Annotated in this window: 43 protein-coding genes (1 of these 43 running past the window's edge); 24 read left to right on the top strand and 19 right to left on the bottom strand. The window is 48.6% G+C overall.

Annotated elements, in window-relative coordinates; all coding sequences use genetic code 11:
* From ACO0LB_RS14895 to ACO0LB_RS14880, 4 genes are all read right to left on the bottom strand, one after another.
* Positions 1 to 302, bottom strand: the 5' end (the start) of a protein-coding gene (locus ACO0LB_RS14895) for a branched-chain amino acid ABC transporter permease (protein ID WP_423050409.1). 757 nt of this gene lie to the left of the window's left edge; only the first 302 of its 1,059 coding nucleotides appear in the window; it begins with the start codon at positions 300 to 302; its stop codon lies off the left edge, out of view.
* 112 nt (positions 303 to 414) lie between these two features.
* A complete protein-coding gene (locus tag ACO0LB_RS14890; protein ID WP_423050541.1) occupies positions 415 to 1,311 on the bottom strand; it encodes a branched-chain amino acid ABC transporter permease in 897 nt (298 codons plus the stop codon).
* Between the two features lie 32 nt (positions 1,312 to 1,343).
* Positions 1,344 to 2,132, bottom strand: a complete 789-nt coding sequence (locus ACO0LB_RS14885; RefSeq protein WP_423050407.1) for an ABC transporter ATP-binding protein — start codon at positions 2,130 to 2,132, stop codon at positions 1,344 to 1,346.
* 11 nt (positions 2,133 to 2,143) lie between these two features.
* The gene (locus ACO0LB_RS14880; RefSeq protein WP_423050405.1) at positions 2,144 to 4,108 is read right to left on the bottom strand and encodes an AMP-dependent synthetase/ligase; all 1,965 of its coding nucleotides are present in this window, start codon (positions 4,106 to 4,108) and stop codon (positions 2,144 to 2,146) included.
* A gap of 294 nt (positions 4,109 to 4,402) precedes the next feature.
* On the opposite strand from ACO0LB_RS14880, the gene ACO0LB_RS14875 reads away from it, so the two are divergent.
* Together ACO0LB_RS14875 and ACO0LB_RS14870 are read left to right on the top strand one after the other, a co-directional pair.
* On the top strand, positions 4,403 to 5,101 hold the full coding sequence (locus ACO0LB_RS14875) for a Crp/Fnr family transcriptional regulator (protein ID WP_423050403.1): 699 nt from the start codon (positions 4,403 to 4,405) through the stop codon (positions 5,099 to 5,101).
* A complete protein-coding gene (locus ACO0LB_RS14870; RefSeq protein WP_423050401.1) occupies positions 5,098 to 5,949 on the top strand; it encodes a Rossmann-like and DUF2520 domain-containing protein in 852 nt (283 codons plus the stop codon). The genes ACO0LB_RS14875 and ACO0LB_RS14870 overlap by 4 nt, the downstream gene beginning before the upstream one ends.
* A gap of 330 nt (positions 5,950 to 6,279) precedes the next feature.
* On the opposite strand, the gene ACO0LB_RS14865 is transcribed toward ACO0LB_RS14870, so the two are convergent.
* Positions 6,280 to 7,746: a sensor domain-containing diguanylate cyclase gene (locus ACO0LB_RS14865; RefSeq protein ID WP_423050399.1), complete on the bottom strand. Its 1,467-nt coding sequence runs from the start codon at positions 7,744 to 7,746 to the stop codon at positions 6,280 to 6,282.
* Between the two features lie 222 nt (positions 7,747 to 7,968).
* Positions 7,969 to 8,511 (bottom strand): glycine zipper 2TM domain-containing protein, encoded by a 543-nt coding sequence (locus tag ACO0LB_RS14860; RefSeq protein WP_423050397.1) that lies wholly within the window; start codon positions 8,509 to 8,511, stop codon positions 7,969 to 7,971.
* 246 nt (positions 8,512 to 8,757) lie between these two features.
* Here ACO0LB_RS14860 and ACO0LB_RS14855 point away from each other — a divergent pair, with 246 nt between their 5' ends.
* The 16 genes from ACO0LB_RS14855 to ACO0LB_RS14780 all read left to right on the top strand — a co-directional run bounded on the left by ACO0LB_RS14855 (position 8,758) and on the right by ACO0LB_RS14780 (position 31,244).
* A complete protein-coding gene (locus ACO0LB_RS14855; protein WP_423050395.1) occupies positions 8,758 to 9,147 on the top strand; it encodes an MAPEG family protein in 390 nt (129 codons plus the stop codon).
* Positions 9,144 to 10,169 (top strand): AI-2E family transporter, encoded by a 1,026-nt coding sequence (locus tag ACO0LB_RS14850; RefSeq protein WP_423050393.1) that lies wholly within the window; start codon positions 9,144 to 9,146, stop codon positions 10,167 to 10,169. The genes ACO0LB_RS14855 and ACO0LB_RS14850 overlap by 4 nt, the downstream gene beginning before the upstream one ends.
* A gap of 52 nt (positions 10,170 to 10,221) precedes the next feature.
* Positions 10,222 to 10,524, top strand: a complete 303-nt coding sequence (locus tag ACO0LB_RS14845; RefSeq protein WP_423050391.1) for an antibiotic biosynthesis monooxygenase family protein — start codon at positions 10,222 to 10,224, stop codon at positions 10,522 to 10,524.
* Positions 10,525 to 10,830: 306 nt separating this feature from the next.
* Entirely contained in the window at positions 10,831 to 12,129 is a 1,299-nt protein-coding gene (gene gshA / locus ACO0LB_RS14840; protein ID WP_423050382.1) for a glutamate--cysteine ligase, read from the top strand.
* Positions 12,130 to 12,292: 163 nt separating this feature from the next.
* Positions 12,293 to 13,240, top strand: a complete 948-nt coding sequence (gene gshB, locus ACO0LB_RS14835) for a glutathione synthase (RefSeq protein ID WP_423050380.1) — start codon at positions 12,293 to 12,295, stop codon at positions 13,238 to 13,240.
* A gap of 89 nt (positions 13,241 to 13,329) precedes the next feature.
* A complete protein-coding gene (locus ACO0LB_RS14830; protein ID WP_423050378.1) occupies positions 13,330 to 13,737 on the top strand; it encodes a PTS sugar transporter subunit IIA in 408 nt (135 codons plus the stop codon).
* Positions 13,738 to 13,759: 22 nt separating this feature from the next.
* On the top strand, positions 13,760 to 14,029 hold the full coding sequence (locus ACO0LB_RS14825; RefSeq protein WP_423050376.1) for an HPr family phosphocarrier protein: 270 nt from the start codon (positions 13,760 to 13,762) through the stop codon (positions 14,027 to 14,029).
* 300 nt (positions 14,030 to 14,329) lie between these two features.
* Positions 14,330 to 16,096 carry a phosphoenolpyruvate--protein phosphotransferase gene (gene ptsP / locus ACO0LB_RS14820; RefSeq protein ID WP_423050374.1) on the top strand — a complete coding sequence of 589 codons (1,767 nt, stop codon included), beginning with the start codon at positions 14,330 to 14,332 and terminating at the stop codon, positions 16,094 to 16,096.
* 435 nt (positions 16,097 to 16,531) lie between these two features.
* Positions 16,532 to 17,749, top strand: a complete 1,218-nt coding sequence (metX, locus tag ACO0LB_RS14815) for a homoserine O-succinyltransferase MetX (RefSeq protein WP_423050539.1) — start codon at positions 16,532 to 16,534, stop codon at positions 17,747 to 17,749.
* On the top strand, positions 17,746 to 18,351 hold the full coding sequence (gene metW / locus ACO0LB_RS14810; RefSeq protein ID WP_423050372.1) for a methionine biosynthesis protein MetW: 606 nt from the start codon (positions 17,746 to 17,748) through the stop codon (positions 18,349 to 18,351). The genes metX and metW overlap by 4 nt, the downstream gene beginning before the upstream one ends.
* Positions 18,352 to 18,440: 89 nt before the next feature.
* Complete coding sequence (locus ACO0LB_RS14805; RefSeq protein WP_423050370.1) at positions 18,441 to 19,352, top strand: M48 family metallopeptidase; 912 nt, start codon at positions 18,441 to 18,443, stop codon at positions 19,350 to 19,352.
* 567 nt (positions 19,353 to 19,919) lie between these two features.
* Positions 19,920 to 22,325: a TonB-dependent receptor gene (locus tag ACO0LB_RS14800; protein WP_423050368.1), complete on the top strand. Its 2,406-nt coding sequence runs from the start codon at positions 19,920 to 19,922 to the stop codon at positions 22,323 to 22,325.
* Between the two features lie 260 nt (positions 22,326 to 22,585).
* Positions 22,586 to 24,274, top strand: a complete 1,689-nt coding sequence (locus tag ACO0LB_RS14795; protein WP_423050366.1) for a bifunctional metallophosphatase/5'-nucleotidase — start codon at positions 22,586 to 22,588, stop codon at positions 24,272 to 24,274.
* Between the two features lie 363 nt (positions 24,275 to 24,637).
* On the top strand, positions 24,638 to 29,407 hold the full coding sequence (locus ACO0LB_RS14790) for an NAD-glutamate dehydrogenase (protein WP_423050364.1): 4,770 nt from the start codon (positions 24,638 to 24,640) through the stop codon (positions 29,405 to 29,407).
* 171 nt (positions 29,408 to 29,578) lie between these two features.
* Positions 29,579 to 30,106: a GNAT family N-acetyltransferase gene (locus tag ACO0LB_RS14785; protein WP_423050362.1), complete on the top strand. Its 528-nt coding sequence runs from the start codon at positions 29,579 to 29,581 to the stop codon at positions 30,104 to 30,106.
* A 145-nt stretch (positions 30,107 to 30,251) separates the two neighbouring features.
* Positions 30,252 to 31,244 (top strand): LLM class flavin-dependent oxidoreductase, encoded by a 993-nt coding sequence (locus tag ACO0LB_RS14780; RefSeq protein WP_423050360.1) that lies wholly within the window; start codon positions 30,252 to 30,254, stop codon positions 31,242 to 31,244.
* A gap of 141 nt (positions 31,245 to 31,385) precedes the next feature.
* Here the strand turns inward: ACO0LB_RS14780 and ACO0LB_RS14775 are convergent, their stop codons facing one another.
* The 4 genes from ACO0LB_RS14775 to ACO0LB_RS14760 all read right to left on the bottom strand — a co-directional run bounded on the left by ACO0LB_RS14775 (position 31,386) and on the right by ACO0LB_RS14760 (position 36,933).
* Positions 31,386 to 34,604, bottom strand: coding sequence for an efflux RND transporter permease subunit (locus ACO0LB_RS14775; protein WP_423050358.1), 3,219 nt, complete (start codon positions 34,602 to 34,604; stop codon positions 31,386 to 31,388).
* 2 nt (positions 34,605 to 34,606) lie between these two features.
* Positions 34,607 to 35,836 carry an efflux RND transporter periplasmic adaptor subunit gene (locus tag ACO0LB_RS14770; protein ID WP_423050357.1) on the bottom strand — a complete coding sequence of 410 codons (1,230 nt, stop codon included), beginning with the start codon at positions 35,834 to 35,836 and terminating at the stop codon, positions 34,607 to 34,609.
* A 123-nt stretch (positions 35,837 to 35,959) separates the two neighbouring features.
* Positions 35,960 to 36,160, bottom strand: a complete 201-nt coding sequence (locus tag ACO0LB_RS14765; protein ID WP_423050355.1) for a hypothetical protein — start codon at positions 36,158 to 36,160, stop codon at positions 35,960 to 35,962.
* A complete protein-coding gene (locus ACO0LB_RS14760; protein WP_423050353.1) occupies positions 36,160 to 36,933 on the bottom strand; it encodes an exodeoxyribonuclease III in 774 nt (257 codons plus the stop codon). Before ACO0LB_RS14760 ends, ACO0LB_RS14765 begins: the two co-directional genes overlap by 1 nt.
* Positions 36,934 to 37,102: 169 nt before the next feature.
* Between ACO0LB_RS14760 and pyrE the strand changes: the two genes are divergently transcribed.
* From pyrE to ACO0LB_RS14735, 5 genes are all read left to right on the top strand, one after another.
* Positions 37,103 to 37,768 carry an orotate phosphoribosyltransferase gene (gene pyrE, locus ACO0LB_RS14755; RefSeq protein ID WP_423050351.1) on the top strand — a complete coding sequence of 222 codons (666 nt, stop codon included), beginning with the start codon at positions 37,103 to 37,105 and terminating at the stop codon, positions 37,766 to 37,768.
* A 191-nt stretch (positions 37,769 to 37,959) separates the two neighbouring features.
* Entirely contained in the window at positions 37,960 to 38,997 is a 1,038-nt protein-coding gene (gene gmd, locus ACO0LB_RS14750; protein WP_423050349.1) for a GDP-mannose 4,6-dehydratase, read from the top strand.
* Positions 38,957 to 39,910 carry a GDP-mannose 4,6-dehydratase gene (locus tag ACO0LB_RS14745; protein WP_423050347.1) on the top strand — a complete coding sequence of 318 codons (954 nt, stop codon included), beginning with the start codon at positions 38,957 to 38,959 and terminating at the stop codon, positions 39,908 to 39,910. Before gmd ends, ACO0LB_RS14745 begins: the two co-directional genes overlap by 41 nt.
* A complete protein-coding gene (locus tag ACO0LB_RS14740) occupies positions 39,907 to 41,154 on the top strand; it encodes a glycosyltransferase family 4 protein (RefSeq protein ID WP_423050345.1) in 1,248 nt (415 codons plus the stop codon). Before ACO0LB_RS14745 ends, ACO0LB_RS14740 begins: the two co-directional genes overlap by 4 nt.
* A 13-nt stretch (positions 41,155 to 41,167) precedes the next feature.
* The gene (locus ACO0LB_RS14735) at positions 41,168 to 42,283 is read left to right on the top strand and encodes a glycosyltransferase family 4 protein (protein ID WP_423050343.1); all 1,116 of its coding nucleotides are present in this window, start codon (positions 41,168 to 41,170) and stop codon (positions 42,281 to 42,283) included.
* A 75-nt stretch (positions 42,284 to 42,358) separates the two neighbouring features.
* Here the strand turns inward: ACO0LB_RS14735 and ACO0LB_RS14730 are convergent, their stop codons facing one another.
* The 9 genes from ACO0LB_RS14730 to ACO0LB_RS14690 all read right to left on the bottom strand — a co-directional run bounded on the left by ACO0LB_RS14730 (position 42,359) and on the right by ACO0LB_RS14690 (position 55,127).
* Positions 42,359 to 45,529 carry a glycosyltransferase gene (locus ACO0LB_RS14730; RefSeq protein WP_423050341.1) on the bottom strand — a complete coding sequence of 1,057 codons (3,171 nt, stop codon included), beginning with the start codon at positions 45,527 to 45,529 and terminating at the stop codon, positions 42,359 to 42,361.
* Between the two features lie 100 nt (positions 45,530 to 45,629).
* Complete coding sequence (locus tag ACO0LB_RS14725) at positions 45,630 to 46,598, bottom strand: FkbM family methyltransferase (protein WP_423050339.1); 969 nt, start codon at positions 46,596 to 46,598, stop codon at positions 45,630 to 45,632.
* Between the two features lie 159 nt (positions 46,599 to 46,757).
* Positions 46,758 to 48,083, bottom strand: coding sequence for an ABC transporter ATP-binding protein (locus ACO0LB_RS14720; RefSeq protein WP_423050337.1), 1,326 nt, complete (start codon positions 48,081 to 48,083; stop codon positions 46,758 to 46,760).
* On the bottom strand, positions 48,083 to 48,901 hold the full coding sequence (locus ACO0LB_RS14715; RefSeq protein WP_423050335.1) for an ABC transporter permease: 819 nt from the start codon (positions 48,899 to 48,901) through the stop codon (positions 48,083 to 48,085). The genes ACO0LB_RS14720 and ACO0LB_RS14715 overlap by 1 nt, the downstream gene beginning before the upstream one ends.
* 145 nt (positions 48,902 to 49,046) lie before the next feature.
* The gene (locus ACO0LB_RS14710) at positions 49,047 to 50,501 is read right to left on the bottom strand and encodes a mannose-1-phosphate guanylyltransferase/mannose-6-phosphate isomerase (protein ID WP_423050333.1); all 1,455 of its coding nucleotides are present in this window, start codon (positions 50,499 to 50,501) and stop codon (positions 49,047 to 49,049) included.
* A 182-nt stretch (positions 50,502 to 50,683) separates the two neighbouring features.
* Positions 50,684 to 51,484, bottom strand: coding sequence for a Crp/Fnr family transcriptional regulator (locus ACO0LB_RS14705; RefSeq protein ID WP_423050331.1), 801 nt, complete (start codon positions 51,482 to 51,484; stop codon positions 50,684 to 50,686).
* Positions 51,485 to 51,633: 149 nt separating this feature from the next.
* Positions 51,634 to 51,987 carry a VanZ family protein gene (locus ACO0LB_RS14700; protein ID WP_423050329.1) on the bottom strand — a complete coding sequence of 118 codons (354 nt, stop codon included), beginning with the start codon at positions 51,985 to 51,987 and terminating at the stop codon, positions 51,634 to 51,636.
* 6 nt (positions 51,988 to 51,993) lie between these two features.
* Entirely contained in the window at positions 51,994 to 53,247 is a 1,254-nt protein-coding gene (locus ACO0LB_RS14695; RefSeq protein WP_423050327.1) for a tetratricopeptide repeat protein, read from the bottom strand.
* A complete protein-coding gene (locus ACO0LB_RS14690) occupies positions 53,244 to 55,127 on the bottom strand; it encodes a CHASE2 domain-containing protein (protein ID WP_423050325.1) in 1,884 nt (627 codons plus the stop codon). Before ACO0LB_RS14690 ends, ACO0LB_RS14695 begins: the two co-directional genes overlap by 4 nt.
* Before the next feature lie 570 nt (positions 55,128 to 55,697).
* On the opposite strand from ACO0LB_RS14690, the gene ACO0LB_RS14685 reads away from it, so the two are divergent.
* Complete coding sequence (locus ACO0LB_RS14685; protein WP_423050323.1) at positions 55,698 to 57,002, top strand: FecR family protein; 1,305 nt, start codon at positions 55,698 to 55,700, stop codon at positions 57,000 to 57,002.
* Positions 57,003 to 57,671 lie beyond the last annotated feature (669 nt).

Here is a 57,671-nt window from a genome sequence, read left to right as displayed (position 1 = left end):
ATGCCTGGAATGCGCAGCATGAAATTGTAGGACGCGAACGCGCCGACCGCCATGAATGCGGCAGAACCCAGAGATAACTGTCCGGCATAACCAGTCAGGATATTGAGTCCTAATGCAGCCAGCGAAAAAATCAGGAAAGGAATAAAAATGGCAGAAAAAGCATAGTCGGAGGCCAGTAATGGCACGCCAAAAAATGCAAGTAACAAGACGACAGCGATGCCGATTCTATCTTGCCGGATAGGGAAAATCTGGTTGTCAGCCTGATAGCTGGTTTTAAACTGACCTGCTTCACGATAAAACATGGTTCACCTCTGAGATGGTTTCCGCGGTATCCATGCGACGTAACAATGATGTGGCTGTCGCGGTCTGCATGGATATGAGTCGATTGAGATTGTTATAGTTGGGATACTGGTTTCAGATCCTGCGGATAATTTTTTCTCCAAACAGACCTTCGGGGCGTACCAGCAGGAACAGCAGCGCCAGTACATACGGGAACCAGCCTTCTATGCCTCCGCCAACCATAGGGCCGATGTAGACTTCGGCGAGTTTTTCTGATGCACCGATAATCAGGCCACCGACAATCGCTCCCGGAACCGAGGTGAATCCACCCAGAATCAGTACTGGCAGAGCTTTCAGTGCAACAAACGTCAACGCAAACTGAACACCATTACGCGCACCCCACAGCAACCCGGCGACCAGTGCCACAAAACCGGCAACTGCCCAGACGATGCCCCAGATTTGTTGCAGCGGAATTCCGACGGCCAATGCTGCCTGATGATCGTCCGCTACGGCGCGTAAAGCGCGGCCAATCTTGGTTTTGGAAAATAACAATGCCAGACCAGTGACCAGTAACGCACAGATGAATGCGGCAATCACGTCAAACTGAGAAACGATGATGTTGAATTTTTCCATTAAAAATTCGATGGGTACATCTTCAATCGGCAAACTCAGTTTGTGTGGCTGTGAACCCCAGAGTAATTGCGCCAGGCCTTCGATAAAAAAGGTCAGTCCTATGGTGGCCATGAACAGGGTGATTTCAGGTTGGTTGACCAAAGGGCGCAACACCACTCTTTCAATCGCCAGACCCAGAATAATCATAACAACCATCGTCAATGGAATTGCCAGCCACAGCGAGAGATTAAATTGCTCAGATAAACCGACGCAGGTGAGAGCGGCGAAAAACACCATTGCCCCCTGCGCAAAATTGAATACACCAGACGCTTTGTAAATCAGCACAAAGCCGAGTGCCACCAGCGCATACATAACGCCGGACAACAGGCCGCCAATAAAAACTTCAAGGAAAAAACTGATATTCATGTCATGTCATCCTGTAATAGATCGGTCTAGTTGGCGACGCCCAGATAGGCGTTGATGACTTCCTGATTCGCCAGCACTTCGGCTGGTGTGCCATCACCAATTTTTTTGCCGTAATCAAGTACGACGACGCGATCAGAAATATCCATCACCACGCCCATATCATGTTCAATCAGCACAATGGTGGTGCCCAGCTGATCGTTCACGTCCAGAATGAAGCGACTCATATCCTGTTTTTCTTCTACATTCATACCGGCCATTGGTTCATCGAGTAACAGAATTTCTGGTTCTGCTGCCAACGCCCGACCTAATTCAACCCGTTTTTGCAGACCGTAAGAAAGGCGACCGACAGGCACTTTGCGGATATGCTGAATTTCGAGGAAATCGATAATTTCTTCCACCTTTTCACGATGGGCAATTTCCTCTTTTTGTGCAGGGCCCCAGTACAACGCTTGCATCAGAAAGTTGCTATGCATTTTCAGATTACGGCCTGTCATGATGTTGTCGAGTACCGACATACCTTTGAACAGGGCGATATTCTGAAACGTTCTGGCAATACCGGTTTTTGCTGCAGCATAGGTATTCATGTCTTTACGGTGCTGACCACGGTAAATGATGTCGCCTTGCTGTGGGCGATACACACCGTTGATCACATTCAACATCGAGCTTTTGCCTGCGCCGTTGGGACCGATGATGGCGCGAATTTCATGTTCTTTCACGTTGAAAGAAATATTCGTCAGTGCCTTCACTCCACCAAAGGACAGGGAGATGTTTTTCAGATCGACAATCACATCACCGATTTTTCTGTTATCTGCCATGAACTTATTCCTTATGCCGCTTGCTGCTGGGCAGCGAATGTTGTGACGTCGCTGATATGCAGATCAGCACTGACTTTGCCTTGGCGGCCGTCTTCAAATTTCACCTGCGTTTCAATAAATTGTGAACGCTTGCCGGAATACAGTGCGTCAATCAGCACGGCATATTTTTGTGAAATGAAATTACGGCGGACTTTGCGTGTGCGTGTCAGTTCGTCGTCATCAGGATCAAGCTCTTTATGCAGCACCAGGAAACGGTGAATCTGAGTACCGGACATCAGCGCTTCGGAAGCGAGGTCGGCGTTGACTTTTTCAACGCAGGACATGATCAGTTGATAGGTTTCCGGCTTTGCGGCCAGGTCGGTGTAGCCGGAATAGGCGATACCGCGTCGCTCGGACCAGTTACCGACTGCTTCCATATCGATATTGATGAACGCGCAGACCATATCGCGGTTGTGTCCGAAGGCCACCGCTTCTTTGATGAACGGAAAAAACTTGAGTTTGTTTTCGATGTAGTTAGGCGCAAACATGTCGCCGTTGTTCAGCTTGCCGACATCGGCTGCCCGATCGATGATTTTCAGATGACCTTCGGTATCAAAAATACCGGCGTCGCCTGTATGAAAATAGCCTTCAGCATCCATCACTTCGGCTGTAGCGTCCGGGCGTTTGTAATAGCCTTTGAGCATGGCGCCGGATTTCACCAGAACCTCGCCGTTGTCGGCGAGTTTGACTTCAACCCCTGGCGCAGCTTTGCCAACACTGTCGAATTTAATATGACCATCCGGTTGCAGACAGACATAGGCGCAGGTTTCGGTTGCGCCGTACAGTTGCTTCAGGTTGACGCCGATAGAGCGATAAAAACGGAACAGATCAGGCCCGATCGCGGCGCCCGCAGTGTAGGCGACGCGGACACGTGAGAGGCCGAGTACGTTTTTCAGCGGACCATAAATCAGGACATTGCCCATCGCATAGCGGAGGCGGTCGATTGCTGATACTGGTTTTCCGTCCAGAATATCGGCACCGACGCGGCGTGCGAGATCCATGTAATACGCAAACAATTTGCGTTTGACTGCACCGGCATCTTCCATGCGGATCATGACTGTCGTCAGCATGTTTTCGAAGACCCGTGGCGGTGCGAAATAATAAGTAGGGCCAATCTCGCGCAAATCCGTCAGGACGGTTTCACCGGACTCAGGGCAATTGACGGTAAAGCCCGCAGCCAATGCCTGTGCAAAAGAAAACAGATGATCGCCGACCCATGCCATTGGCAGGTAAGACAGGATATCTTCGTGTTCGCTGAGTTTGTCGAAGCCAGCGCCGCCATGCGCTGCCGACATAAACGAGTGATGTGTCTGGCAGACACCCTTGGGTTTGCCTGTCGTTCCGGAGGTGTAAAGCATCACGGCAACATCATCTGCCTGCCCCAGTTCTACCTGCTGCATGAAGAAATCCGGATGTGCCTTGTCATAGGCACGACCGATTTCCTGCAAGGCTGCATAGGAGGTCAGCTCAGGCTGGTGGTAATGCCGCATGCCGCGATCATCATCAAACGTAATATGCTCAACGCCTGCGTAGTGCTGTTTGATTTCCAGCAGTTTGTCTACCTGCTCCTGATCTTCGACGACTGCAAAGACGATTTCCGCATTTTCGAGAACATAAGCCATATCTGCTGCCGGCGCATCCTGATACAACGGTACCGGAATGCCGCCCAGACATTGGGCTGCGGCCATTGCCCAGTAAAGTCGTGGGCGGTTATCGCCGATGATGGCCAGATGCATGCCACGTTGAAATCCTTGTGCTGCCAGCCCACAGGCCAATGCACGGACTTCTTCGTTGACCTGTTGCCAGTTCCATGTCTGCCAGATGCCCAGATCCTTCTCGCGGAAAGCCGGGTGTTGTGGGCGTGTTTTCCCGTGCTGTAGCAACAGTCTCGGGAACGTTGTGTTCGCTGTGTCTTTGTTTATCATGGTCTCCACCATTGCCGTTTGGGGCGTATTTTTTTCATCCGAGTTTCCTCACCATGTCTTACGTAATACTTACTGCAAGACCGGATCTGAAAATTGGCTGGAGACTGTTGTTTGCGAGGGATATCACGCTGGAAGAGTTTGACTGTTACCGTATGTGCAGTCGTATCCTCAGCGGGCAACCTCGCTTACAATGTCTCCGTATTTCTTTTTTATGGATTGGATAGTAGACCGTCCAAAAAGCTGTCGCTGTCATCCGACAGACAATCTCGAAGAATGAATCAACTATCGGTGGTGCGTTGCACAAATATGACAAAAACAAACAGCGACCCAAAACAACGATTTGCTAAAACCATGTGGGCCAGCATGCTCTCACCTGAGCATATGCAGCGGGTGGAAGAGGAAGTGATAGAACGCTTTGTCCCTGCCGGCAGCTATGTCTGCCGCAAGGGTGATCCTGTCGATCACTGGATGGGTGTGATTGAGGGCTTTCTGAAGATGAGCAGTATTTCTCCTGAAGGCAAGACGGTCACGTTCAGCTGTATGCTCGCCGGAGGCTGGTTTGGCGAAGGATCGTTGTTGAAGACAGAGCCGCGACGCTACGATGTAGTTGCCTTGCGTGATACCCGCGTTGCATTCATGTCGCGTAGCACTTTTAATTTTTTGCTGGACAATAGTATTCCGTTCAATCGTTTCTTGTTGCAGCAACTCAACGAGCGTCTGAGCTTGTTTATTTCGCTGGTGGAATATGATCGTATGCTTGACCCGGATACTCGTGTCGCACGTTGTCTGGCGGCGATGTTTCATCCTTATCTGAATCCGGGCAGCAGTATGCAGTTGCAGTTGTCTCAGGAAGAAATTGGTTATATTTCCAGTGTCTCTCGTCAGCGCGCCAATCAGGCGTTGCAATTACTGGAAAAGAAAAAACTGCTGACGGTGGACTATGGCGGCATCACCATCCTGAATCTGGAAGGTTTGCGTCGCTTCCCCGATGAGGGCAACGTATGAATGTGACGAATTCTATGTTGCTGTTGAATACAATCGGTGCCGGTAAGGTCGGTCAGGTGCTGGCACGACTACTGCGCCAGCATCAGGTATGGATGCCATCGCAAATCTGCAACCGTTCTATCTCCAGTGCGCAGGCAGCGGTAGATTTTATCGGTGCAGGGCAGGTGGTGGCTGATCGTGTGCAGATGGATGCTTCCGATATCTGGATGCTGAGCGTACCGGATGATCAGATTGTTTCTGCTGGCGATGCGTTGACCGGAAAACTGAATGCCCATAGCATCGTATTTCATTGCAGCGGTGCAAAACCATCAACGATATTGCAATCTGCAATACGAGCCGGTGCCGCAGTTGCCAGTGTGCATCCAGTGCGTAGTTTTGCCGATGTTCAGCAATCAGCAGAGCAGTTTGCCGGAACGATTTGCAGCGTGGAAGGTGATGCCCGGGCGTTGGCTGTGTTGATTCCTGCATTGCAGGCGATAGGTGCAAAGACGGTACAGATCAGTGCAGAGAGCAAGTTGCTCTATCATGCAGGTTCGGTGTTTGCGAGTAATTATCTGGTCAGCCTGATCGATATTGCATTGCATGCTTACCAGGCTGCCGGTATTCCGGAAGACATTGCGCTGGCGATGGCAGCACCATTGGCAAGACAAAGTCTGGAAAATGCCTTGACGATGGGAACTGCGCGCGCATTGACGGGCCCTATTGCACGAGGGGATATGGACACGGTACATCAGCAGCAGCGGACGGTGGCGCAATGGAATGCTGATGCCGGAGATGTCTATGCCGCAATGATGCCACCCACCATCGCCTTGGCAGCGCGCAAGGCAGCACTGGACAGCGCAGGGTAGTACGCTGCAGTGAAGGCGTTGAAGGCATCAGCGCAAGCGAAAATACCAATGCTAATACCAATGCCGACAAGCAGTAATAGCGATGCGTCTTCAGGTAACCACATGTCGCACTTCTGCATCCGCGGTCGCGGAAGCGTTTGACGATGAGCCGCACCTCAACATCCACATCAACATATAAAATGGCCTGACCCTGACGTTGTTATCAGGATCAGGCCATTGTTTGTTGAGTGTCCGTAGTCAAACGAATACCGGGCTTGCAGCGAATGTTGTCTGCAGATGATCAGACTGTTTATAGTGTCTTCGGTATGTTCTTATTTGTTGTGCGCCTGATTATTCAGAAAAATATACGCTGTTGCGGCCATTGGCCTTGGCTTGATATAAGGCCAGATCGGCGCGTTCAAACACGCTGTCTTCGGTTTCTTTATCCTTGCATTGCGCTACGCCCATGCTGACCGTAATTGCCAGACGCGTTTTGGTCAGATCGGTGGTGCGGGAAAAATCATTGTTGGCAATGGTGTTGCGTAAATTTTCTGCAATCGCCGTTGCTTTTTCCAGCGTACAGTTTTTCAGTAGTATCAGAAATTCCTCTCCACCCCAACGGCAGATAATGTCACTCTCCCGCAGGGAGCGTTTGCTGATCATGGCAATTTCTTTCAATACATGATCTCCTACCAGATGTCCGAGTTTGTCATTGACCTTCTTGAAAAAATCAATATCAAGCAATACGACGCACATAGGTTGACGCGAACGTTCGCCGTCCAGCAAGGCTTGCTGAAACACAAAATCAAATGCCTGACGGTTCAGCAGACCGGTCAGGGTATCAGTGGAGGCAGATTTTTCCAGTCGGGTCTGGTAGCGATGGACCGAGAAACACAAAATGATCAGTACCACCAGCATAACGCCGCCGCCAATACCCAGATTGATGGCGAATACATTCTGTAAAGGCTTCATGTCCGAACTCAAATCCTGCTCGACGAGCAGGTGCCAGCCAAGTTCAGGAATAAAGCGGGAATTGACCAGCGTTGGTTCTGTGTCTGTTTTGTATTCCAGATGTACTGATTCGCTTTTGCGATTCGCCAGAATTTGTGGGGCGATACTGCTGATGCCCGGTATTTCGTTGATATTGTTGCGGATTTTTTTGCTGGTACCTGCCAGCGCAATATTGCCTTTGGTATCTACAAAATAAATATTGCGGTGAAAACGTGTCTGATAGTTGTCGATCAGATGTTTCATGGTATCGAGAGTCAGGCCTATACCGGTTGCGCCGATAAACTGACCGTTGTAATCCAGTACGCGGTAATTGACGAAGATAGTCATGGTGTCACGATTCGCCATGTCGATATCGACATTGGTTTCGTAAGCGGCTTTCAGATTTTTGACGCGATAAAACCATTGATCGCGCGCTTCGGTTTCTTTGATGCTCTTTAACACGCCGTCGGCGTGGTAATAATTTTGTGTCTGATTGGATACCAGAAAACTGGAAATCGCGTTGTTTTTAGATTTGATTTCTTTAAGATATTTGACAATCTGATCTTTATCTTCTTCACCATTGATCATCCAGTCTCGCACAAAGGTGTCATGCGCCATTTGGGAGGCGACAAATACCGGTCGCAGGATATCTTTCTGGATTTCAGAATAGATGTTATCACCCGTCAGAGGCAGTGTTTGTTCAGAAAAACTTTGTTGTATGGTGTCGCGTGACACCACGTACGCAGCAACGGCAGTAAAGACAAAACCGGCAATCAGTATCAGAGAGAGCCAAACCAGCAGACCGTATTTTTTAAACAATTTTTGCATGGAGAATAGACGGAGCGTGAGCGATTAAGTTGCCGCAAGATAATACTATAAACCTATTGTTCCCCCATCTAAATTACACTGAATTGGCATCTCTGTAACATAAACTGACACTATAGCGCCGACAACGCCCTAAAGCAGTAGTCGATCAGTTGTTTTATGTATAAAAATGCCGAAAAAAATGCCGCATAAAGCGGCATGATAGGGGAGAAAAACTGTTTTAGATCAAGGACGTGGTGTCAGTGTGACATGCAGACGCAGGCGTGAACCTGGATCGTATGGCATGACAGTCGTGTAGGTACGGTTGTGATATTCATAGGTAACTGCAAAGCCATTGTTACGGGTTTCCCAGTTATCGACATTTCTGCACTGACGAACAGGACGGCTTTCGTAGGTCGGTTGCGGCTGGTTATTGCCATTACCATTGTTATCCACTCTGTCGCCGACGATTGCACCGGTTAAAGCGCCTGCGGCAGCGGCTGCAATGCGGCCATTACCACCACCCACCTGGCTGCCGAGCAAGCCACCGGCGATACCGCCAATGATAGAGCCACCGGCACTGCGCTCTGGCTGACGCTGATACTGGCGCTGGCTGGTTTCATATTCGGTGCGGCACTCCTGACGAGGAACATTCACTTGCTCAACCTGAGGTGTGACGCTGATGACGCGGGCAAAATCATCAAAGTCGGCTGCGTATGCGCTGCCAGCACCGATAGCCAATCCCAGAAAGGATGCTGCAATGGAAAGTTTTTTCAGTGTGTGTGTCATTTTTTACCTCTTGTCTGATAGTCTGTATTCAACGCTTGAGTATAGGAAAAAGCCGACAGCAAATTGTAATAGTCTGTTTCAAGTTGTATTTCTTGTTTAAATGTTCTTCATGACCATGTAGGTCTGGTGATCCTCCCTCTTTTTTTTCTGGCGACGCACTGTGATCAGCAAGTCATGGGACATACATACTCTTTTGCTATCATGTCGTTTCGCTAATGAATGAATTCTGCTCTTCAAGGAGATGTTATGCACTATGTCTGGACATCGTGGGTCTGCGTTGCAGTGATGGTGATGTATTTCTGGAATACCTATACCGTCGCGATGGCGCGCCAGCGCTATCAGGTGACAGCACCGGCAGTCGATGGTCCACCAGAATTTCTGTGTGCATTGCGGGTGCAGGCCAATACGGTGGAGCAAATGCTGTTTTTCCTTCCATCGTTGTTGCTCTGTGCGCTTTGGGCCGGAGATAAGCTGGCTGCTGTTGGTGGAGCAGTCTGGGTCATTGGCCGTGTGATGTATGCGCTGGCCTATCTGCGCGATCCTGCTTCTCGTGGTCCTGGTTTTATGGTGGCATTGGTCGCTGCTGTGGGCTTGTTGCTCACAGCGATTGCGGGCATGAGCGGGTTGTCAGCATGAGCGCCGGTTCGATGGCAGGGGGTAAAGTGACGCCGGTAATTTGGGTATCTTACGGTTTTGCCGCTATTTCTTTGTTACTGGTCCTGAAGATGGGTTTGCTGGTGGCGTTGTTTTCGGGTTTGCTGATGTATGCGCTGATTCACCTGATGGCGCCCGCGATTGCCCGCAGATTCAGCCACCGTCAGCCGCGCATGATTGCCGTTGCCCTGTTGTCATCGTTACTGATTCTGGGCCTGATGGCAACCATCTGGGCGATCCATGCTTTTTTGCGCAGTGATGCAGGGAATCTGCATAACCTGTTACAAAAACTGGCAGATATTATAGAGACATCGCGGACACAATTACCTTTGTGGGTAAGCACTAACCTTCCTGAAGACGTCGATTCTTTGCAAGTTATGATTATTCATTGGCTCAGGGAGCATGCCAGCGAGGCAAAGTTGCTGGTGCCCGAAGCAGGACATGTGCTGGTGCATCTGTTGCTGGGTATGATCATCGGCAGTATGGTGGCTTTACGGGACGCCAGCGGCAGCCACAATATACGGCCACTGGCGGCTGCGTTGCAGCAACGAGTTGCCAATCTGAGCCAGGTGTTTCGTAAAATCGTTTTTGCTCAGGTCCGGATTTCTGCCATCAATACGATATTGACCGGCATCTTCTTGATGCTGGTCTTGCCTTTGGCCGGTATTCATCTGCCGCTGATCAAGACGATGATCGCGATTACTTTCCTTGCCGGTTTGATTCCTGTGGTCGGGAATATTCTGTCCAACGCAGTTATTGTGATTGTCGGGCTGTCTTATTCATTGAATGTAGCGTTTGCGTCATTGGTATTCATGGTGGTGATACACAAGGCAGAATATTTCCTCAACGCACGTATCATCGGTGCTGAAATCAATGCCCGCGCCTGGGAATTGCTGACCGCCATACTGGTGATGGAAACGTTGTTCGGTCTGCCTGGCGTGGTGGCGGCACCAGTCTTTTATGCTTATCTGAAAAAAGAACTGAGTGACAGGGAAATGGTCTGATCGGTGCGATAATTCTGTTTTGACCAATTTTTTATCCCGCAGAGAGTAAAACATGATCCTTGAACTCGCCGATATCCGTATCCAGCCAGGTAAACAAGCAGAATTTGATGTCGCCATCGAACGTGGCCTGAACGAAGTGATCGCGAAAGCGACTGGTTTTCGTGGTTATAAAGTTAATAAAGGCATTGAATCGCCAGAGCGTTATGTATTAATGATTTTCTGGGAAACCTTAGAAAATCACACCGTAGATTTCCGTGAATCTCCTGCCTTTTTGGAGTGGCGTGCGATTGTCGGTCCGTTTTTTGCGGCGGCACCTGTCGTTGAGCATTTTAATCTGTTGGGTAAATCTGACTAATCACACTGATCTGGTGATGGCCAACAGGTTCGTTGCCAGATATCCTTGATTCTGGCGGTTTCGTCCCAAGCTAGTAAGGCCATGAAAAGCGCAGAAAGCAGATATCGATAGAAGTAGGACTTACGCAAAACTGCCCCAGCAGCGTTATGGCTCCTCGTCGTACAAGCACGTACTGCCTTCGTCGCCATGCCTTGCTGGAACAATTTTGCGTCAGTCCTAAGAAGGTATCAGGTTGTAGTGTCAGGTTTTTTGGCTACTAGAGACTAAAAAACCTGGCTGCGCAGGCAGCTCATCAAAAAGGTCAATATGGTTCCGCATCTCGTCACCGCCCTGAACGGGCCTTTGCTCGATCTCGAAAAAAAAATACTGGAAGCCACTCCCGCCATTGAGCGCTGGTTCCGGCTGGAATGGCAGGAGCACACGCCGCCATTTTATTGCTCTGTTGATTTACGCAATGCCGGTTTCAAGCTGGCACCGGTCGATACCAATTTATTTCCGGGCGGCTTTAATAATCTGGCATCAGAAATGCTCCCGCTGGCGGTACAGGCGGCGATGGCTGCCATCGAAAAATATTGCCCTGATGCTAAAAATCTGTTGTTGATTCCGGAAAGCCATACCCGCAATACGTTTTATCTGCAAAACGTGGCGCGCATGATGCAGATTTTCCGTCAGACCGGGCTGAATGTCCGGCTGGGTTCCTTATGCGAAGATATCAAAGAACCAACGCCGATTGATTTACCGGATGGCACACAACTGATTCTGGAGCCTTTAGTGCGTTCGCCGAATGGCCGCCGTCTCGGGTTGAAGAATTTTGATCCTTGTACGATTTTGCTGAACAATGATCTGTCGGCTGGCATTCCTGAGATTCTGGAAAATATCAACGAGCAAACCTTGTTGCCACCATTGCACGCCGGCTGGGCCATGCGTCGAAAGAGCAACCATTTCTCGACATATGATGAGGTCGTGAAAAAATTCTCTAAGCTGGTCGATATCGATCCGTGGATGCTGAATCCGTTTTTCACTAAGGTGAATGGCGTGAATTTTCATGACGGAACCGGTGAAGATGCACTGGCCGCGGCGATTGATACCATTCTTGCCAAAATCCGTAAAAAGTACAAAGAATATGGCATCAAGGAAAAGCCTTTCGTTATCGTGAAGGCGGATGCCGGTACGTATGGGATGGGGATTATGACGGTGCATCATTCCGACGAAGTCCGTGACCTGAACCGCAAGCAGCGTAACAAGATGTCGGTGATTAAAGATGGCGTCGAAGTCAATGACGTGATCGTGCAGGAAGGCGTGTACACGTTCGAGCAGATCAGTGAATCGGTTGCTGAGCCGGTGGTGTATATGATCGATCGCTATGTGGTGGGCGGCTTTTACCGCGTGCATGAAGACCGTGGGGTGGACGAAAATCTGAATTCTCCGGGCATGCATTTTGTGCCGCTGGCGTTTGCGCAGCAGCACGCAGTTCCTGATATGCGTGCCAAACCCGGCACGGCAGCACCTAACCGGTTTTACATGTATGGTGTGGTAGCGCGACTGGCCTTGCTGGCAGCGTCGCTGGAACTGGAAAAAACAGATCCCAACCCGGAAATTTATTAACTTGTCGTCGGGCTGCGATGGCGTTGATGGAGCTGATATTGCCCTCTGATTGCTTCATGATTGGCCCGTCAAGGCCCAACACGGCTCATCACGGTTTGTCGTGGATTGCTGATTACTCTGTTGTTATGAACCATGCCGTCATCCTTTTTTGTTGAGTGAGCTTATGAAAATCGCTTTTCTGACTGACCCTTTATCCGAGTTCAAGACCTACAAAGATTCCACGTATGCCATGATGGTGGAAGCTCATCGTCGGGGATACCAGATTTTTGCTTTTGGTCCGGATGATCTGGCGTTGGACAATGGTCAGGTCATTGCCAGTATCAGTAAGATTAATCTGACTGGAGACAGTACGGACTGGTATCGGGCAGATGCGCCGGTTTCCGTGCCTTTGAGCGACTTTGATGCCGTCTTGCAGCGCAAAGACCCGCCGTTTGACATGGAATACATCTACGCGACTTATTTGCTGGAAATGGCAGAACAGCAGGGCGCGCGGGTCTTCAACAAACCAGCCGCTATCCGCAATCATAATGAAAAACTGACGATTGCCCAGTTCAGCCAGTTCACCGCGCCCACACTTGTGACGCGTAACGAACAGCGGATACGCGCATTTCATCAACAGCATCAGGATATTATCCTCAAACCTCTGGATGGCATGGGGGGTATGGGCATTTTCCGTATCCGGGAAGATGGCATGAACCTCGGATCGGTGATTGAGACACTGACGGATAACGGTCGTCGCACGATCATGGTTCAGCGCTATATTCCAGACATCGTGCACGGCGACAAACGCATTTTGCTGATTGGCGGCAAGGTCGTACCATTTGCATTGGCACGTATTCCGCAAAACGGCGAAGTCCGTGGCAATCTGGCGGCTGGTGGTGTCGGCGTGGCGCAACCATTGTCTGCGCGGGATCTTGAGATTGCACAGACTTTGGCACCGCAGCTTTATCAAAGAGGCTTGTTGCTGGTAGGATTAGACGTGATTGGCAGTTATCTGACGGAAGTCAATGTCACCAGCCCGACCTGCTTCCAGGAAATTACTGCGCAGACAGGTGTTAATGTTGCCGGCATGCTGATTGATGCCCTCGAAACGGCGTTGGCAGGTCAATAATATACTCACTGGGAGTATGTTAGAGCGCACTATTAAAATACGTGGGAGTGAGTTGATTTGCAGACATACTCCCCCAAATGTGAGTGATTATGGTTGGTATACTTTTGATGACCCATGCGCCTCTGGGTGCCGCATTTCTGCAGGCAGCCGCTCATGTATTTCGCGGTATGCCGGAACGTCTGGAAGCGATTGACGTTGTCGCTGATCAGAATATCGAAGAAGTGAACCGTCTCGCACGCGAAGCAGTATTGCGCCTCGACGATGGTTCTGGCGTTCTGGTGATCACCGATGTGATGGGCGGCACGCCTTCCAATTGTTGCCGCCAGCTCGCTGATCCTGACAAGGTTGCCATCATTGCCGGCATCAGCTTGCCGATGTTGTTGCGTGCGATCACCTACCGTAGTGATGTGCTGGACGTGGTGGTGGAAATGGCATTGGCGGGGGGGCAGAACGGTGCTTTACGTATTGATAACCGGGTTCGTCTGTCCCCGTCTTGAATAGTAGATTTGAAAGGTCAGCATGATTCAACAAGAAATAGAAATTGTGAACAAACTCGGCTTGCATGCCCGCGCATCGGCTAAATTTACACAACTGGCAAGCAAGCATTCATGCGAAGTCTGGCTGAGTCGCAATGGTCGTCGCGTGAATGGCAAATCCATCATGGGCGTTATGATGCTGGCAGCCGGTAAAGGTGCCAAAGTATTACTGGAAACCAACGGTGCAGACGAGCAGGCTTGTTTTGACGCAATTCTTGCGCTGATCAATGACAAATTTGGTGAGGGTGAATAAAGCGCCAAAGCACCGCACTTTCACCTGATTTTCGCCTGACTGTGCCGCTTGGTTGGCACTAACCGGCATGGTTTGTGCCTGTCATTGGCAGCATTGCTGTGAACTGGTGGTTTCGTGATCACGCCATTTCATCATGCTCATCATGCAGGACAAGTGTCGGGTTGTACCGGAATGGCATCAGGTAACACAGAAAATACAGAACAACGCAGCAAAGCAGACTAAAAAATCACATATTAAATGCAATACCAGGGCAGCCAGTGGTTGTGCCCGATGAATCATTAAAACAATGGGGGACAAAGCGTGGCATCTTTCACATTGCAAGGTATCCCTGTTTCACGTGGCATTGCGATAGGCAGAGCGCATCTGCTGCGTCCCGCCGCGTTGGACGTACAACATTATCTGGTCGCTCAGGAACAAGTCGAAGCAGAAGTCCTGCGTTTGCAGGACGCCATTGCCCGCGTGCACAAGGATTTGCAGGCATTGTGGTCGGATTTGCCGCAAGATGCGCCGACAGAGTTAGGGGCATTTATTGATGTCCACGCCCTGATTTTGTCTGATCCCATGCTGTCAGAGGCACCACTGGACATCATCCGTACCCGCCATTACAACGCCGAATGGGCGCTGGTGACCCAGATTGATGAATTATCTGCCCAGTTTGATGAAATCGAAGACGACTATCTGCGCGAGCGCAAAGCTGATATTCAGCAAGTAGCCGAGCGGGTTCTGAAAGTCATGACAGGCACGGCCAATACCGTGCCGCGCTCGGACGGCATTGATGAGCGTAGTGCCAATATGATCGTTGTTGCCCGCGATATTTCTCCTGCCGACATGATGCAATTCCGCGATGTCGCTTTTACCGGATTCGTCACCGACGAAGGCGGACAGAATTCGCACACAGCGATTGTGTCGCGCAGCCTTGGAATTCCGGCGGTCGTCGGGATGGGCAATGCCTCGCGTCTGATTGAGCAGGATGACTGGTTGATTATCGACAGCGATGCAGGCGTCGTTATCGTTGCGCCGACAACGCTGGTGCTGGATCAGTATCGTGAACGCCAGTTATTACTGCAAAAAGCACGTAAAAAACTGACTAAACTCCGGAAAACACCTTCGATTACTCAGGATGGCGTCGAAATTACCTTGCTGGCCAACATCGAGTTACCGCAGGATGCCGCAGCAGCATTAGAAGCTGGTGCCAACGGTGTCGGGTTGTTCCGTTCCGAATTCTTGTTTATGGAGCGGAGTGGACAGGAGCATCAGCTTCCTTCCGAAGAACAGCAGTTTGATGCCTATCGCATGGCCGTCACCGCCATGAAAGGTCGCCCGGTGACGATTCGCACGCTGGATGTCGGTGCAGATAAACCGTTGGATTCTACCGAACACAATGTTCTTAACCCCGCGCTGGGTTTGCGGGCCATACGTTATTGTCTGGCGGAGCCGCAATTGTTTCTGACGCAGTTGCGCGCCATTTTGCGTGCTTCCGCCTTTGGTCCTGTAAAACTGTTGATACCGATGATGGCGCACGGTTTTGAAATTGATCAGACGCTGGCCATGATAGAGCAGGCAAAAGCCAGTCTGGCCGCAGAAGGGAAAAAATTTGACGCGGACATTGCCGTGGGAGCCATGATAGAAATTCCCGCCGCAGCCTTGTCCTTGCCGATGTTCGTCAAAAAACTCGATTTTTTATCGATTGGTACCAATGATCTGATTCAGTACACGCTGGCGATTGACCGTGCCGACCATGAAGTTGCGCATTTATACGATGATCTGCATCCGGCGATTTTGCAATTACTGTATATGGTGATCTCCGCCGGACAAAAAGCAGATATTCCTGTGTCGATTTGCGGCGGAATGGCCGGAGATATACGCCTGACCCGCTTGCTGATTGGCATGGGTTTCCGCGAATTATCGATGCCGGCGGCATTATTGCCAGAAATTAAACAGGAAATCCTGAATACCCGCATGGAAGCATTGCAGATACCCGTCAGGAAAATCCTGCGCAGCTATGATGCTGCCGTGATTCGTGAAACGCTGGCAAGCATGAAGGCGAGTGCGCCGGTACTGCATTAATGCCTTGCGCAGTCCGGTTTGTGCCGTCTCTGGTTTGACGTCAACGCTGGACTTCGTTATCCTTCTGTTTGTTACATGAATGCGCCGATTTGAAAATCAGCTTGCGGGCGCAGTCTGGAAATATCTGGACAATAAATACGGCTAAAGCGAGCTTGAATGATATTTCCCCTTCCCATTCAGCCCACCTTTTAGCCTTCCGATGATGTTGTTTGACTGATGCCTTGCAGCATGCTTTGCATGCGTTGTGTGGCCTTGTTGCATGGATTGGCGCCTGTCATTTTGTGCAAATATGAGTGCATGATCGTTTGCTGCCGGCAGCGTCAGTTCAGTGCGACATCGGCAGGAATCAGATGCAATATTGCCAGGCAACAGCGTACTGTGTGCCATGACAATTTGCAGATGTCCTGTGCAGAGTGAATAACGAGAATGTTCTCAATGGAAGAGTGTATGTCATCCACGACCGAATCAAATACATCGGCTGCGAATCAGCTGACTGCCAATTCGCCGACCGCCAATCAATCGATAGGCATCGTCACGCCACAAGCGTTACGTTTTGATGAGCCACTGGCATTGCAAAGTGGCGCCTCGATCGCCGGCTATACCCTGATGATCGAAACCTATGGCACGTTAAATGCAGACAAATCCAATGCGGTACTGATTTGCCATGCGCTCAATGCGTCCCACCATGTCGCTGGATATTATGCGGATCAGCCTAAGAACATAGGCTGGTGGGACAACATGGTGGGGCCGGGGAAATCCGTCGATACCAATCGTTTTTTTGTAATTGGCATCAATAATCTGGGCTCCTGTTTTGGCTCCACGGGGCCTATGCATCTGAATCCGGCAACAGGGAAGCCCTACGGTGCTGATTTTCCGGTGGTGACGGTGGAAGACTGGGTACAGGCGCAGGCGCGGGTAGCAGATCAGCTCGGGATTACACAGTTTGCCGCGGTCATGGGTGGTTCACTCGGCGGCATGCAGGCTCTGGCCTGGAGTATTCTGTTTCCCGATCGCCTGCGGCATTGCGTCGTGGTCGCGTCTACTCCCAAATTATCGGCACAAAATATTGCCTTCAACGACGTTGCCAGACAAGCTATTCTGACCGACCCGGATTTTCATGGCGGTGATTTTTATGCTCATGGCGTTGTGCCCCGGCGTGGATTGCGCGTGGCACGCATGATAGGACACATCACCTATTTGTCTGATGATGATATGGCCGAAAAATTTGGGCGTGACCTCAAATCTGGTGATTATCAGTTCGGCTATGGTGTGGATTTTGAGATCGAATCGTATCTGCGCTATCAGGGCGATAAATTTTCGACCTATTTTGATGCCAATACTTATTTGCTGATCACCAAAGCGCTTGATTATTTTGATCCTGCCCGCCATACAGACGGCGACCTCACCAAAGCACTGGCGCATACCAAGGCGAAATTTCTGCTGGCGTCGTTTACCACGGACTGGCGTTTTTCGCCTGAACGCAGCCGGGAAATTGTGCAGGCGCTGATCAGCAATCGCCGCACTGTGAGCTATGCCGAAATCGATGCTCCGCATGGACATGATGCATTTTTGCTCGATGATGCACGTTACCTGAATCTGGTGGCTGCCTATTTTGATCGTATTGAGGCTGAATTACAGGGAGAGCCAGCATGAACTTTTCTGAATTGAGCCGTTTGCGGCCTGACCTTGCCTTTATTGCCGACTGGATCAAGCCAGAGTCACAAATCCTGGATGTTGGTTGTGGTGATGGCGTCATGCTGGATTATTTGCAAACGGATAAGCGTTGCGGTGGCTATGGCATTGAAATTGCCGATGATAAAGTGCTTGACTGCGCAAAGCGCGGCATCAACGTGATACAGCAAGACATGGAAAACGGACTCAGCATGTTTGACGACAATGCGTTTGATACCGTGCTTTGTCTGTCTTCGCTACAAATGATGAAGCACGTAGAGCCATTGTTGCGCGACATTGCCCGCGTCGGACGTGAAGCGATTGTATCGTTTCCTAATTTTGGTTACTGGCCACATCGTACGGCGCTGCTGCGCGGCAAAATGCCGGTATCCAAATCCTTGCCTTATCAATGGTATGACACCCCTAATGTACGCTGCGCAACGATTTATGACTTTGCCGATCTGGCGAACGAAGTTGGTTTGGAAGTAATGCAATGTGTTGCCTTGCACGAAGGGCAGCCGGTGCACTGGCTACCTAACTGGCGCGGCAGTCTGGCTGTATTCCGTCTGCGTAAAAAAAAGTAGCCGGATCATAAAAATCACGATCGCTGGTTCTTTATTTTGATGCAGATGCTACCATCTCGACCTCTGTACTACCTGACTGCGGAATGATCATGAAAACACGCTCTCTTGCCTTTTCCCTGCTTTTCCCCTTTGTGCTGCTGACCGCTGGCAGCGACAGCCATGCGCAGGATCAACAGACGCAGGACGGTGTCAAGGTGGGCGAAATGTCCATGTTCCGCAAGCTGGCTCCAGCGGGTGCGCTGGAAAATCAGGCGGCCTTGCAATATAACCAAACCATGCAGCAGGCAGAAAAGCAGCATGCACTGGGACCAGACAATCACCCTCAGGTTATTCGCCTGCGGGCCATTGCCAATAAGCTGATCCCCTATACATTGCGCTGGAATGAGCGTTCCAAACAGTGGAAGTGGGAAATCAACCTGGTAGGCTCCAAACAGATCAATGCCTATTGCATGCCCGGAGGAAAAATCGCGTTTTACACAGGTATTCTGGATACCTTAAAGCTGACCGATGATGAAGTCGCCATCGTCATGGGGCACGAAATTGCCCATGCTTTGCGTGAACATGGCGCCGAGCGTGCCGGTAAATCCATGGTGGCGAATATGGGTGTCAAGCTGGCAGAGCTGGTTGCTGGTGCCAAAGGCTATGATCCTAACGTCGTTGGCTCGGTTGCCAGTGGCGCTGCCAACCTTGGTATGCTGAAATTTTCACGCGATGATGAAACCGAGGCCGACGTGGTAGGTCTCGATATTGCTGCCCGCGCAGGCTATGATCCGCGTGCCGGCATCGCTTTATGGCAAAAAATGGGCATGGTCAATAAAGGCGCACCACCGCAATGGTTGTCCACCCATCCCGCAGGCACCGACCGGATTGCCGAAATCCGCCGTCATCTGCCGGAAGTCATGCCTTTGTATGCGCATGCCAAAGGCGTGGATCTGGCGACGATTCCAGCGTATCAGACCAACGTCAAAAACATCGCGCCGGTCAATTACAGCGCGCGATAAGCGATCAAGCAGTCACCCCATAGCAATTACGTAGCAATCATGCAGCGACAATAAAAACACTTGCCATTCATTTAATGTGTGGCAAGTTTGTGACACGAATCATGTCAAAACACTTCCTTGTCATCATCTTTTCATAATTCCATGTAACACTTTGTAAGTTCACTCATTGTTATGTGATAGATTATTTCTTGCATATCCATATTCAGTTCGATGAACATGTGCAGCTTGCAATGGCATCAGACATCAGATGCCACCCGACCATAGACGTACTTTGACAAGTTCGTCTTATTTTTATTTTAAATAAGCAAACGATTGCGCGGCCAAAACTATTCCTTTTTCGGAAAAGCAAACGATTGCGCGATATTTTTATGATAACGGGTGACAGATATTCCGATAGCGAGCGCTGTGTTTGTGGGGCATTTGCAACGGTTTTATAAAAAATAGCCAGATAACTTGGTGAGGCAACAGCGATGAAGGAGATGTCATCAGGCAGTTGCAGTGACTTGAGATGATCGACAAGGTTTTGAATTACTTTTTTTTATTCGTACACTGATCCGGGAGTAGTCAATGAAACAATCTAACAAATCCTCTGCCTTTCCATCGCGCTTGTCGATGGTGGCAATCGCCTGTCAACTAGCCTGTCTGGGGATGCCAGCGGCCTATGCGCAGACGACTGAAGTCAAGCAAACTGCAGAAACAACAGAAAGTGCTGACTCTAAGCGTGTCACGATCACTGGCCGTAAAGTCGGTACCGGTTTGATGGTGGATGAAGATGCGCCGAAAGCACGCAGTACTGTCACGCGTGAAGAATTATTGAAACAACGTCCTTCCGGCAATGCCTATCAGGCGCTGGATTTGTTGCCAGCAGTGAACGCCTACAATCACGACGCAACTGGTTTGTTTGGTGGCGGTCTTACATTGCGCGGCTTTAACAGCGATCAGATCGGTTTTACGGTCAACGGCGTGCCAGTCAATGATTCCGGTAGTTTCTCTGTGTTCCCACAAGAATTTGTTGATCAGGAAAACACCTGTACCAACTTCGTTACACAAGGTTCCACGGACGTCGATTCTCCGCACGTTGGCGCGACTGGTGGCAATATCGGTATCACAACTTGCGAACCTGAAAAAGAGCGCCGTGTCCGTATCATGCAGACTGTCGGTTCTTTGAATATGTACAAATCCTTCCTGCGTTACGACACAGGTCTGATCGGTGAAAGCAATTCCCGTTTCTTTATTTCTGCTTCCCACGCCCGTACCGACAAATGGAAGGGCCCAGGCCAGGCACAACGTAATCATATGGATTTAGGCGGTCGCATTGATTTCGATCGTTTTAACTACATCAACGGTAACATCCTGTTTAATAGTGCAGTCAACAATAATATTGGCACTCCGTCTCTGGTGCAGTTGAACCAGCTTGGCTATAACTACGATTATTCTCCGACATTCACTCCGGGCCATGTGGCTGGCGTCAAGGGAACGGCACAAACAGAAACAGGCCCAACGCCACAGTATTACAAGCTGTCTACCAATCCATTCCAGAACGTGATTGCTTCTGTCACAGGTCAGTTCCGTCTGAATGAAAATACAGACCTGAAAGTATTGCCATACCTTTGGTACGGTTATGGCACCGGCGGTACGCAGCAAAAAGCAGTTTCCGAATCAGGTTTTCTGACTGGCGGAAAATTAACTGGGACGGTTGATCTGAACGGTGATGGCGATACTCTGGACAAAATTCTGGTGTCTGGCAGCAGCGTCACCCGCACTCAGCGTCCAGGTATCAGTGCGTCGCTGACGCACACGATGAGCAACCATACTTTGCTGGGTGGTGTCTGGTTTGAGCAGGCAACACATCGTCAGACTGGCCCTATCGTTCCAGTCGATGCTTCCGGTAATCCAGCGGACTTTTGGTTGCGTGATGGCAATATTCTGCGCCCTGACGGCACACCTTACGAAAGTCGTGATCAGAAAACGATCAGTACGGCATGGCAGTTCTTTATTCAGGATACGGTCAGCCTGATGAACGATAAGCTGTCGATTAACGTTGGTGTCCGCGCTCCGCATGTCAAACGTGATTTCACTAACTACGGCAATGAAGGCGGTACATTGCCAACCTACACCAACACGTATAACGTACAGCAAACATTCAGCGATTATTTGCCGCAATTGGGTGCAAAGTACCAGATTGATAACAATAATCAGCTTTATGTTAGCCTGGCAAAGAACATGAAAGCGCCACCAAACTTTGCGTTTGCGCCGACCAGCAATAACGTTCAGTTCATCAATGGCGTAGCAACACTGACCGGCAATCTGAAAGAAGAAACGTCATGGAATCTGGACGTCGGTTATCGTCACCAAAGCGATAAACTGACAGCACAGGTTGATTTCTATAATGTAGATTTCAAAAACCGCCAGGCCAATGCGTATGATCCAGTTGCCGACAAGAACATCTATACCAATGCAGGTAACGTCTCCATGCGTGGTATGGAAATCGAAATGGGTAACAAGCCTGTCAATGGCTGGTCATTCTATGGTTCCATCAGCTACTTGCAAACGAAGGTTAAAGATAATCTGATCTTCAGCAAAACCAGCTTCTTGCCAACATCTGGCAATGAATTTGCTCTGGCACCAAACTGGAAATACGGTCTGAGCGCACAGTACGAAACAGGTGCATTCTATGGTCGCCTGAAGGCAAAACACACCAGCGCGCAGTGGGCAACTCTGATGAACGATGAACTGGTTCCAGGATCAAACATTGTCGATTTTGACGCTGGTTATCAGTTCCCTAACTGGGGCATGATGAAAAAGCCGACATTGCGTCTGAATGTCAGCAATATCTTCAATGAGCAATATCGTAATCCATCCTCTGCGACACTGACGAATGCGAAAGCAATCAATGGTGTTGCCGCCGGAACGGTATTCTATTACCTGGGTGCGCCACGTTTCACTTCTGTCACGTTCTCCGCAGATTTCTGATCTGACGTAACATTGGTGGCGATGAGCAAATAAGCCTTCGTCATTGATAGCCGGATGCAAATACGTCGTATCGGCATCCAGTACCTGCAACAACTTACAAGGTTGTTGCAGGTTTTTTTATTGAGAGGACTTACGCAAACCCGCCCCAGCTGCGTTATGGCTCCTAGCCATACTATTCGTACTGTCTTCGTCGCCATGCCTTGCTGGGGCAATTTTGCGTAAGTCCTAATTGATTCATTTTATTGATTCAGGGAGTAGGTATGTATCAGTCTGGCCGGATTGCGTTACTTATATCGGTTCTGTTGCTGTCGGCCTGTGCGTCGACGGAGCAGGCCAGAGAGACGACGCGTATCACCATATTCAGCATCAATGATTTTCACGGTAATCTGCAAGCTGCCCAGCCTGTTCCATATATGGCGCCAGCCACGGACGCTGCCGGCAAGGCAGTCAGCGCTCCCGCCGGTGGCTACGCCTATCTCTCGACCATGCTGAAACAGCGACGTCAGGCTGTCGCAGCCAGCATACTGGTTGGTGCCGGCGATTTAATCGGCGCGTCACCGCTGGGATCGGCCTTGCTCAAAGACGAACCTGTCATTGAAGCGCTGAATCAGCTGGATTTATCTGTGACGGCGGTAGGGAATCATGAATTCGATTCCGGTACGGCTGATCTGATGCGCAAAATAAAAGGTGAATGTCCTGCGACTGGCTGTACTTATGCGGGATTTCGCGGTGCCCGGTTTGATTATCTCGGTGCGAACGTCATCGATGTCGCCAGCAACACACCGTGGCTCAAACCCTACGTGATACGCCAGGTAGGTGATATCAAGGTTGGCTTTATCGGTGCGGTGACATCCGACGTACCCAATCTGGTGGCAGGGGACGCCGTCCGCCGTTTACGCTTTGAAGACGAAGCGACCGCGATTAATCGCTATGTGCCCGAGTTACAGCAGCAGGGTGTTGGCACGATTGTCGTGCTGATACACGAGGGGGCAATTTATAAAGGGGCAGAAAACGATCCTACCTATCGCTGTGAAGGTTTGCAGGGACCTATTATTGAGATCAGCAAGCGCCTCGATAAGGCGATCAGCCTTGTCGTATCGGGCCATTCGCATCAGGGATATACGTGCAAAATTGATGGCAGGTTGGTCGTGCAGGGACGCAGCTATGGTGCCTTCCTGACGGAATCTACTCTGACGCTGGATAAAAAAACCGGCAAAGTGATTGATGCTGTGGCGCACAATCATTTGATCAGCCAGCAGCAATTGCAAGCTGATCCGGCAGCGCAGGTATTGGTCGATCAGGTCGCCACACAAACAACAGGCATGCGCCAGCGTCCTGTGGTGACGATTCCGCAGCAATTGAATCGCTTCAGCGATGATAGCCACTTTGATAGCAGGCTTGGTAACGTGATTGCCGATGCCCAGCTGCATTTTGCACATCATGCTGGCGTGGCAGCGGAATTGTCGGTGATGAACGAGGGAGGTATCCGCAGTGATTTGCCATCAGGTAAGCCATCGTTGCCGGTAGCGATCAGCTATGGTGATTTGTACGCGGTGCAGCCTTTTGGCAATACGTTAGTACGCGTGACATTGAGCGGTGCGCAAATCATGACGCTGTTGCAGCAACAGTGGCAAGGGCGTGAAGCCAGTAACCCGAAAAAACTCTATATCTCGCATGGTATGACCTACCGTTTGAATGCTGCACTGCCATTAACGGAGCGCGTGCAGGACGTGCGTATCAAAGGACAGCCATTGGATTTGAAGCGTGAATACGGGGTGATCGTTAATCACTTTCTGGCAGATGGCGGCGATGGTTTCAGCGTCATGAAACAAGCTGGCGAACGTCAGATGATCGGTCGTGATCTGGAAGCTTTTGAGGCCTATGTCCGCGAAAAAGGTAGCAACATCGGCGATGTTGATATCGATCGCGTGCATAAGGTCAGCCAGTGAGCCGCACGCAGTAAGTAAGATAATCAAACGCTGATTGGCTCATCTGCTTTTCATTTGTGTTGACTGTCAGCCATCAAAAAAACCGCTCTTGCAAACTGAGTATTGCCAGAGCGGTTTTTATTCATGAGTGACTCATCAGGCTTTTGTTTGCTGACGTTTCCTTTGCCTCCCATGTTTGACAGAGCGATGGACAGTCATCGGAACGACGGATAGTCCTGACCGAATTCCCGTCATTCCTTCCACCGGTGCTTTGCACGAAAAACTCCTTTGTTTCCCGAAGAATATTAGCGGATACTTGCGCTAGCATGGTGCAATGATCTTGCATCATTATTGATCGTTATCTTCCACACCGAAGGAGAACGTATGAGTACTTCCCACCTCGCGGAGCTGTTTGCTTACGCGCAAGCCCATACTGGTTCTGCCAGTGAACGTCAGGGCGCTTTCATTGCAGCTTATTTCGATAATACCGATCCGGACGAAATCATTACCCGCGGTCCCGCCACCCTGTTTGCACAGGCAAATGCGCACTGGCGCTTGCTCGATACGCCACGCACCGAAAAAATTGCCAAAGTACGCGTCTTTAACCCGACGCTGGCAGAAGACGGTTTTGTCAGCGAACATACCGTGGTGCAAATCGTGAATGACAACATGCCGTTTCTGGTTGATTCCGTTACGATGGCGATCAACCGCAGTGGCCGCACCGCGCACTGGATTGTGCATCCGCTGATGAACGTACAGCGTAATGCGCAAGGTCTGGTCAGCAGCGTCAGTGCGGTAGCCGCTGCAAAAACGACAGAAAAAACGGCAGGAAGTAACGGGCAGGTCGAGTCCCTGATCATGGTGGAATGTGATCGTATCGTCAGCCCTGCTGAGCAGCAGGCACTGGCGACAGATTTGCAACAAGTGCTGGAGGATGTACTCAGCGCCGTGCTGGACTGGCAAGCGATGCTGGAGCGCGTTCGTGCTGCTTGCAGCGCTTGCGAACGTCACGCACCCGCGCAGACCGGGAATGAAGGTGTGGCGTTTTTGCGTTGGCTGGAAAATCGTCATTTTACATTTCTTGGTGCCCGCGATTACGATCTGAAACATGACGGTGACCAAATCAGTCTGGTGGCAATTCCGGAGTCTGGCCTCGGTATTTTGCGGGGAAAAGTCCAGACCGGCCTTGCACATTTACCACCGGAAGTCCTGGCGATTATGCAGTCTGATGAAACCGTGCTGGTCACCAAGGCCATGAGTCGCTCTACGGTACACCGACCAGCCTGGCTTGATTATGTTGCCATCAAACGTTATGGCGATGATGGGGAAGTCATTGGTGAATCTCGCTTTTTAGGCTTATACACCTCTACCGCCTATTCCGCTGCCGTCGATCAGATCCCGCAGGTAAGACAAAGAGTGGCGGCTGTCATGAACAGCGCAGGCGTGGTACCCGAGAGCCATGCGGCCAAAGCCTTGCAAGCGATTCTGGATGATTATCCGCGTGATGAATTATTCCAGATTGACACTGCGACCCTGACCGAACACGCGATCGGCATCCTGCGTCTGCAAGAGCGTCAACGCACCCGTCTGTTCCTGCGCCGCGATCCGTTTGGCCGCTTTACATCGGCCCAGGTGTTTGTGCCGCGCGACCGCTACAACACGGAATTGCGCGTCAAAGTCGGCAACGAATTGATGTATGCACTCAATGGTCAGTCGATAGAATTCACGCCTATGCTGACCGATAGCCCACTGGCACGTATTCATTACCAGGTCAGAGCCAAGGAACGCGCACCACAAAATGTGAATCTGGGCGCACTCGAAGCCCGTATCGCCAAGCTCGCGCAGCGCTGGGAAGATGACTGCACCGCAGAATTGCTGCGTACCCACGGCGAAGGCGGCGGCTTGGCGCTGGCCAACCGTTTCTCGGACGCTTTCCCAACCGCCTATCGCGAAGATTTCTCGGCGCTGGTCGGTGCCGAAGATGCAGAAATGCTGGCCAGCCTGACACCGGCTGCACCGATGGTCGTCAAGCTGTATCGCCCGCTCGATGCTGAGGCAGGCGTGCTGCGCTTTAAGATCTATAACACCAGCAAAGTCGCCTTGTCAGATTCCTTGCCGGTGCTGGAGCACATGGGTGCGCGCGTGCTGGACGAGCATCCTTACCAGATCCTGAATGGCAATGACAATCTGTGGATACATGATCTGGGTCTGCAACTGCCTGCGACCACGGATTTATCCGCGATCAAGGGCAGGTTTGAAACCCTGTTCTCGCAAGTCTGGAAAGGCGATGTGGAGAGCGATGATCTGAACCGTCTGGTGCTCAATACCGCACTTGATGCGCGCTCAATTGCCGTGTTACGCGCCTGCGCCCGCTACTTCAAACAACTGGGCTTTGCTTACAGCCAGACTTATATCGAAGCCGCACTGAATAAGAATGCAGCGATCACGCAGCTGATCGCTGAATTGTTCGGTGCCCGCTTTAAGCCTGACTTTGCGGGCGACCGTGAAGCAGCGCAGCAGCAGATCAAAGAGAAGCTGGAAGCCGAGCTGGCCAATGTCGCGAGCCTGGACGAAGACCGCATCTTGCGCCAGTTCTACGCCACCATCATGGCGACCTTGCGTACCAATTTGTGGCAGACCACGGCGGATGGGCAATTCAAGCCTTACATGAGTTTTAAACTCAATCCGCGTGAAGTGCCGGGCGTGCCTGAACCTAAGCCTTTGTTTGAAATCTGGGTCTATTCGCCACGGGTGGAAGGTGTGCATTTACGCGGCGGCAAAGTCGCACGCGGTGGCTTGCGCTGGTCTGACCGGCGCGAGGATTTCCGTACCGAGATTCTGGGCCTGGTCAAAGCGCAGCAAGTCAAAAATACCGTGATCGTACCGGTCGGTTCCAAAGGCGGCTTCGTGCTGAAAAATGCACCACCGGCATCCGAGCGTGAAGCCTATCAGGCCGAGGGTGTGGCTTGCTATAAGATCTTCCTGTCCGGCCTGCTGGACATTACCGACAATATCGTCAAAGGCGCGGTGGTGGCACCGGCGCAAGTGGTGCGCCATGATCCGGATGATCCTTATCTGGTGGTGGCGGCTGATAAAGGCACGGCGACCTTCTCTGATATCGCCAATGGCGTATCAGCGGATTACGGTTTCTGGTTAGGCGATGCCTTCGCTTCCGGTGGTTCGGTTGGTTACGATCACAAAAAAATGGGCATTACCGCACGCGGTGCCTGGGAATCGGTCAAGCGCCATTTCCGCTCCATGAGCATCAATACCCAGACGACACCGTTCACTGTGGCCGGTATCGGCGATATGTCGGGTGACGTGTTTGGTAACGGCATGCTGTTATCGGAACAGATTAAGCTGGTTGCAGCCTTCGATCACCGTCATATTTTCATCGATCCGGCACCGGATGTGGCCGCCTCATTTAAAGAACGTCAGCGTCTGTTCAATCTGCCACGCTCGAGCTGGGATGACTACGATAAGAAGCTGATTTCCGAAGGCGGCGGCGTGTATCCGCGCAGCGCCAAATCGATACGGCTGAGCCCACAGGCGCGCGCCGTGCTGGGTGTGGAAACTGAAGAACTGACACCGGTAGAATTGTTGCGCGTGATTCTGCAGGCACCGGTCGACCTGCTGTATAACGGCGGTATCGGCACCTATGTCAAAGCCACGTTTGAAACCCATGCCCAGGTCGGTGACAAGGCCGGTGATGCCTTCCGCGTCAATGGCAATGAGCTGCGCTGCAAAGTGCTGGCAGAAGGCGGTAACCTCGGTTGTACCCAGAATGGCCGTATCGAATTCGCGCAAAAAGGCGGCCGTATTTATACCGATGCGATTGATAACTCGGCTGGTGTGGATTGCTCCGACCATGAAGTGAATATCAAAATTCTGGTTGGCGCCATCGTTGAAGCCGGTGATCTCACGCTTAAACAGCGTAATGATTTGCTGGCCTCGATGACGGATGAAGTCGGCCATCTGGTGCTGACCGATAACTACTACCAAAGCCAGGCGCTGGATATCGCCGCGCACCGGCCGCTGTATGTACTCGATGGTCAGCAAAGACTGATGCAGACCCTGGAAAAACAAGGCCGTCTGAACCGCGCGATTGAATATCTGCCGAGCGATGAAGAAATTTTCCATCGCAAAGCGCGTAAGCAAGGCCTGACTGCACCGGAAGGCGCCGTGGTGCTGGCTTATGCCAAGATGTCGGTGTTTGATGAACTGGTGGCGTCCAATTTGCCGGATGATCCTTTCTTCAGCCGTGCGCTCAAGGCTTACTTCCCGCAAGTCTTGTCTGAGCGTTTTGCCGATGCGATTGCAGTGCATCCGCTCAAGCGTGAAATCATTGCGACCTATATCACCAATACCGTGGTCAACCGTGCCGGTGCGACTTTCGTCAATTTCATCGCTTCTGAAGCCGGTGCCAGCGCTGCGGATGTGATCCGTGCGTTCACGCTGGCGCGTGAGATTTTTGATCTGGAAGTCTTGTGGGATCAGATTGATGCGCTTGATTACAAAGTCGATGGCAAATTGCAGCTGGACTTGTTGTCGAAACTGATCGCGATCACCCAGCGTGCCTCGCGCTGGATGCTGCGTATCCGTGCCCAGAGCAGCGACATGCCTACCCTGATCCAGCGTTACCAACCTGCCGCGCGCGAATTACGCTGGCAGTTGGATGACTGGCTTCCAGCCAGCACGCATGCGATCTGGCAACATGAAGCCGATACCCTGATGCAGGCTGGGGTAGAAGCGACACTGGCACAGAACCTGACGGCGTTGGAATATATCTTCCCCGCGCTCGATCTGGTGGATCTGGCAGCAGGTGCCGGTCTTGGACTTGAGCAGGTGGCACGTGGGTATTTCGGGATTGATAATGAGCTGGGTCTCAGCGGCTGGCGTACCCAGATCAATCGCCTGCCGACCGATACCCTGTGGCAGACGCAAGCGCGCGGCAGTGCCCGTGATGATGTGTATTCGATTGCGAGTCAGATCACACGAGGCATGCTATCGCGTCAGGAAAGCTTGTCCGACTGGCGTGAACGGCATGCTACCGCCATTGAACGGTTGACTTTGTTACTGACAACCATCAGCGCACAGGCTCCAGATCTGGCACCGGTGTCCGTGGCAATGCGGGAATTGCGGCACCTTGCCTGAATGTTGTGAGCAACACCTGATCGATATCTGATCGATGTGTTGATCGTCACATCCTGTCACCGGCGTTGTCCGGTGGCAGGTAAGCTGACGCGCCCGACGATCTTTGTATGTCTATCGGCTCTGTACTCACAAAAAACAAAGCGTCTCAGATAGTCGTATGAAAGAAATGACATGACATCACCACAGCTCATCGTTGCTGACTTAAGTATTCATCGCGAGTTATTGATCGCGATGAATGTGGAATATTTGTCGTGGGTGTTTCGGGAGATGGAGCAGGCCTTCGGTATTCAGTATGAAAAAACGATGGGGATGTCGGCAGATGAGTATGTTCCCACGGTGATTGACAAAGTCTGTGGTCAATCGCCACCGGAAGGTATTTTTTATCTGCTGAGTCAGCATGGAAACATCGTTGGCATGGGTGGGCTACGCCGGCTGAGTCAGACACAGGCAGAAATAAAGCGGATATATCTGCGTTCTGATTGTCGTGGAACTGGGCTGGGACAGCAGTTGCTGGAGCGCCTGATCGCCGATGCCCGGCAGATGGGTTACACACGGGTTTGTCTGGACACAGCGCCATTCATGAAGTCAGCACAACGTCTGTATACGCAGTGCGGGTTTGCCGACTGTTCACCTTATGAGGGTACCGAAGTCGCACCCGAGTTTCAGACTCGCTGGCGCTTTATGGCACGTGTGCTCTGAGTCGTTGTATGAATGAAGATAGCTGGAAATACCTTTCCACGTTGCTCTTCATATACGTTACATGTTCAGGCGATGATTGTCGTCGCTGACAGGAAAATTCTTTTTCCACCATAATGCTTGCTTCCGTGTTCCATATTGGCATGCCATGACCGTACTTTCTATTCTTGATTTATCCCCGATTGCGCAGGGAAGCGAGGCTGCGCAATCCTTCCGTTACTCACTCGATCTGGCGCAACATGCCGAGCGCTGGGGTTACCGGCGTTTCTGGCTGGCAGAACATCACGGCATGCCGGGCATTGCCAGCGCGGCGACTGCCGTGCTGATCGCCCATGTAGCCGGAGGCACTTCCAGTATCAGAGTCGGAGCAGGTGGCATCATGTTGCCGAACCATTCTCCACTGGTGATTGCCGAGCAGTTTGGGACGCTGGAATCCTTGTTTCCCGGCAGGATTGATCTCGGGCTGGGCAGGGCGCCTGGCTCAGACCAGCGCACAGCACGTGCTTTGCGCCGCAGTCTGACCTCCGATGCGGATGAATTTCCGCAAGATGTGGCTGAACTGATCGACTATTTTTCAGCCGAGCCACGTGGCGCAGTCCGGGCTGTACCAGGCACCGGTTTGCAAGTACCGGTCTGGATATTGGGCTCAAGCCTGTTCGGTGCCCAGCTGGCTGCGGCAATGGGGTTGCCGTATGCGTTTGCATCGCATTTTGCACCTCAGCAGATGATGCAGGCCATTGAACTGTATCGCGCCACTTTCCGTCCTTCTGCGCAGTTATCCCGTCCTTATGTCATGCTGGGGTTCAATGTCTTTGCTGCCGACACGGACGAGCAGGCGCATTATCTGGCAAGTTCCGCGCAGCAGGCATTTATCAATTTACGAAGTGGACGTCCGGCAAAAATCCCGCCGCCTGTCGCCAATTTCATGCAGCAGATCGGTCCGTCGGAACGACATTTGCTGGAACAGATTTTATCGTGCTCAGCGATTGGTTCACCCACCACCGTTGCTGCTCAGATAGCCGATTTCATCGCACACACGGGGGCTGATGAACTCATGATCGCGTCGAATATTTTTGAGCATGCCGCGCGTTTGCATTCGTATGAAATCGCGGCGCAAGTCATCTCGTCGGTACCCGTATAAAAAAAGCCTGTCTCAGTCAGTCTTGACTGGGACAGGCATCAAATTCGCTGGTCTGTATCGTGTCAATCAGTACCAGCGAGAGGGTGTAATCAAATTACTTCAGTGCTTGAGCGCTTTTAGCGTTGTCAATGTCTGTGTGGCTCACGCTTGATGCTCGTGAACGTCCGGACGTCTGCTCACCAGCTGCACCAGACGCTTTGCACTGCGATATAACAAACGCAGTAAAGTCAGGGTCAGCAAGGCTTCCAGCATAGTCATGATAAAGCCGACCATGCTGTTGTAACGTGTCATGCGTTGATGCATCTTCTCCATCATCCGATCCCGTGCGATTTCTATGCTGTCATAGAAAGTCGGCACCACCAGCAAGGTCAGCAAAGTAGATGTAATCGTGCCGCCAATAATCGCGATCGCCAGCGGACGATAAAATTCACCGCCTTCACCCAGTCCCAGTGCCACCGGAGTCATACCGGCGATCAGCGCAAAGGTGGTCATCAGAATCGGACGCAGACGTATGCGTCCTGCCTGCATCAGCGCCTCTTCCCGATCCATGCCTTCGGCTTCATTTTTACGCGCAGCATCGAGCAACAGAATCGCATTTTTTGCCACCAGACCCATCAGCATGATAATGCCGATAAAACTCATCAGATTCAGTGTGCTGCCCGTCACCAGCAATGCCAGTACTACACCGATCAGCGACAGCGGCAATGACAGCATCACACCCAGCGGCGCTGTAAAGGAGCCGAACTGAATCACCAGAATCAGATACATCAGCCCGATACCAGATAGCAGCGCAATCAGCATCGCACTGAACACTTCCTGTTGATCCTGACCAGAGCCGCCAAGTGACAGACCGTAGCCGGGTGGGTAATTGAATGATTTGGCCAGTTTCATCGCATCATCAATCACTTCACCACTGGAGCGCCCCTGAGCATTGGCCGATACCGTGATGGTGCGCTTGCCATTGGCATGCTCAATTCCGGAGGGGCCTTTACCCATGCTGATGGTGGCGATCTGATCCAGCGGGATCATTTGCGTACTGCCAGATACGGCAATCGGCAGGCGTTCGATATTTTCTTTACTGACACGATCATCCGGATGCAGACGAACCGCTACGTCGCGCGTTTCGCCGGTCGGGTCGACCCAGTCGCCGACCTCAATCCCGGCAAACGCCACACGTAATGCCTGAGCAGCATCATTCGATGAAATACCCATAGAATTGGCCAGCCCGCGATTCAACTCTATCTTCAGCTCTTTCTTGGGATCTTGTTGCGAAAGACCAATATCAACAGCCCCCGGAACCGCTTGTAATTTCTCCATGTAAGCGCTGGTGATTTCCAGCAACTTGCGCGAATCCGGGCCGGTAAATTCGATCTGTACCGGCTTGCGTGCACCATTGTTCAGATCATCCAGCACCACATATTCGGCACCGACCAGACTGCGCACTTTTTCGCGCAATTCGACCGCCACTTCCTTGGCACTGCGTTTGCGAGTTGTACGTTTGCCGATGTCGACATAAATACGTCCGCCAGATGGTGTGATATTGCTGTTTGTGTCTTTGGTTTCCGGAATGCTGCGCGCGACTGCCGCTGCTCTTTCCATTTTCAGACGCGCATATTCAATCGACGACGACGCCGGTGTTCGTACTTCTATCATCAGATTGCCAGAATCCGTTGCTGGTAAAAAGCTGGTACCGCCGACTTTGATTTGCAATCCTAATGCCACTACCAGACTCAGCAGCGCAATCGCTCCCATCCAGCGCCGGTGATGCAAAGCCCAGGCGATGACATTGCCATAACGATCGGATTGACGATCGAACCAGTCGTTAAAGCGTGCCAGTATTTTGCTGAGTCCTTTTTTTGGCGCCGTATGATGATCGGCGGGGTCTCCCCAGTACGCCGACAGCATCGGATCCAGCGTAAAAGAAATACCCAGACTGACCAGCACAGAGCAGGTGACCGTCAGCGCAAATGGCCGGAACCATTCTCCTGGCATCCCGGGCATGAAGGCAACCGGAATAAATACAGCAATAATAGAAAACGTCGTTGCTGCTACCGCGAGTCCGATTTCTGCTGTTCCCTCCAGTGCGGCGGTGCGGCGGTCAGAGCCGCGCTGCATATGACGGACAATATTTTCACGCACCACAATCGCATCATCAATCAACACACCGATGGCTAATGACAGTCCCAGCAATGTCATGAAATTCAACGTAAAACCACAGAGCCAGACTGCAATAAATGCCGCAATCACCGAGGTCGGCAAACTCAATGCCGTGATCAATGTAGAGCGCCAGGAGTTCAGAAAGGCATACACCACAAAAATCGTCAGGCCTGCACCCAGAATCAGCGACTCAATCACATTGTTCAGACTGTTTTGAGCATCCTCGCCACCATCGCGGGTGACTTCCAGCTTGGTTCCGGCTTGCTCTTTCTCCAGCCCTTGATTAATGTCCTTGACCATCGCCCGCACTGCCTGTGCCACGCTGACTGTGCTTGCATCGCGTGAGCGGGTGATCTGCAGACCCACATTGGGTTTGCCACTACGGATACTCAGCCCGTTCACATCGGCAAAGCTATCTTCAATCGTGGCGACCTGCGCCAGTCTCACGATCTGCTCGCCATTGCGCCGGACCACAATCTGCTGGAATTCTTCTGGTGTTTCGATGCGGCCGACCAGCCGTATGCTTTCTTCATCCAGCGTGCCACGAATTTTACCGACAGGTGCATTCGTATTCTGGTTGCGCAAGGCATTGACGACATCACTGACAGATACGTTGAATTCACGTAATTTCTCAGCACGCAACAATACTGACAGCTCACGTTTGAGCGAACCATTCACGATCACACTGGCCACGCCGCTGATGCCGCGTAATTTATCTGCCAGCGTATCTTCTGCCAGTCGTGAAATCTCTGCATGTGATTGCTTCGATGATGACAGCGCCAGATTCATGATCGGTTGTGCTGAAGGGTCCCAGCGTTGAATCACGGGTTCCCGCATTTCTGTCGGTAACTTGTAACGCACACTGGAAATCACATTCCTGACCTCATCTGTGGCTTCGATCATATTTTTCTTGAACGAAAACATGACGTCAAAGCGCGCATTACCTTCGGAGGACGTGGAATACACTTCCGTCGCACCGGAAATACTTTGCAGAGATTTTTCGATACGGTTAATGATTTCGCGCTCTACCGTATCTGGTGATGCACCGGGATAATTAATGACGACGGACAGACCCGGCACTTCCACATCCGGATTCTGGTTCACACGTAATTTTGTCAATGCCAGTAAGCCCAGCGCCATCAGGGCAATGATCAGCACAATCGTGGCAGTGGGACGTTTGATACTGAAGTCGGATAGAAACATGCTTATTTCCCTTCCGCAGCGTTCATCGTACCGGCAGCAGCGACATCGGTGGTTGCGGTCGTCTTGGTTGCATTTGGATTTGCGCTTGTAGCGACACTCGCTGCCGCCATTTCTATGCTTTGTCCATCCTTGTAACCGGAGCTGGGATTGCGCATGACAATATCACCGGCCGCCAGACCTTGACGGATTTCAAGGTTGCCGGTGCGCTGATCCCGTTTGCCGACGACCAGATCCACCCGGTTCAGCGTTTTGCCCTTGATTCGCCATGCATACGATTTGTCACCTGCCTTCATCACCGCCGCTTCCGGCAGCATCAACGCATTGACTGTACTGGCTTCGATATTGCCTTCTGCATACAAACCAGACACGCGCGGCTGGGCGGTGTCGCTCAATGCGACCAACACTTCCACCTGTCGGGTAACATCGTTGGCAGCTGGGTCAACGCGCGTGACCTTGCCACGGAACTCCTGTCCCGCATAGCCATTAATCCGAAAACTCACCGCCTGGCCTATCGTCACCATGGCAATTTTATCGGTTGATACGCGGCCGGCAAAACGCATACTGGCCGGATCGATGACCTTCACCAGTTCCTTACCCAGAGACGCCGTATCACCGGCAGACACTTTGCGTTCGCTGACCACGCCATCAAACGGCGCCCGAACGACGGTACGTTGCAATTGCTGGCGGGCAGTGACTGCTCTGGCACGGGCGCCAGAGAGTTCACTTCTGGCGGCATTAAAACGTACCTCTGCATCATCAAGCGCTTGCAAGGATGTCATGCCGGAGGCGCGTAGAGTTTTCAGTCTTTGCAGCGCCCGATCAGCCTGATCCAGTGCTTGTGCCGCATTACGACTGGCGTCTTCGGCAGAATTCAGATTATCCCGGATGGCTGTCTCATCCAGACGGACCAGAATATCGCCGCGTTTGACAGCATCTCCATTTTCTTTCAACACCTGCAGGACAACCGCTTGTACTTCCGCCCGTAAATCTGCCTTGCGCTCAGGCTGTATTGACCCCGTAATCACTGGGCCGGAGGCCAGCGCATTACTTTGCACGGTCATCACATCCTCTGGCGCCACCAGTAATGTCTTTGGTGCGTTATTGTCTTTTTTGTCGCTGCCTTGCCCGGCGTTGCTGCTTTTGTTGGTATCGCCAGCATCCTTATGACTGCTGCAAGCTGTCACAGCAAAGGCAATAGCAATGGTAAGCACCACGAGTGTTTTAGGTAACATAAGATATCTCTTGCGCTGATGAAACAAATGGGAGGGAACGGAGAATGCAGTATTCCGTTACGAGGTCATTAAGACAAGTAGCAAAGAATTAAGTTGCAGTTTCAGATGGATGAAGTGCAATTTTCAGGGAACAGGATGCAAACGCAACGAGCTGGCACGGCGTGACGATGATGTCTTGGTTGTCTTGGTATTAGCAGCTTGCATCAGTTGATGTCGAATCAAGGTCTTGCGCTTGATCGTCATCGCCGCATTTAATGTCACCACGCCTGCCAGACTACTTTCCGGAGGGAGGAATATCTGGAAGGCGTGGGAATGAACCATCATCAAAGATAGCTGATGATCAGCGGGGAATGGTCGGAAAAGCGTTGTTCCTTATAAATATGGGCAGTCTGCGCTCTGCTGGCAATGCCAGGCGTGGCAACATGGTAGTCAATCCGCCAACCGACATTATTCGCCCATGCCTGACCCCGGTTACTCCACCAGGTATAAGCTTCTCCGGTGGTGTCCGGATGCAGGCGACGATAGACATCAACCCATCCCTGCTCATCAAACAAGCGCGACATCCATGCTCGCTCTTCTGGCAAAAAGCCGGAGTTTTTCTGATTACTTTTCCAATTTTTCAGATCAATTTCTTTATGGGCAATATTCCAATCGCCACAGATCACCAGCTCACGTCCCTCAGAGATCAGTCCTGCAAGGTGCGGGTAAAACTCTTCCATAAAGCGAAATTTAGCTTCCTGCCGTTCCGGAGACGAAGAGCCGGAAGGGCAATATACTGAAATGACAGATACATCATCAAAATCGCAGCGTACATAACGCCCTTCGGCATCAAATTCTCCGCTGCCAAAACCGATATGCACGGCATCGGGTTTTTTCTTACTGTAGACACCTGCGCCGGAATATCCTTTTTTTTCAGCATAATGAAAATGTCCGTGATATCCCTGCGGCTGTAAAAAATCAGCTGACATATCCCCAGCCTGCGCTTTCAATTCCTGCACGCAGACAACATCAGGATTTTCCTGTTGCATCCATTCAAAAAAACCTTTCTTGGCAGCAGAGCGTATGCCGTTCAGGTTGGCGGAAATGATTTTGGTCATATTATTAATGATTGGCAAGTTCGGGAGGCAGGAAGAAAATTGGGTAATACTACACTGAAGCTAAATGTAGAACACGATGAATGATAGTTTATACTGACGAGTGAACTGAAATGATTGCAATAAATTTCAGGATATAAGATTCCCATTTTTGAGTGGAAAAGAGCTGATTTTGAATGATTTAAAACAAGATTTTATACAGTTTTCGGTAGAAGCCGGCGTTATCCGCTTTGGCGATTTCCTGACCAAGGCAGGGCGCCAGTCACCGTATTTTTTTAATGCAGGCCTGTTCAATGATGGCGCCAATCTTGGACGCATTGCTGAATTCTATGCGCAGACCTTGCTTGATTCCGGTATCGAATTCGACATGCTGTTTGGCCCCGCCTACAAGGGTATTACGCTGGCATCCGCCACCGCAGTGGCGCTGGCACAAAAAGGCCGCAATGTACCATTTGCGTATAACCGTAAAGAAGCGAAAGACCACGGCGAAGGCGGCACCATTGTCGGCGCTGCACTGCAAGGCAAGGTGGTAATCATTGATGATGTGATTTCTGCCGGGACATCGGTACGTGAATCAGTAGAGCTGATCCGCGCTGCTGGTGCAACGCCCGCAGCAGTACTGATTGCACTCGATAGGATGGAACGTTCTGGTAAAGATGACGCTCTTTCTGCACACTCTGCAGTGCAGGATGTCAGCCAGACCTATGGTATGCCAGTCATCTCCATTGCTAATCTGAATGATCTGTTTAGCTACCTGTCAACTGCAACAACCGATGAAAGACTGACGCAGTATCGGGATGCTGTCGCTGCCTATCGTCAGCGGTACGGAGCCGTTTAGAGATTAATTGTTGACATAAGAGAAATATTTCACAGACAGTTGCATTATTTTTCCGCAGTGCACAGAGCGCTCACTGTATACTGTGACACTTATATACAATGCAATCTTGACCACAAATTGGTTTGGTGGATTTTCCCCTATTGCAACATCAAAAATTTTAAATATTCGCTGCGGCGAAGAGGTTTTGTTGAATGAGTAAAAAAGCATTAATTACCGGCATTACCGGTCAGGACGGCGCTTATCTTGCAGAGTTGTTGCTGGGCAAAGGTTATACCGTCTATGGTACCTATCGCCGTACCAGTTCTGTCAATTTCTGGCGCATCGAAGAACTTGGTATTGCCAATCATCCTTCTTTGCAGCTCGTTGAGTATGATCTGACGGATTTGTCCTCCAGCATACGTTTATTGCAAAACACCGGTGTGACCGAAGTCTATAACCTGGCTGCGCAGAGCTTTGTTGGTGTCTCCTTCGATCAACCGGCAACGACTGCCGAAATTACCGGTCTTGGCGCGCTCAATTTGCTGGAAGCCATTCGCATCGTCAATAAAGATATCCGTTTTTATCAGGCATCGACCTCCGAAATGTTTGGTAAGGTGCAGGCCGTACCGCAAATCGAATCCACACCGTTTTACCCACGTAGTCCCTACGGCGTGGCTAAATTGTATGCACACTGGATGACGATTAACTATCGTGAATCTTACGGAATTTTTGGTTGCAGCGGTATTTTGTTCAATCATGAATCCCCACTGCGTGGGCGTGAATTTGTGACTCGCAAGATCACTGACTCTGTTGCCAAAATCAAACTGGGCAAGCTCGATGTGCTGGAGTTGGGCAATATGGATGCCAAACGTGACTGGGGCTTTGCCAAGGAGTACGTCGAAGGCATGTGGCGCATGTTGCAGGCCGATGAACCAGATACGTTCGTACTGGCTACTAACCGCACAGAAACCGTCCGCGATTTTGTCACCATGGCATTCAAGGCAGCAGGTATTGGTTTGCAGTGGCAAGGCGAAGCTGAAAATGAAACAGCAGTTTGTGCTAGAACCGGCAAGTTGCTGGTACGTGTCAATCCAAAATTCTATCGTCCAGCAGAAGTTGAGTTATTGATCGGTAATCCTGAGAAAGCCAAAAACGTGTTGGGCTGGGAGCCTGAAACGACGCTGGAAGAATTGTGCCAGATGATGGTGGATGCCGATCTGCGTCGCAACACTGACGGCGCATCGTTCTGACATGTCAGGCAAGCAAAGGGCGCTGATTACCGGTATCCGGGGTTTTACTGGTCGCTATCTGGCACAAGAGCTTGAGGCTGCCGGTTATCAGGTATTTGGTACTGCTCACGGCGCAGAAGCGCAAGGTGACGGCATTTACGGCGTGGATTTATCGGATCGCCATCGTCTGCAGGAAATCATGGCAGAGGTGCAGCCGGATGTGATTGCCCATCTGGCGGCGATCTCCTTTGTCGCACATGGTGATGCCGAAGCCATTTACCGCGTCAATGTGGTTGGTACCCGCAATGTGCTTGAAGCAGCCGCATCGCCATCGATATCACATCGTCCTTCGGCGGTATTGGTTGCCAGCAGTGCCAACATCTATGGCAATACCAGCACAGAAGTGATCGCTGAAACCGAACCCGCCATGCCAGCCAATGATTACGCGGTCAGCAAGCTGGCGATGGAACACGTGGCACGTCTGTGGATGGATAAATTACCCATCATCGTCACCCGTCCATTCAATTACACCGGCGTCGGCCAGGCAGAGAATTTCCTGCTACCGAAAATCGTCAGCCATTATCGTCGCGGCCTCAGGCAGATCGAGTTAGGCAATCTTGACGTGGCCCGTGATTTTTCGGATGTACGTACTGTTGCACGCGCTTACCTGCGCTTATTGCAACAGGCGCCGGCTGGTCGCACTTTCAACATCTGTTCCGGCACTGCGTACAGCCTGCGTGAGGTCTTGGAGATGGCCGCACAGATTGCTGGCTATCCGATGGATGTGAGCGTTAATCCAGCGTTTGTGCGTGCCAACGAAGTGCATCGTCTGATGGGTAACCCGTCGCTGTTACACGCTACCATTGGCGAATTACCCACTATTTCTTTACTCGATACCCTGACCTGGATGCTACGGCATGAGGAAACTGTATGAATGTAGTTCTGTCGATTGAGGCAATTCACCCGCCTCTGGCCGGTATTGGACGTTATGCATGGGAACTGGCGACCCGCTTGCCCCTGCATCCGGATATAGACAGTGTCCGCTATTTATCAGATGGTTTATGGCGTGATTTGCCCAACATTGAAGTGCAGCCATCGCTCGTGCCCACAGCGCTGTCAGGCTTTGCTCCGTCTTCTGCTTCGGAGGCCACGTCTGTCGCTTCGGTGCCGTCTTTACCGTCCGTGCCGGAAGCGCCCAAGCTCAACTACAAAGGCAAGATACGCCAACAACTAGGGCGTTTATCGATTGTTGGTAAAGTTTACAATAAACTGATTCCTCTGATTGCCGGACACCAGCTCAACAGCGTACAAAACGGTATTTTTCACGGTCCCAATTACTTTGCTCCCAAGACCCGCCTGCCCAGCGTCGTCACGGTGCATGATCTGTCGATTTACCGTTATCCACAATGGCATCCTAAGGCGCGTATTGATCGTATGCGCGTCGCGATTCCTGAAGCGATAGATCGTGCGCAGCTGGTACTGACAGATTCTCTGGCAACTCGTCTTGAAGTGATGCAAGAGTTCAATTTGCCGCCAGAACGGGTGCAGGCAGTTTTACTTGGTGTCGATGACGTATATCAGCCTTATTCCGAAGCCGATCTGGCACCAGTGCTGGCGCGCTTTGGCCTGCGCCCGAATGGATACAGTTTTTTTGTCTCCACCATAGAGCCGCGTAAGAATCTGACCAATTTACTGGCTGCATATCGTGCCTTACCAGAACATATGCGCCATTACTGGCCACTAGTACTGGTCGGCGGCGAGGGCTGGCAAAGTCAGGACATCCATGACGATATTGAGCGTGCTACCCGCGAAGGCTGGCTGCGCTATCTTGGATTTGTCGATCAGCAATTCCTGCCCGCCCTCTATGCTGGCTGTCGCTTATTCACCTATCCATCATGGTACGAAGGTTTTGGCCTGCCAATTGCCGAAGCAATGGCGAGCGGTGTTCCTGTACTCACGTCTGACTGTTCCTCCATGCCAGAAGTGGCAGATGGTGCCGCGATGCTGGTGCAACCCGGAGATGTGGATGCGATTCATCAGGGATTATTGCAAGCGCTGGAAGACGATCAATGGCGGCACCAGGCGATCGTACGTGGCAGACAGCGCGCTGCCGAACTGACTTGGGATGCCTGTGTACAAAACACAGTCGCGGCATACAAGACCGTGAGAACCCGATGAGAAAGTGCAGAGTATGAAAGTTCTGCATTTTTACCGTACTTACTATCCCGACAGTTTTGGCGGTGTAGAGCAGGTGATTCGACAGATGGCGGTGGGAACCACCCGCCTTGGCATTGATAACACCGTCCTGACCCTGACACGAGATACAGCCAATCCCCTGATCGAATTTGAAGGTCATCATGTACATCGTGCCCGACTGAATTTTGAGATCGCCTCGACTGGTTTTTCATGGAGCGCTTTATCAAAATTCAAGGCATTGGCAGCACAGGCTGATGTTGTGCATTACCACTTTCCCTGGCCATTTATGGATCTGGCCCATTTCGCTTGTCAGATCCGCAAACCATCGGTCGTCACCTATCACTCCGACATTGTCCGTCAGAAAAATCTGCTCAGACTATATGCGCCACTCAAACATTGCTTCCTGAAGAGCGTCAGTCGTATCGTCGCCACGTCGCCCAATTATCTGGCAACCAGTCCGGTACTGGAGCAATACAAAGATAAAACAGAGATTATTACTTATGGCCTCGATAAGAGCATTTATCCTGTTCCGTCTGTTGACCTGTTAAATCACTGGCGACAAAAAGTAGGTGACCGCTTTTTTCTGTTTGTCGGTATGCTGCGCTATTACAAAGGCTTGCATATCTTGCTGGAAGCCGTGGCCGGGACGAATTTCCCCGTCGTGATTGTTGGTGACGGGCCAGAAGAGACGGAGCTGAAACGTCAGGCACTGGCGCTTGGACTGAGCAATGTTCATTTTCTTGGTGCTTTGCCGGAACCTGACAAAGTCGCCTTGCTGACTTTATGTTATGCCTTTGTTTTTCCATCGCATCTACGGTCAGAAGCTTTTGGGATTTCTTTGTTGGAAGGAGCAATGTTTGGTAAGGCGATGATTTCCAGTGAAATAGGAACTGGAACTACGTATATTAATATCGCCAATCAAACGGGCTTGACGGTTCCGCCAAACAGTCCTGTGGAGCTACGGACTGCGATGCAATACCTGCTTGATCATCCCATGATAGTCGCTGAAATGGGTAAACATGCGGAGCAGCGCTATCAGGAATTATTTACTGCGGAAAAAATGTCTGCGAATTATTCTCGCTTATATCAGGAAGTTCAAGCCAAGAGTTAGGTCGTCATTGTGAATGAACTAATGAAATACTCGCGATCTGAATAATGTAAGTTGGTACTAAGCATAACGGGATTTTTAGGTGACATCCTGCTTTATCTGTGCAGTTTCGTCGTCGTCAGAATATTGTGTTGAAGTAAATTCTTCAGGCCATTGTTGATCTACGATACAGTTCAATAGTTGTACTGCACTTTCTTCCCAGGTTAGCCAGCTTATTTTTTCAGATTGCGGAACACTTTGACGCTCTTGTAAGCTTAACCATGTTGTTATGCCCTCAGCCAAGGCATTGCCTGATAGACCATGGAAATAATGCGCATGTATACCCATTACTTCTTTAAAAACAGGTAAGTCCCTTGCAATAATTGGTAGCTTATGTTGTGCAGCCTCAATTAATGGCAATCCAAATCCCTCTCCCTCTGATGCGGCGATCAGCGCAGAGGATGCTTGATACAGTGATAAAAGCATTTCATCTGAGGCATTTTGTAGCCAAACCAGCCGTTTTCCTGCTTCTGGATGAGTAAGAAGGCGTTGAGCCAGATCGTCAATCATCCAGCCTTGTTTACCTATAATAACTAAATTAACCTCAATTCCCTGAGCCCATAGTAATTCAAATGCATCGAGCGTTTGCCGATGTCCTTTTCTTGGTTCGATAGTGCCAACCATGAGCATACTTGGTCTAGAACGGACAATATGTAAGGTTTTATCCGCGTCTGGTGTCAGGCCGGAACTGGGACTGCTTGCATTAATATCTGCACCCAGGTGAAAGTATCCCAGTTTAATAGCATCAGCACGCTTGGGTTGATGCAGTTGAGTCCACTGCAGCACTTCATCGAGCACAGATTTGGAAATGCAGACCAGTCCATCAGAAATATGGGTGACAGTATGAAGCCATGTGTGAAATTCAATGTCAGTTCCTGCCGGAAACGATTCAGGTTTTAATACAGGTAATAGATCGTAGACAACAAAGTAAATGTGCGCGCCATGATTTTTATATTGTTGCAACACGTCACGATTTTCTTTTGTACGGCTGATAAGCAAATCTAGTCCAAGAAATATGTCATCCTGGTGAATTTCTACTTGAGCATCTTCATTGCCAGGAATAGGGCAACCTAGCCAATTTTGTAGATATGTACGCGCGTAATAATATGAAGAACTACCATTCATGCTGTACACAGGCTCAATACGATAGCCACGTGGTGGTTTATGTAGCAGTGCAAGGATAATGCTGCGAACAACACGTTGTATGCCTGTTTTCAGATCAGTTTGGACTAAGGCTGTAATGTCTATTAATAGCTGTCGAGAGTTTGTCTCAGGATGATTTTTTGCAATGGCGGATGTAGCCTCTGACCATTCCTGATCTGATGGAGCGCCTATCAAGCTGATATTTTTTATGACTTGTTGTTGATAGCGATATTGGCTAACTGTATGAAAATGCTCTATCGCTTCATAATACTGTGCACCAATTTGTTTAGGTGAGTGTTGTGATTGAATATAAGAACTGGCTTTGAAAGATAATTGTTTTCTTACAACAGGATTATTTCGCAGGTTTTCTAGAGCAGTGCTTAAACTTTCAGTTGAAAATGTATCTTCAAGTTTAATGAGAATGTCCTCTGGCAGTTCATCCATTGAACCGTGTGCATTAACGATCGTTGGTAATCCATGGAGTAAACAATCCAAAACCGAAGCCGAGGTTTCACCGCGTGTCTGTGTTCGTAACTGTACTGCTGCATCAGCAGCAATCAGATAACTGGAATAAATCTCATGCGTTACAAAACCGGTGATGGTGATATTGTCTTCTGCATGATAAGAGTTAATTTTGCTTGCGATTCGCTCTCCGTAACTTCCGCCATCATTTGCTCCGACAAAGACTAACTTGCAATGAGGGTCTTTCGCTAAAGAAGAGGCAAGCCATGCATCCAGGAGTTCCTCGTTGCATTTTGTAAATCCCATCAGGCCGAACGAGCAGACAAGAAAATCGGAATTATTAATATGTAAAACGTCACGAGCTGTTTTGCGCATTAATACATGATTACGCTCACCTCTCAATAACGGAATCGTTATCCATGCGTCTGCGTAATGATTCCCGTACCACTGCTCAGCTAATTTTCGGGGGAAATTTGAATGAACAATGATTCCCTTGGCCTTATCCAGGACTTTTTTATTGCATGGATATTTCCATATGGTTTCTGTCTTGCCTATATTTTTTTGATCAAGCAGCGCTTGCAATCCGTGGGAATAATATAAGGCGTTACTAAATGCATCTTTTTTCTTATCATAATGATCAAGGTAATCGATGACATTTGCCAGAAAAAAATCATGAAGCACGACAACTCCCGGATGTTGCTCCAGTAGTTCAAACATGTGTTTATGAGCCGGGGAATTACCGATTTGGTACAGCACGTGTTCAAATTCATCCGCATTTTTTTTGAACCATTCAATACTCCTCATCCTGAGGTTTGACTGTATCCAGGGATCGGAGACCAAAACTTGATCAAGTATCAGTTCAACATCGTAGTAAATTACCAGCTCTCTTAATAACTCTGCGCTGTAATCTGCAATGCCAGAGCGTTCTGGAGGAAGAGGGGAGATAAATGCGAGTTTTTCCTTCCGGCGCGGCGGTTTGCGCGGAAGATGTTGAGGTAGTATTTCTGAAAAAACGGAGATAAATTGAGAGTGATCAGATAACGTTATATATTGGGGATAGCGTTGGGTAATTTGGGCAAGTTTATCGCGAGTTTTTTCAGACGTTGTTAGAATCAGTGAAGCTTGATTCAGATTAAATTGTAATCGGTAAAATCGTTCATCTTGCTTCGATAATAAGGGAATAATTGCGTCACTGACTAAAAAGACAGTTTCATATTGGCTCAGTGCGGGCACGATAGCGCGTATGACGTTTTGATTTTCTGCTTCTAACAGATAAGGTGCGAAAACGATATCGGGACTAAGTGACGCAAGAAAACCGGAGCGGATATTTTCAGCAGCTTGTCGCTTCCACGAGCCGGCCATTACTAAATTGTTTGTATTTTCAGAAAAATCTGGCACATCAAATACAACAATTTTTTTATCTGGAATAATTTTTTTAAATACTTGACGAATTGAACTAATAGCATCGCCAAAATAGCTGTTGAGTACAATCAATACGTCATTAGAAATCGATAAGTGTGCGATTAATTGTGTTATTGACCGCATTTCTGTCAGATCAATTTTTGCTTTACTCTGAAAATGTTGTAAATCAATAACAATACGCATAGTTGTACAAATGTCGGTAATTTCGGCTGTTCAGCATTTTATTTGTTATAGCTAAGGTAACATTCTTGTGTTGCCGGTATGTTACGCAGAAGTGGTTTTTTTAAGAAGATCGGTTTGAATGCATCTTGGCATCACGAGAACTTGCAAGCTTCCTGAAAAACCAGCGTAAAGGGCGCGTGATTCGCCATGAACTGCTAGCATATAGCGCAGTCAGTTGAGTGGTTAGTGTGGCGATTTGTTGTTGATATTCGGCAATTTTCAGTTCATTACTCATTTTTTCATTACGATGTTCTTCTAAAAAATAAGCAAGTGCTTCAAGTGATTGCGCTTCTGCACGATTGGCTCTTTCTATAGCACTACTTGCATTTGCCCATGCTTTATCCAGATGGGTAGAGATAAAATCATCAAATACATTTGCTTGTACAGAGAGTTTTTCGACTAATTCTGCATGTTCATTCGCAACGTAATAGCGATTTAACCCGTCAAAATATGCGAACTGATACGCATGCGGTACAACCAGATGCTCCCATGTTTCGTGATTGGTGATCCGGCTATTTGGCATTGTCGCTTCCACGATCAGTATCCATGGTCGCCATTTGCTCAAATCTAGTCCACGCAGTACTTCACCTTCAAATCCTTCTACATCAATTTTTAAAAAGTGAATATCACCAGTTACATATTGGCTGCAGATATGATTCAACGTTGACTGCGGTACTTTCAGCTCGATGATTTCAAATCCTTCAGATTGATGATTTTTTGCGACATCAGGATCATTGGATGCCCAGCCGTTCACTGATGGAACGTCGAACAAAGTAATATCGGCCTCCGTCGCACCGGCGGCAATTGCTAAATTAATATCTCTTGGCCGCTGGTTTACAAATGCTTTTTGGAATCGCGGCAAGGGTTCTATGTTGATACCGCTCCAGCCCGCATCATAAAATGCTTTAGTAACAGAGTGTTCTACTGGGTCATTGGCGCCTACATCAATATAAAAACCTTTTGGCAGGTGACCTAGTGCTCGCCACAACAACACATCTTCAAAATTTTGAGAGTAAGAAATAAAAGTCATATTGTTGATGTGCCTAAATAAAGTTGGCGTTGAACCAAGGTTTGTATTGCTATAGAAATCATTCTTGTTCCGTTCACTTCAAAAGAGTCAGCATTGATCAATCGTATTGTCGACTTTTTTGTAAATAATGCTGTTACTACAAAACGGAACGACTTAAAGTTAAGTGAATGACTCTATTTTTTCAAAATGAAGATTTGGCTGTAAATTAGTGAGCCCGGCCCATGTAATTGCCGCTGGGTTAGGTAAAACTACAAAAGCTGTAACTTCATGTAAATGCACAATCACTTCTTTAAACGAACCTTCACCATAGCCACCATTTGCTAAACCGATGGTAATCGTATATTCATCTGGGAAAATGCTGAGGTTGAAAGAAAATTGTACTGACAAAATACTATTTTTTTCTGCGCTACCTAAAGATTTTTGCATGCAATAGGTATTGGTTTCAAATAAAACAACGCCAAAGCGATTGCGTATTTTAAAGCCCGCATGTGGATCATCCAGCTTTTCTTTGATCCGGAAGTCTAGTCGTAAGGTAACCTCGCTATCCGCAATCATGCTATACATAGTGCGACCGTTTTGTTCGATAAAACGGACTCCAATGCAATCTGCTTTATCTGTAGAGATGCTGCCCGTTTTCCCCTCTAATGCAGGACTTTCGAATAAAACAATTTCCTGTTGATCTTGCAATAACGCGTCTGAGTCAGAGGGCTCGGTATTATTCTGATGAATTTGCAGAGGAATTTTTGCTTTATCCAGTTTGCTTAAGAGTTCTGCCTGATATAAATCAATCGCTTCTTTCGCAGACCCGTCAAACGCAAGACTACCTTCTTTAATAAATAAGCAGCGAGTGCAGGTATTTAAAACAGTACCTGTACTATGTGAGACAAAGAGCAGGGTGGTTCCTTCCTTTGTGAACTGAGTAATTCTTTCAAAGCATTTTTGTTGAAAGAAGACATCACCAACAGCTAATGCTTCATCGACTATCAAAATATCAGGTCTGACGCATGTTGCGACACTGAATGCAAGTCGCATCTGCATGCCGCTGGAGTAGACCCGTACTGGGGAGTCTATGTACTCACCAATTTCGGCAAAAGCCTCAATTTGTGGCATGAGCGCATAGACATCGTCTCTTGATAGCCCCATCAATTGCCCAGCCATTAAAACATTGTCACGTCCGCTGGCATCCGGGTGAAAGCCCATTCCTAATTCAAGTAATGCTGCAACCCGTCCATGCGTGACAATGTCGCCCGTGCTTGGCTGCGTAGTTCCTGTTATCAGCTTAAGGAGAGTGCTTTTTCCGGCACCATTAATACCGATAATACCAACGGCCTCTCCCGCCGCAATCTGAAAATTGATATCTTTTAATACCCATTTCAATTGATGTTGTAAGCCTAAAAATGGAAGCACCCACTCTGCCATTCGGGACCAACGTTTTGGATATTGTTTGTAAGCCTTACCTACATGATTAACCAGTATGCTTCCCATCAGAGTTCATCCACCATTTCGCCAGCACGTTTTCTGAATAGATAAATCGCGAGTATGCATATAAATATACTAAGTAACAGCGTTGGCAACAAATTGAGCCACACAGGCTGCTCACCATTAACCAAAATCGTCTGATACGACTGAATAATTTGTGCCATGGGGTTATATACAAGGAGCTGACGTACAGAGTCGGGCAAAATAGAAGCTGGATATACAATTGGTGTAAGCCAGAACCAAAATTGAATCACGATACCTGCGAATTGACCAACATCACGGAAAAACACATTGAGTATGCCAACAATCATTGCCAGGCTGATGGCAAATATCACTTCCAGTACGATAATCGGAATAAACGAAAAAAATACTAAGCCCGGAAAATTGCCAGAGAAGATCAGGAAAAAAATAAATAAGCCAAAAATAATCGCAAAATTAAGACTTGAGTTCAATACAACAATCAGAGGAAGACAAATACGGGGAAAGCTTATTTTTTTTATTAAATTCGCATTTTCCAAAAACATATTTTGGCCACGGTTCATAATCTCCGCGAATAATCCCCAGGTCAGAATACCTGCGCATAGATAAATACTGTATCCATAAGTCGAATCTACACCTGGTAGCCTGCTATGCATGATTCTGGAAAAAATAATGGTATATACCAAAATCATTGCTAATGGATTCAGCACAGTCCATGCTGCGCCTAATACAGCATTACCATATTTTGCTTTAAACTCTCTTTTAACACTGCCGAATATAAAGCCGCGGTAAGTCCATAAACCACGTAGCGGTGTACGTGAAATTATGCTGCGGAGTAGTTGCATAATGATGAGAGTTGAGTGTGAAATTTCATACGAATAAAGGTCATTGTTAAGGAGAAAAGCGCCTTTGTCTCGCGAAAAGGCGCTTATTATATTCTCGTGAATGAATAGGGTTCGTGATTATTGTCCAACGAAGAATGAAGCTGATTTAGTTGGATGTACGACCATAGATATCATCAAATCTTACGATGTCATCCTCACCCAGATAGGACCCTGATTGCACCTCAATCAATTCCAGATCAACTGTTCCGTGATTTTCCAAGCGGTGTTTGACGCCAAGTGGAATATAAGTGGATTGATTGGCTGTCAATGTAAGTATCTCATCTCCGCGGGTGACAACTGCAGTACCGCTGACCACAATCCAGTGTTCTGCACGATGGTGATGCATTTGCATTGATAATCGCCCGCCGGGAGTGACAACAATACGTTTAACCTGGAAATGTTCACCACTATCGATGGAATCATAGTGTCCCCATGGTCGATATACTTTGCGATGATTGTCTGTCTGGGGATATTTGTTTTCCTTTAAGCGATTGACAATCAGTTTGATATTTTGTGTGTTTTCTTTGTTTGTCACTAAAACGGCATCTGCTGTTTCAATCACAATCGCATTTTCCATACCCAGACATGTGACTAATCGACTGTCTGAGATGACCAGACAATCGCGAGAGTCTTCCATCATGACCTGTCCATGTACTGAATTGCCATCGCGATCCTTATCCGACACTTGCCAGACTGCATCCCAGGCGCCGACATCCGACCAGCCCGCATTCAGTGGTACGACACGACCGTTAAGACCTAATTCTGGTGATGTGGACAGTTTCTCCATGACAGCGTAGTCAATAGAATCTGACGGGCACTTCAGAAATGCGGATGGATTAATACGTACGAAATCACAGTCAACTTTTGCTTCTTGCATAGCCTGAGTACACGCGTTGAACATGGCTGGATTGAAGTGCTCAATTGCTTTAAGCCACGAACTAGCCCGCAACATGAAAATTCCACTGTTCCAAAGATAATTTCCATCTTCGAGATACCGTTGAGCAGTAGATAGTGCAGGTTTTTCTACAAATGCACACAAATCCCGGACGGCAGAGTCGCCTACTATTTCACCAACTTGTATGTAACCATAACCAGTTTCAGGACGATTCGGTACGATACCGAACGTGATCATGGCACCCTTCATTGCCTCCGGCAATCCGCTACGTATTGCTGCATGAAATGCCGTAACATCAGCAATGACATGATCTGCCGGCATAATCAGTAACATCGCATCGTCATTGTGACGAATTGACTCCAACGCTGCCAGTGTCAATGCCGGAGCTGTATTTCGCCCAATAGGCTCTAGTATCAATGTTGATTGATGAAAGCCGATAGCACGTAACTGCTCGGCAGTGATAAAACGATATTCTTCGTTACAAACAACGATTAACGTTTCTGCGACTGACAACGCACCATCAAAATCTTGTATGCGAGTTGCCGTAGCCTGCAGCATTGTTTCGTCACCTATCAGGGCGAGAAGCTGTTTAGGATGCTTTTCGCGCGATAACGGCCATAAGCGGGTACCGGATCCTCCCGATAAAATGACTGGTTGGAGTAACATTAATAACTTTCAAAATACATTTCAAAAAGATGGGTCAGGGAAATCAAGTTTGCACTGACGACCATTATCACAACTCAACAGAACAGGGGAAACAATACTATCAGCTAATATCGTTAAGGCAAGCAAGTTTACAAATAGAAAAAAATTAAGCACCAATTTTTTTCTTAAACATGTATGTGTTTTTAATTGCCCAACGCTAATTTTTGTAATTCTTCTGGTTTGCGAATAATTAATCTGTGGAGATCTTTTTCGACAATGCCTTGTTGAGCTAAATTGAGCAAAGCGCGGGTAACTGTTTCTCGGCTGGTATTAATCATCATCGCGATATCCTGATGTGTAGGTAAATTTTCCACAATTTGTAAGTTGCCAGGAACAGATTTTTTGGAAAGTTCGATGAATGCATAAATTCTGCGCGAGGTATTATTGATGCTCAGTAATGCACGAAATTCCGAGTCGCGCTGAATTTTTCCTGCGAGATGTCGGAGAATCATATTGGCAACAGTTGGTGAATGCGCAAATAGATGTAATGCAGTTGCACTAGGTAAAAAAGCAACCAGTACGTTACTTAAAGCAACAACTGAGGCTGAACGTGTTGAATCATTGATGATCGCAATTTCACCAAAAAAATCACCTTCATTCAGCATACGTAAGCCAATGGCTCTTCCATCTTCAGTGACGTCGACTACTTGTAATTGTCCAGACAGTAAAAAAAGAAGGCTATCGCCAAGACCACCTTTCTGAAGCACGACATCTCGACGATTAAATTGTTTGAAACGAAGCTCTGCTTTGACCTTTTGCATTTCCTCCTCAGTCAAATGAGCAAAAAGGGGTATTTTGCGAAGATGTACCGTAATCTGATTAACTTTTAAATGAACTTTTGTCTGTATTTGTACCTTTACCTGAATTTGTTCGGGCGTGTTGGAGACAGCCGCTGGTTCAATTGCAGACGCCTTATTCGTGATAACAGCAATGTTATTTGACACAGTCATTGGCTAACAAATATAGATAAAATTAAGTTAAAAGTTGATTGGACTGACCCAAAATTGTTCCGGAAAGGCATCGCGTCGAAGGCAGTATGGCGTGCAAAAAAGGGAGCAATAATGCCGCTGAGACGGTTTTCCGTTAGTTCTATTTAAATAAATAACGAGACAAATGCAATAAGTCCTACCCCTGCTGTATTTGCTGCCATGTCACGCCAGCAAAAACTTCTTCCAGGAACCCAGTGTTGCAAAATCTCGATCAATAGTCCGGCCAATAACAGGCCGCAAAACCAAGTGACAAGCTCTGCATTGGTGCTAGTCATTACTTTTGCCATGATTGATAAGACCGCAAACGCAATAAAATGCATCCACTTATCATTACGTAAAGGGGGAAGCCAGCTTGCGGGGACAAGACAACCTAGGCAGATGGCAGTAAACGTAATGATAAAGATTGTTATTTCAAGTGACATATCATATTTAGACAAAAATAATGGCGATGGCTTCATGGATTTCTAAAATCCTTGCCATAACCAGCTTACTTGCAAGACTTTACTATTGAACTCGAACAAAGAAATATTTTCCCTGTTGCTGACTTGCTTGATTTCTAGCTGAAGACTGTGGTTTTCTTTTATAGGAAAACTCAATGCGGCACGTATAGTTCTTGTATGTTGATTTCTCGCCTGATCTATCAGGCCAGGCGAGTATACCTGCTCATTTTGCCAATGTTGGTATGTCCAACCTAATTCGCCGAACACAGCACTGTTGATTTTGCCACGGCCTTGAACACTGATAAGGCTTCCGGATCGATGTCCTCCGACCCGATTTCCATTTGCTCTATCCATTAAGTAGGCTGTACTGAAATACACACGGTACGAATTTTTTTGATAATTCAACAAGCTCTTGAGTTCCCACGTATTCGCATCGTACCCGGCAAGGGTTGGATATTGTGTTCTTGTTACTCCACCAACAAGACTCCACTGAATTGACTCAGGCAGTTTAATTGGAGGCATTATCCGCGTTTGCAATAACTGTTGCGTTTGATACAGATGAGAGTTCAGCGTTAGTGCTCCCAGCATAGCGGTCTGGCTGACATTCCATTCACCCAGCTTGAGAGGATGTTCTACACCGATGCCAATTGCCATTGTGTTGAACTGTGACAGCTCATCAAATTGGCGCGTCCTTAATTGTGCAAAACCAACCGTACTGCCCGGCGATAGCTCGCGTAAATAGTCGATCGATATGGCACTGAACCGGTCTTTTTTGGGAAGATATTCGGGTAACAGCTGTAAATCAATCTGTGTAATGCCTGTTCCCAGAGTAAAGTTGGGGTTGCTTGCCCCTTGGTTTACATTGCTATCGATTCCGCGTTCTACCAACACAGAAAATCTTTGATTGATAGAATTTTTGTTGCAGCCTTGAGTTTGATGCTGCGTAATGATTTCCAGAATTGCCGGGGCAGGAGAGAAACGTTCAATAATATTATTGAATAATTGATTAGCTTCTTTCGTATTGCCTAACTCACATTGAATAATGGCCAGATCAAGTAATGCACCAGCGTGTTGAGGTTCAATAGCGATTAATCTGCCAAGAATTTCCTTTGCATCCTGATTCCTTTGTTCATGAATAGCTTTTAATGCATCAAGGTATAACTCCTCACTCATTGATGATTGAGCTTGTGCAGGCAAAGAAGAAAATAGGCAGATCATAAAACTGCCAAGTAATCGGAGGATAGTTTGCGGAATCTCGATTTTGTTGAAGATTGTCATTCGCTTACTTCCAGCGTGAACAATTTGCTTGGATGGTCTTTGCCTTTTAATACACGTTCCCCTAAAAATTTGAATTTGTGGCGAGTTGCATTCTTGACGGTGCCTTCACCGACGATAATATCGTAAGGCAGGCTTCGGGCTGCATCTTCCAGTCGTGAAGCAACATTCACACTATCTCCGACTGCGGTATAGATACTACGATAAGAGGTTCCGAAATCGCCAGCCATTGCCAGACCGCTTTCAATGCCTATGCGTCCTCTGATGGGTTTTAAACCCAAATTTTTTCTTGTTGTATTAAAAATCCGCAAATTGTTCATGATTTCTATACCTGCATCAAGCGCCAGATCGGCATGATTTTCCACTGGTAATGGTGCTCCCCAGAAGGCAACTAATCCATCCCCGGTATATTTATCCAGCGTCCCCCCTTTCGCCATGACTGGTTCTGTAAGACATTTCAAAAAATCGCGCGTCAGTGTAGCAGCATCTTCAATGGGCAAATTTCCTACATGACTCGTATAGCCTTCCATATCTGCAATTAACGTGGTTACATAGCATTGGCGAGGTGCCAAAGGATCTTTGAGGTCGCTACGCAACAGCTCATCCACCACTGCCTTTGCGACGTATTGTTGTAACGTACCCAATAGACGTTGTGATTTTCCTTGTGCTATTTGCCAGCCATAAGGAACTGCCATTGTTAATAAAAACAAATTAGATAACAAAGGTGCTGTTGGTGAAAAGAAATTATCATGTTGACATATTAAATACGCAAATAAAAGCCAGATGATAGAAGCAGCGCCTAAGATGATGCTATTGCTCAATGCCGATAATCTGGGAAAGGTATAGACGGCAATACAAGCCACAAAGGCAGAAAACAGCGTAGCAATCAGCTTTCCTGGCCAATTCACAGGAGCTATCCCAGCTTGTGCATCGAGCAATCCTGACAGTACGGATGCATGAACTAAAAAACCACTGGTCGATGGCGATAGCGGAGTTGTTACTCTATCGCTGAGATTGAGCGACGATGAACCTAGAATAATCAGTTTGTCTTTTACAAAAACAGACGGTGCCTTTAATTCCAGGATATCTGACGCTTTAATAATCGTAAACGCAGATAAGTGATGTTGGTAGGGAACACGCATAAAACCATCGCTTCTTGTTTTTTGATGGAATAAATCAACTATGGGTGAGGTGGCGCCTGTATTCGGGTTGTGCGCGCAACAATTGAATAGAGCGCTTGATAAAGTGGGATAAAGAAATCCATGAAACTCTGTCATTGGAGGAATGTGTCTTAATACACCATCCGCGTCAGGTACAAAGCCAATATTGCCTATATGTTTCGCATGGATTAAACCTGCATGATTCCCGATAAAGCCACTGGCCGTAATGACTGGCCCAGAGTGTTCTGTTTGCTTGTTGGCAGGAATGCCACCGATGAGATTGCCAATGGCAAGAGGCGTATGGTTGTAATCCAGCACCTGGGCCATCACAACAGGGCCATGTTGTGCGAGCATTGCTAAGCGCGCATCTCCTTCCTCATCCGCTGGTTCAGAGAAAAAAATATCAAGTGCAACACCGCGGGCACCGTAACTACCAAGCAAATGCTCTATTAAATCGGCAATTTTAGACCTTGGCCAAGGCCAGGGACCGATTTTTACCAAGCTGGTTTCGTCGATATCGACCATGGTAATTCGGTTTTCAGGTACATCCGATGCATGCATGATGGTGAAACGATCCCGAAGCCATTCATCACCAGGGTAAGTATTGACGGCAGGCGTCCACCATTGCATCACGGCAGTGATACAAACAGCGGCGATACCGAACATGCGCCAAGCCATATTCGACACGACCGGGGCATTGAGCGACCTGGATAAAAAAATCATGATTCAATGATGAGTTGTTAGTGCATGCAGAGGATAAAACTCTGTCGATATTCTGTGTCCGGTGTAATGTAAACGTCAAAACAGCTCAATTTTTCATTAAATTTATTATCAATGACGATCAATATTAGGAATGACGATTTTTATAGCGTAAAAAGAAAAGTTTCTGCATCAGAAGCCTGAATGAGTTGTTTTTCGTTGCTTTATTTGACTCGCCTGTAATTGTATGTTGTATCGACAGTGATACTTTGAAATTTTAACTAAATGACATTTTTTATGTGAGTTTAATTGCATTGAAATTAATTTTTTTGCGGAAATATGTCGAATAATTCGTGCTATATTACGTTAAAAATGCAAAAAATGTGATCGTTATCACATAATCATTTGCTCTAAAGAGGATAATTCGTTATTGAACATTCGATTGGCAGAATATTCGTGGATCTCATTTCATGATTCTGCTGAAGATTGATGTAAGCCAAGGTAACCACGATCAAGGGTTGCCTTTTGAAGGCTGATCGCAATATTGATCCATAGGATTGGTATCCGCCACGCTGCACAAAACAAGGAAGTCCCATGAAACGCCATCTTATACAATTAGCTCAATGCGTCGCTCTGCTGGGAGGTATGTTGCAGGCTTCCGCTTATGCTGATAACGCTGGACATATTGTATTTGTATCCGGCAAAGCAGACATCGGCGGTCAGAGTGTGGCACTTAATTCTCCAGTGGCAGAAGGAGCAGAATTGACAACGGGTGCAGATGGTTATCTGTACTTGAAAACCATTGATAATGGTTTTTTCATATTGCGCCCTAATAGCCGCGCTCGTATTGTTGCTTATCATGTGGATACCCGCGAACCAGCTAATACGCACATTAAGCTGGAATTGCTCAATGGTGTTGCACGTAGTATTTCTGGGGATGCCGTTAAGCAGGCGAGGCAGAATTTCCGCTTTAATACACCAGTTGCAGCGATAGGTGTGCGTGGAACTGATTTCACTGTGTACACAAATCAGGAAACATCCAGGATCGCTGTAATTTCTGGAGGCGTTGTGGCGAGTGGATTTGTGCCTGGCTGTTCCCCGCAGGGGACTGGCCCATGCGAAGGAAGTATGAGTGCTGAATTATTTGCTCGTCAGCAAGGGCAATTACTGCAGATCAGTAAAGATCAGGTCAAACCTCTGCTCTTGCAAAGTAATGGCGTCGCTCCTGATGTGATTGCGCCACCGCGTCCAGATGAGCCAGGCAGCAAGGCGGCCAACACTGGTTCAACAGTTATTTCATCGACACCAGTGAATGAGCTTAACCTTGATCCTAAAAGAGGGGCTGATATTAAACAGGCAATCAGCGCACCGGGTCTGAATACAAATAATCAGGGCACAAGTCAAATCATGTGGGGTCGTTGGGCCGAAGTGTTGGGGCAGCCCGCCAAACTGGATTTAGTCAAGCTGAGTAGTGAGGCAAAAACGATTGCCATTTTGGATAACTTTGCTTTATTTCAAACAAAAAATACCGAATGGCAGCCGCCCAACACAGGAACCATGGGCTTTGCATTAAAAGACAGCGAGGCTTATGTCAGAGACGAAGTCAAAGGACTGATGACCGTTGCACAAATTCAGAATGCGAGTCTGAATGTTGATTTTGCCAAAGCAACGTTTGCGACAAATTTCGACTTAAATACAACGATTGGTGCTTACAAATTAAACAGTGTCGGTAGCGTTGATAGTAAAGGTCAGTTCAGTAACGACAATATTTTTACATCAAACATGGTCGTTCAAGGTGTGCTCACACCTGAAAATGGTGGCGCTGCTGCATACTTGTTCAAATCCCGTCTGGATGATACGCATCTTGCAGCAGGTGCAACGGTTTGGGCTAAAAAGTAAAATTCTGCCCAAAAATGTTGTTATCGCTCTCACATGAAGAGAGCTACCGTTGGCGCAAAGCCAATTTATTCTAAGCATCATACATATCCCACATTGGCGTGATGCTTAGTACTCCCTTATTTTGCACCTCATTTTCATCCTGATAAGAGATATTCCGTTTTACCCATAATGACGGGTGAGTATGGATGGGTGACAAATCAGATCAATGCATATTGTAGTAATTACCAAATACTAAAAAACAATTACTACAATATTCGCATATCAATAGAACGTAAAAAACCGCGTAAACACACGCGATTCGGCAGATATACCAATAATAATGCTTGCTTCTTTTGGTATACTAAAGTTAACAGTGGATTGGATTATCCAGTGGGACTTGGCGGTAATAGATTTTTACAAAATTGCCGTCAATATTATTTGTTTTGTGATGTCTGTCACATAAACTTGTGAAGTCTTCTGACATCATCCGTTACGCTGTAATGCAGACTACAATTGTTGTAAAACTGCAAATTAATCAACTCAGAACTTTATTAGGAGCTTCTAATGGGTATTTACGATCAAGCCATCCAGCAACTGTACGTTGCTTACTTCAATCGTCCTGCTGATCCAGCAGGTCTGAACTACTGGAACACAGTAGTAGCAGCAAACAAAGGCTCCACAACAGCAGTT

It is taken from the genome of Undibacterium sp. SXout7W (assembly GCF_049339385.1).
Taxonomy (GTDB): Bacteria; Pseudomonadota; Gammaproteobacteria; order Burkholderiales; family Burkholderiaceae_D; genus Undibacterium.
Note: the sequence above shows the minus strand (reverse complement) of the source record. Positions and strands in the feature narration are given on the sequence as shown.

What these genes read in the sequence shown, in the direction of transcription:
- ACO0LB_RS14885 (WP_423050407.1), bottom strand. Translation starts at nt 2,132, where the DNA reads ATGGCAGATAACAGAAAAATCGGTGATGTGATTGTCGATCTGAAAAAC.
- ACO0LB_RS14880 (WP_423050405.1), bottom strand. Translation starts at nt 4,108, where the DNA reads ATGGTGGAGACCATGATAAACAAAGACACAGCGAACACAACGTTCCCG.
- ACO0LB_RS14875 (WP_423050403.1), top strand. Translation starts at nt 4,403, where the DNA reads ATGACAAAAACAAACAGCGACCCAAAACAACGATTTGCTAAAACCATG.
- ACO0LB_RS14870 (WP_423050401.1), top strand. Translation starts at nt 5,098, where the DNA reads ATGAATGTGACGAATTCTATGTTGCTGTTGAATACAATCGGTGCCGGT.
- ACO0LB_RS14865 (WP_423050399.1), bottom strand. Translation starts at nt 7,746, where the DNA reads ATGCAAAAATTGTTTAAAAAATACGGTCTGCTGGTTTGGCTCTCTCTG.
- ACO0LB_RS14860 (WP_423050397.1), bottom strand. Translation starts at nt 8,511, where the DNA reads ATGACACACACACTGAAAAAACTTTCCATTGCAGCATCCTTTCTGGGA.
- ACO0LB_RS14855 (WP_423050395.1), top strand. Translation starts at nt 8,758, where the DNA reads ATGCACTATGTCTGGACATCGTGGGTCTGCGTTGCAGTGATGGTGATG.
- ACO0LB_RS14850 (WP_423050393.1), top strand. Translation starts at nt 9,144, where the DNA reads ATGAGCGCCGGTTCGATGGCAGGGGGTAAAGTGACGCCGGTAATTTGG.
- ACO0LB_RS14845 (WP_423050391.1), top strand. Translation starts at nt 10,222, where the DNA reads ATGATCCTTGAACTCGCCGATATCCGTATCCAGCCAGGTAAACAAGCA.
- gshA (WP_423050382.1), top strand. Translation starts at nt 10,831, where the DNA reads ATGGTTCCGCATCTCGTCACCGCCCTGAACGGGCCTTTGCTCGATCTC.
- gshB (WP_423050380.1), top strand. Translation starts at nt 12,293, where the DNA reads ATGAAAATCGCTTTTCTGACTGACCCTTTATCCGAGTTCAAGACCTAC.
- ACO0LB_RS14830 (WP_423050378.1), top strand. Translation starts at nt 13,330, where the DNA reads ATGGTTGGTATACTTTTGATGACCCATGCGCCTCTGGGTGCCGCATTT.
- ACO0LB_RS14825 (WP_423050376.1), top strand. Translation starts at nt 13,760, where the DNA reads ATGATTCAACAAGAAATAGAAATTGTGAACAAACTCGGCTTGCATGCC.
- metX (WP_423050539.1), top strand. Translation starts at nt 16,532, where the DNA reads ATGGAAGAGTGTATGTCATCCACGACCGAATCAAATACATCGGCTGCG.
- metW (WP_423050372.1), top strand. Translation starts at nt 17,746, where the DNA reads ATGAACTTTTCTGAATTGAGCCGTTTGCGGCCTGACCTTGCCTTTATT.
- ACO0LB_RS14805 (WP_423050370.1), top strand. Translation starts at nt 18,441, where the DNA reads ATGAAAACACGCTCTCTTGCCTTTTCCCTGCTTTTCCCCTTTGTGCTG.
- ACO0LB_RS14800 (WP_423050368.1), top strand. Translation starts at nt 19,920, where the DNA reads ATGAAACAATCTAACAAATCCTCTGCCTTTCCATCGCGCTTGTCGATG.
- ACO0LB_RS14795 (WP_423050366.1), top strand. Translation starts at nt 22,586, where the DNA reads ATGTATCAGTCTGGCCGGATTGCGTTACTTATATCGGTTCTGTTGCTG.
- ACO0LB_RS14790 (WP_423050364.1), top strand. Translation starts at nt 24,638, where the DNA reads ATGAGTACTTCCCACCTCGCGGAGCTGTTTGCTTACGCGCAAGCCCAT.
- ACO0LB_RS14785 (WP_423050362.1), top strand. Translation starts at nt 29,579, where the DNA reads ATGACATCACCACAGCTCATCGTTGCTGACTTAAGTATTCATCGCGAG.
- ACO0LB_RS14780 (WP_423050360.1), top strand. Translation starts at nt 30,252, where the DNA reads ATGACCGTACTTTCTATTCTTGATTTATCCCCGATTGCGCAGGGAAGC.
- ACO0LB_RS14775 (WP_423050358.1), bottom strand. Translation starts at nt 34,604, where the DNA reads ATGTTTCTATCCGACTTCAGTATCAAACGTCCCACTGCCACGATTGTG.
- ACO0LB_RS14770 (WP_423050357.1), bottom strand. Translation starts at nt 35,836, where the DNA reads ATGTTACCTAAAACACTCGTGGTGCTTACCATTGCTATTGCCTTTGCT.
- ACO0LB_RS14765 (WP_423050355.1), bottom strand. Translation starts at nt 36,160, where the DNA reads ATGATGGTTCATTCCCACGCCTTCCAGATATTCCTCCCTCCGGAAAGT.
- ACO0LB_RS14760 (WP_423050353.1), bottom strand. Translation starts at nt 36,933, where the DNA reads ATGACCAAAATCATTTCCGCCAACCTGAACGGCATACGCTCTGCTGCC.
- gmd (WP_423050349.1), top strand. Translation starts at nt 37,960, where the DNA reads ATGAGTAAAAAAGCATTAATTACCGGCATTACCGGTCAGGACGGCGCT.
- ACO0LB_RS14745 (WP_423050347.1), top strand. Translation starts at nt 38,957, where the DNA reads ATGCCGATCTGCGTCGCAACACTGACGGCGCATCGTTCTGACATGTCA.
- ACO0LB_RS14740 (WP_423050345.1), top strand. Translation starts at nt 39,907, where the DNA reads ATGAATGTAGTTCTGTCGATTGAGGCAATTCACCCGCCTCTGGCCGGT.
- ACO0LB_RS14735 (WP_423050343.1), top strand. Translation starts at nt 41,168, where the DNA reads ATGAAAGTTCTGCATTTTTACCGTACTTACTATCCCGACAGTTTTGGC.
- ACO0LB_RS14730 (WP_423050341.1), bottom strand. Translation starts at nt 45,529, where the DNA reads ATGCGTATTGTTATTGATTTACAACATTTTCAGAGTAAAGCAAAAATT.
- ACO0LB_RS14725 (WP_423050339.1), bottom strand. Translation starts at nt 46,598, where the DNA reads ATGACTTTTATTTCTTACTCTCAAAATTTTGAAGATGTGTTGTTGTGG.
- ACO0LB_RS14720 (WP_423050337.1), bottom strand. Translation starts at nt 48,083, where the DNA reads ATGGGAAGCATACTGGTTAATCATGTAGGTAAGGCTTACAAACAATAT.
- ACO0LB_RS14715 (WP_423050335.1), bottom strand. Translation starts at nt 48,901, where the DNA reads ATGCAACTACTCCGCAGCATAATTTCACGTACACCGCTACGTGGTTTA.
- ACO0LB_RS14710 (WP_423050333.1), bottom strand. Translation starts at nt 50,501, where the DNA reads ATGTTACTCCAACCAGTCATTTTATCGGGAGGATCCGGTACCCGCTTA.
- ACO0LB_RS14700 (WP_423050329.1), bottom strand. Translation starts at nt 51,987, where the DNA reads ATGAAGCCATCGCCATTATTTTTGTCTAAATATGATATGTCACTTGAA.
- ACO0LB_RS14695 (WP_423050327.1), bottom strand. Translation starts at nt 53,247, where the DNA reads ATGACAATCTTCAACAAAATCGAGATTCCGCAAACTATCCTCCGATTA.
- ACO0LB_RS14690 (WP_423050325.1), bottom strand. Translation starts at nt 55,127, where the DNA reads ATGATTTTTTTATCCAGGTCGCTCAATGCCCCGGTCGTGTCGAATATG.
- ACO0LB_RS14685 (WP_423050323.1), top strand. Translation starts at nt 55,698, where the DNA reads ATGAAACGCCATCTTATACAATTAGCTCAATGCGTCGCTCTGCTGGGA.